We start from the raw sequence: 46,493 nt of genomic DNA, 5'->3' as shown, positions 1-46,493 counted from the left end.
GTCAGGGGAGGGTGAGGCCGTTCCAGCCCCAGCCGACCTGGGTGCGGGTGAGCCAGCCGCCGGTGCCGTTGCCGGGGTAGAGGTAGAGGCCTCCGGAGGCGGTGTCGCGGGCGAGGATGTCGTTCTTGCCGTCGCCGTTGAAGTCGCCGATGCCGAGGATGGCGTTCATGACGCCCCAGCCGGAGCCGACCTGGGTGCGGGTGCCGAAGCCTCCGGTGCCGGTGCCGGGGTAGAGCCAGAGGGCGCCGTTGGCGTCGCGGGCGAGGACGTCGCTCTTGCCGTCGCCGTTGAAGTCCCCGGTGCTGGTGATGGCGTTCATGGTGTCCCAGCCCCAGCCGACCTGGGTGCGGGTGGCGAGGGTGCCGGTGCCGGTGCCGGGGTAGAGCCAGAGGGCGCCGGTGGTGTCGCGGGCCAGGAGGTCGCTCTTGCCGTCGCCGGTGAAGTCTCCGGGGGCGGTGATGAGGTTGGCGGTGCCCAGGGCGGTGGCGAGCTGGGTGCGTGCCTTCCAGCCGCCGGTGCCGTTGCCGGGGTAGAGCCAGAGGGTGCCGTTGGTGTCGCGGGCGACGAGGTCGCTGATGCCGTCGCCGTCGAGGTCGCGGGTGGCGGTGGTCAGGGACAGGCCGGTCCAGGTTCCGGAGCTGATGCGGGTGAGCCAGCCGCCGGTGCCGTTGCCGGGGTAGACCCAGCCGGTGCCGCCGGACTCGATCGCCACGACGTCGTTCTTGCCGTCCTTGGTGTAGTCCTTCCACGGAACCACCGCGGGCACATTCGGCGCGGGGACCGGCGCATTGATCAGGGCCATGGTCGCCGTCGCGTCGGAGAGCCCAGCACCGCAGCCCAGCGAGCAGCCGGGGAGGGGGCGGGCCCCCTGCTTGAGCGTCGACTCCACCTGCGCAGGGGTGAGCGAGGGATTCGCCGACTTCAGCAGCGCCGCCAGGCCGGCAACGTGCGGGGCGGCCATGGACGTGCCCTGGTAGAACGCGTACGCCGGGTCCGCGGGCACCGTCTTGCCCGTGTTGAGGGTCGAGAGGATGCCCCCTCCCGAGACGCGCACGTCTCCGCCCGGCGCCGTGAGGTCCACCGAGGCGCCGTAGTTGGAGTAGTAGGAGAGACCCCCGCTCGGGTTGCTCGCCGCGACCGTGACGACGTTCGCGCAGTTGGCCGGGCGCACGTTCGCGGCGTCCTGCGCCTCGTTCCCGGCGGCCACGACCACTGTGGTGCCCCGGGCGACCGCGGCGTCGATCGCGTTCTGGTACGTGGCCCCGCACGTCCCGGGGCCGCCGAGGCTCATGTTGACCACGGCGGCGGGGAAGAGGTTCGGGGGGACGCCGGCCACGTCCCCGCCCGCGGCCCACACGATGGCATCGGCGATGTCCGAGAGCATGCCCCCGCATTTGCCCAGCACCCGCAGCGGTTCGACGCGGGCGTCGGGCGCGGTCCCGGCGACTCCCGTGCCGTTGCCCGTCACGGCCGCCACCGTCCCCGCCACATGGGTGCCATGCCACGACGAGTTCGCGGCCGCCGTCCCGCCGCATTCCCCGGCCGCGTACCAGTCGCCCTCGTCCTGCGGGAACGGGTCGCGGCCGTCGCCGTCGCGCGCCGTTGCCGGGTCGGAGACGAAGTCATAGCCGGGCAGGACGTTCGCGTCGAGGTCGGGGTGGGCGGTGATGCCCGTGTCGAGGACGGCCACGACGGCGCCGGTCCCTGTCGAGACGTCCCACGCGCCGGGGATGCGCATCCCGTTCGTCCCGCTGAAGTCCCACTGCTGCGGGTATCCCGGGTCGTTGGGTGTCAGGCTCGCCGTCATGCGGGCGTCAGGCTCGACGTACTCGATCGCGCCCGAGGCCGCCAGATCGTTCATGAAGCCGGTGGCCTCGGCGTCGTCGAGCGTCCTGTCCACGGCGATGAGGGTCGCGCCCGTCGCGAGCGTGCGGACCTCGCGGGGGCTGATCCCCAGCCGCTGGGCCGCGCGGCCCCAGGCCTTGGCCCGCTCGCTCGCGCTGGCGCTCGGGGGGCCGGGCCTGTACTGGGCGATGAACTGCGAGTAGCGCTGCCCCGGGAGGGCGTTCTGGACGCTGGCCGCCGGCGCGGACGACGGCGGGGCCGTGCCTCCCGCGTCCGGCGCGGCCGTCGCGGGGGTGGCCGAGACGGCGCCGGCGGCGGCGAGTGCTGCAGCCGCGACCGCGACCTGGATACGACGTGCGATGTTCCCCATGGCTCTCCTCGTGGTGGTGGCCTCGGAACAGCAGACCACACTACGCACCCTGTCACATTCTGTAAATGGCTCTTCGCCTTCTGTCACCTTGCGCAGCCGCATGCCTCGACGCGGCGAGGAGGCGGCCGGGACCGGGGCAGGGCGAGCCGCTCACGTAAGCTAGGGCCGTGACTTACGAGATCGAGATCGGCCGCGGCAAGCGCGGGCGCCGCGCCTATTCCCTCGACGACATTGCGATCGTCGCGAACCGCCGGACCCGCGACCCCCAGGACGTGTCCGTCTCGTGGCAGATCGATGCGTACCGCTTCGAGATGCCGGTGATCGCCGCTCCGATGGACTCCGTCATGTCGCCGGCCTCGGCCATCACGATGGGCAAGCTCGGCGGCCTCGGCGTGCTCGACCTCGAGGGGCTGTGGACCCGCTACGAGGACCCGCAGCCTGTGCTCGAGGAGATCTCGGGCCTGAGGGGAGAGCCCGCGGGCTCGGCCGTCACGCGCAGGCTCCAGGAGATCTACACCCAGCCCGTGAATCCGGAGCTCATCACGGCGCGCCTGGAAGAGATCCGCGCCTCGGGCGTCACGGTCGCGGGCGCCCTCACGCCGTCGGGCACCGTCCAGCACTACAAGACCGTCCTCGCCGCCGGCGTCGACCTCTTCGTGATCCGCGGCACCACCGTCTCGGCCGAGCACGTCTCCAAGAACCAGGAGCCGCTCAACCTCAAGAAGTTCATCTACGAGCTCGACGTCCCCGTGATCGTCGGCGGCGCCGCCGGCTACACCCCGGCCCTGCACCTCATGCGCACCGGCGCCGCGGGCGTCCTGGTCGGCTTCGGCGGAGGCGCGACGACGACGACCCGCCGCGCGCTCGGCATCCACTCGCCGCTCGCCTCGGCGATCAGCGATGCCGCTGCCGCGCGCCGCGACTACATGGACGAGTCCGGCGGCCGCTACGTGCACGTGATCGCCGACGGCGGGATGGGCACCTCGGGCGACATCGTCAAGGCCATCGCGATGGGGGCGGACGCCGTCATGCTCGGCTCCGCGCTCGCCCGCGCCGAGGAGGCGCCCGGCCGCGGATGGCACTGGGGTGCGGAGGCGCACCACCTCGAGACGCCGCGCGGAGAGCGCGTCAACGTCGGCACGGTCGGGCCCATGGAGGAGGTCCTCTTCGGTCCCGGCCATCACACCGACGGCACGAGCAACCTCATCGGGATGCTCCGCCGCGCCATGGCCACCACGGGGTACTCGGACCTCAAGGAGTTCCAGCGGGTCGACGTCGTCGTCTCGCCGCACTCCGGGAGCTGACGGACCCGACCACGCGAATCAGGGGGCACCGACCATGACAGGACAGCTCAGCCCGGAATACCGCGACGCCTCGCTCGCCCGTCTGCGGGAGAGCGTCGAGCCCGGCAAGGAACTCGATGTCCTGATCGTCGGCGGCGGGATCGTCGGCGCCGGCGCCGCCCTCGACGCCGCGACCCGCGGGCTCGAGGTCGGGATCGTCGAGCAGCGCGACTGGTCCTCGGGGACGTCGTCGCGCTCCTCGAAGCTCATCCACGGCGGCCTGCGCTACCTCGAGATGCTCGACTTCGGGCTCGTGCAGGAAGCGCTCCAGGAGCGCAGCCTGCTGCTGACCCGCATCGCGCCGCACCTGGTCCGCCCGGTGCCGTTCCTCTACCCGCTCACCCACCGCTTCTGGGAGCGCCCCTACGTCGGCATGGGGATGCTCCTCTACGACACGCTCGGCCTCACGGGCGGGCGCTCGAACGGCGTCCCGGTCCACAAGCACCTGTTCAGGCGCGGCACCCTGCGCGCGGCCCCGAGCCTGCGCGACGACGTGATGGTCGGCTCCGTGCGCTACTACGACGCGCAGGTCGACGACGCCCGCATGGTCGTGAACGTCGTGCGCACCGCGGCGCACTACGGCGCCCACGCCGTGAACCGGCTCGCCGTCGTCGACTTCCTCCACGAGGGCGAGCACGTCGTCGGGGCCCGCGTGAAGAACCAGGAGGACGGCACGGAGTTCGACATCCGGGCCAAGCAGGTCATCAACGCCACCGGGGTGTGGACCGACGAGACGCAGGCCCTCGTGACCGACCGCGGCCAGCTCAAGGTCCGGGCGTCCAAGGGCATCCACCTCGTCGTCCCGCGTGACCGCTTCCAGTCCACCGTCGGGCTCATCCTGCGCACCGAGAAGTCGGTGCTGTTCGTCATCCCGTGGGGCCGCCACTGGATCATCGGCACCACGGACACCGACTGGAGGCTCGACAAGGCCCACCCGGCGGCGTCGAGCAAGGACATCGACTACGTCCTCGAGCGGGTCAACAAGGTCCTCAAGCGGCCGCTCACCCGTGAGGATGTCGAGGGCGTGTACGCGGGACTCCGGCCGCTCCTCGCGGGCGAGAACGACTCCACCGCGAAGCTCTCCCGCGAGCACGTCGTCGCCCATCCGGTGCCGGGCCTCGTCGTCGTCGCCGGGGGCAAGTTCACCACCTACCGGGTGATGGCCCGGGACGCCGTGGACGAGGCCACCCGAGCCATGGACGAGCGCGTCCCCGCCAGCTGCACCGACCGCATTCCCCTCCTCGGCGCGGACGGCTTCCGCGCAGTCTGGAACCGCCGCCAGCGGCTCGCCGACCGGGCCGGCGTCCACGTCGCGAGGGTCGAGCACCTCCTCAACCGGTACGGGTCGCTCGCGGGGGAGGTCCTAGACCTCATCAAGGCCCGGCCCGAGCTCGCCGAGCCCCTCCCGGGGGCCGACGACTACCTCGGCGCCGAGGTCGTGTACGCCACCACCCACGAGGGCGCCCGGCACGTCCACGACGTCCTGACCCGACGCACGCGGATCTCCATCGAGGCCTGGGACCGGGGCGTCTCTGCCGTCCCGGTGGTCGCCGACCTCATGGCGCCGCTGCTCGGCTGGAGCCAGGTCCAGAGGGACAACGAGGTGGCCCACTACCTCGCGCGAGTCCGCGCCGAGCGCCTGAGCCAGCAGCAGCCGGACGACGAGTCCGCGGACGCCGCCCGGATGGGGGTCGACGACATCCTCCCGGTAAAGTAGGCCCATGCCCCAAGGACCATTCGACCGCTATGACGCCCAGCTCACCACGCCGGGCCTGGTCATCCTCGAAATGGTCGCGGAGGACCGGGTGGATGCGGCCCGCCAGCTCGCAGCGAGGCTGTACGCCGAAGGGCGGATCGACGACCTCGACGCGTTCCTGGCCGACGTCAGCGCGCGCGAGCACCAGCTCGCCACTGGCCTCCCGGGAGGGATCGGGCTTCCCCATGCCCGGAGCCAGCACGTCACCGTGCCGTCCATCGCGGTCGGGGTGACGAAGTACGGGCACGCCCTCGACTTCGGTGCCCTCGACGGCCCCGCCAACGTGGTCCTCCTCATCGCGACGCCCGCGGCGTCCTTCTCTGCGCACCTGGAGGTCCTCGCCGACCTCGCCCGCTCGCTGTCCAAGGAGGGCTACCGCGAGTCGCTCCGGCGGGCGAACGACGCGGACATCATCTCCGAGCTGATCAACTCCTCGCTCGTCTTCGCCGACCACTAGGGGATCCCCCGGGCCGGGGCCATTTGGGTTTTCTACAGCTTGTCGGAGTACCGTTAATGGGTGCTCCGTACCGCCCTCAAACCCAAGTGGATCGCGGCCCTGGTGGGAGCGCTCCTCGTCTCGTGGGTTTTTGTGGCCCTCAGCCAGTGGCAGTTCTCCCGCTCCGTGTCGGAGGCGCCGCCAGCTGTGTCGACGACCGAGGAGACGCGCCCGCTCACCGGCGTCCTCGACCCCGGGCAGTTCTTCCCCGCCACCGCCGCTGACCAGATGGTCACCGCGACCGGGTCCTTCGATGCCTCCCGTCAGGTCCTCGTCCGCGACCGGCTGCAGGACGGCCGCAAGGGATGGTGGGTCGTCAGCGCGTTCACGGTCGACGGCGCGCCCCAGGTCGGGGGCGAGGGCGGCACCGTCATCCCGGTGGCGCGAGGCTGGATTGCCTCCCCCGAGCAGGCGGGCCCGCCGCCGTCGGGCGCGGTGCGCCTCACCGGGAGGCTCCTGCCCTCGGAGGCTCCCAAACCGGTCCAGGACGCATTCGACGGCGAGGTCGGCGCCCTCTCGGTCGCCCAGCTCATCAACCTGTGGGACGTGCCCAGCTACCCGGGCTTCGTGACCGCCACCGAGACCGTGGCGGCGTCCGACGGGCATCCCCTGCCCGCGCAGGGCAGCCTCGAGCCGCTCTCGGTGGCCGCCCAGCCGGCTGAGCAGCCGGTGAACTGGCTCAACATCTTCTACGCCGTCGAGTGGGTCGTGTTCGCAGGCTTCGCCCTCTTCCTGTGGTGGCGCCTCGTGCGGGATGACTACGAGCGGACCCAGGACGCCCTCGCCGATGCGCGGGCAGACGCAGAGTCGGAGGGAAGCCCCCAGCCGACCGAGACCGGAGGAACACCGTGATCGAACCCAAGCCCGCGACCGGCGGCACCACAGGGCAGCGCCGCTTCGGCGGAACCGTCGCCCAGATCCGCTCGGCCCTGAAGTTCTACCGCGTGCTCGCCTACGCGACGGGCACCATGCTGCTCCTGCTGTGCGCCGAGATGATCGCCCGCTACGGCTTCGGGAAGTTCCTCTATGCCGGCGGCACCGACGCTTTCACCGGCGCGCCCTTCGGCTTCGGATTCGCGGACGCCGAGCCGGCCGGGGTCCTCGGCGGGCTGAACGTGTCCCTCGCGATCCTCATCGTCCACGGCTGGATGTACGTCGTGTACATCATCTCGAACTTCCGCCTCTGGTCGCTCATGCGCTGGCCGTTCGGACGCTTCGTGCTCATGGCGCTCGGCGGCGTCGTGCCGTTCCTGAGCTTCTTCGTCGAGAAGCGCATGCATGCCGAGGCCGAGCGCGAGCTCGAGGCGCACCCGGACGCCGGCCAGCGCTACTGACGATCCGGGGGTGGCGGGGTCCCGCGGGGATGAGACGCAGGCCACCGCGGCCACGGGCGGCCGCGGGTGTTCCGCTACCCTAGATAGGGTGACTACAGCTTCCCAGACCTCGGCGGAATCGCACCCGGTGCAGACCGCCCACAGGCCGGTGCTGGTGGTGGACTACGGGGCCCAGTACGCGCAGCTCATCGCGCGCCGCGTGCGCGAGGCCAACGTGTATTCGGAGATCGTCCCGCACACGCTGACCACCGAGCAGATCCTGGCCAAGAATCCCGCCGCCATCATCCTCTCCGGGGGACCCTCGAGCGTCTACGCCGAGGGCGCCCCGCGCGTCGGCGCCGACCTCTTCGAGGGCGGCGTGCCGGTCTTCGGCATCTGCTACGGGTTCCAGGCCATGGCCAATGCCCTCGGCGGCACCGTGGCGCAGACGGGGCTGCGCGAATACGGCTCGACTGTCGCGACCGCCGTCGGCGACCCGCATTCCCTCCTGGCCGGCATCCCGGCGGTCCAGAACACGTGGATGAGCCACGGAGACTCGGTGCACACCGCGCCTGAGGGCTTCGAGATCCTCGCCACGACTGCGGGGGCGCCCGTCGCTGCGTTCGTGAACCCGGAGAAGTCCCTCGGCGGTGTCCAGTGGCACCCGGAGGTCAAGCACTCCGAGTTCGGACAGAAGGTCCTCGAGAACTTCCTCTTCGAGGTGGCCGGGCTCGAGCCCAACTGGACCACGGGCAACATCGTCGAGGAGCAGGTCGAGCGGATCCGCCAGCAGGTCGGCCACGCGCGCGTCATCTGCGGCCTGTCCGGCGGCGTCGACTCTGCCGTCGCCGCAGCACTCGTCCAGCGCGCTGTCGGCGACCAGCTCACCTGCGTCTTCGTCGACCACGGCCTCCTCCGCGAGGGCGAGGCAGAGCAGGTCGAGCGCGACTTCGTCGCCGCTACGGGCGTCAACCTGTATGTCGCGAACGAGCAGGAGCGCTTCCTGTCCGCTCTTGCGGGCGTCACCGATCCGGAGCAGAAGCGAAAGATCATCGGGCGCGAGTTCATCCGTGCCTTCGAGGAGGCCGAGCGGGCCATCATCGCCGAGGCCAAGGCCTCCGGCGAGCAGATCAAGTTCCTCGTCCAGGGCACGCTCTACCCCGACGTCGTCGAGTCCGGCGGGGGCGAGGGCGCGGCCAACATCAAGAGCCACCACAACGTCGGGGGGCTCCCCGAGGACCTCCGCTTCGAGCTCGTCGAGCCGCTGCGGACGCTCTTCAAGGACGAGGTCCGTGCCGTGGGCCGCCAGCTGGGCCTGCCCGAGGAGATTGTCGGCCGCCAGCCGTTCCCGGGGCCTGGCCTCGGCATCCGCATCGTCGGAGAGGTCACGGCGGAGCGGCTCGAACTCCTCCGCAAGGCCGACGCGATCGGCCGCGCCGAGCTCACGGCCGCCGGCCTCGACAACGAGGTCTGGCAGATGCCCGTGGTCCTCCTCGCCGACGTCCGCAGCGTGGGCGTCCAGGGCGATGGCCGCACCTACGGCCACCCGATCGTGCTGCGCCCCGTCTCGAGCGAGGACGCCATGACCGCCGACTGGTCCCGGCTCCCCTTCGACCTGCTCGCTCGGATCTCGAACCGCATCACCAACGAGGTCGACGGGGTCAACCGGGTCGTTCTGGACGTCACGAGCAAGCCCCCGGGAACCATCGAATGGGAATAGCCCCCTCGGGCCCCGCACGGCCGGCACTCCGCTTCTGGAGCGCCGGCCGTCGCTCTGTGCGCTGGCCTTCCGCCGGTTTCCGGCCACGGCCGCGGCCATGTTTCCGCAACCCACAGCGTTGCACGGCCCGGGAGCGGGTCTTGACAGGCTAACCTCGAAGCTATGCCGAGATGGTCCACAGGCAAGCGAGCCAGCGCCCTCGCTGGCGCGGAGGAGAGCCCACACGTGTCCGAGACGACGAATCCGGAGGCCGACGCCCGCCTCGAGGCGTGGCTGTCCGCGCTGCCCGGCGTCACGGGCCCGGACACGATGCTCTCCTACTACCCGGGCGCCGACGGAAGCATCGACCTGACGCACGCGCACGCCTCCGGGCTCGCGCAGCTCCTGGCCGGCCGCCGGACCCGCCTCTCCACACTGCTGCGGGACCGGCAGGAGTACACCCGTGCCGCCCGCGCGGCCCGGAACCTGCGGGCGAAATCGTACGAGCTCGCCAACGAGCGCGGAGTGGACGCCGGCCACCTCGCTGCAGGCCTCGCGAGCTGGACCTCCGCGGTCGGCGGGCGCCCCCGCCGGGTCAGTGCACCCGTGCTGCTCGCCGCCGTCGCGCTCACCGTGCGGCCAGAGCAGGACGACTTCGAGCTCAAGCTCACCGAGCAGGCTCGCCTCAACCCCGCCCTCGTGCGGCACCTCCGCTCGGTGCACCGGATGGAGGTCGACGTCGCGGCGATCGAGCGCTCGGCCTACAGCACGGCACGCCTCGACCCGCAGCCTGTCATCGAGCGCGTCCGTGCGCTCCTCCACCCCATTGCCGGCGCCCAGGTCGACCCGCGGCTCCTCGTCTCGACGTTCGCCGACCTCGAGGAGTCCCTCGAGGACCCGTCGATCACCTCGGCGCACCCCGTCCTGGCTGCGCTCGCCTCCACGGATGGCTCGCTCCATCCCGCCCCGGAGCCGCTCGATGTGGACCGCTTCCCGGGACTGGACGAGCGGGACCCGGCGGACGAGTTCCTCGTCCTCGACGCCGACGAGGACCAGCAGCTCGTCGTCGACGCGGTCAGGGACGGGCAGTCGCTCGTGGTGGAGGCACCGCCCGGGACGGGACAGACCCAGACGGCAGTGAACGCCCTCGCGGCCCTGGTCGATGCCGGCCGGTCCGTGCTGGTGGTGGCCGAACGGCGCGCGAGCCTCGCCGAGCTGCACCGCGCGTGCGAATCCCTCGGGCTCGGCTCCCTCGTGCTGCAGCTCGGGGCAACGATCACGGCAGGCCAGCTGCGCCAGCAGATCGTCCGCGCGATCGTGCGCAACGAGAAGTCGGAGAAGCCGCGGCTCGAGAACATCCACCGCGTGCTGCGGGAGCGCCGGCACCAGCTGGTCGACCATGTCGCGTCCCTCCACAACGTGCGCGAGCGCTGGGGCTGCTCGCCCTACCAGGCCATGCAGTCCCTCGCGGCCCTCACGTCCCTCCATCCGGCTCCCGCCACGACCGTGCGGCTCAAGCGCAGCGTGCTGGACAGCATCAAGGACCGGGCCGAGCTCAGCGAAAGGCTCCGCAGGGCCGCCGAGCTCGGAAGCTTCAGCCCTGAGGCTGCGGACAGCCCCTGGCACGGCGCCCGGCTGCTGACCCGGCGCGAGACGGACGACGCGCGCGAGCTCGCGAGCCGCCTGGCGGAGGACGTTCCCGCCCTGGGAGAGCGCATGGCCGCCGTGGCGGAGCATGCGTCGATCCGGCTCGAGACGACGGTCGGCGGCTGGGGCGAGCAGCTCGAGCTCCTGGTCGCGGTGCGGGAGAGTCTGGACAAGTTCACCCCGGACATCTTCGACAGGCCGGTCAACGACCTGATCGCCGCGACGGCCCCCTCCGCCTGGCGCAGGGAACGCGGCATCGAGGTGACCGCGATGCAGCGCTCGCGCCTCCGCCGGGTGGCGAAGGAGTACGTCCGCCCGGGCGTCCACCTGGCCGACCTCCACAGCTCGCTCATCCTCGTGCAGGCCCAGCGGGAGCGCTGGGCAGCGTATGCGACGTCGCAGCGGCACCCCTCGGTGCCCTCCGGCCTTGCGGAGCTCCGGGAGGCGTACGTCGCCGCTGCCAAGGGCCTCGACCGCCTCGGCGCCGTGCTGCGCCCCACGGCGGGCGGTGGGCGCCTCCTCGAGGCCCCGGTCGAGCAGCTGAAGGCCCGGCTCGCTGCCCTGGCCGAGGACTCGCCGACCCTCCAGTCGCTCCCGGAGCGGACCCTGCTTGAGGACCAGCTCCGCGAACGCGGACTCGGGGACCTGCTGGCCGACCTGTCCGAACGTGAGGCGCCCGCATCCGTCGTCGCCGCCGAGCTCGAGCTCGCGTGGTGGCAGTCGGTCCTCGAGGCCATGATCAGCGGCGACGACTATCTGGCCATGTCCGACGGCGAGCAGCTCCGCAGGGCCGAGTCCGAGTTCCGGCGCGCCGACCGCGCCCACATCGCCAGCGGGAGCGCCAAGCTCAGGTGGAGGCTTGCCCGCGAGTGGGCAGACGCGATCGAGCGCCACCCGCGGGAGGCCGACGCGCTGAGGTCCCTGCTCAAGGACGGGCGCATCAGCCTGGCCGCCCTCGAGCGCCAGTCGCCCCGGCTCCTGCGGCCGTTGGTCCCGGTCTGGACCTGCAGCCCCTATGCCCTCTCGGCCGCGCTGCCGGCCGACCATCGGTTCGACGCCGTCGTCATCCTCGATGCGGACTCCATGCCGCTCAGGGCGGCCCTCCCGGCCGTGGGCCGGGCCACCCAGGTCGTTGCCTTCGGTGACGCGCAGGTGGCCAATCCCCGTCCGTTCTCCGTGGGCGTCGAGCAGCAGCCCGGCCAGGCGCCGACGGCCCCGGTCGAGAGCGCCCTCGGAGCGCTCAAGCGCGTGCTTCCGCGGGGTGCCCTGCGGACGGTGTACCGCGGCGTCGATGAGGACCTCGGGCTCCAGCTCAGCCACCGCTTCTACAACGGCGCCCTCCGCGCGCTCCCGGACGGGCCGAGCGTGACGGGCCTCGACCGTCCGTTCGTGCTCGAGTACCTTCCCGACGGCACGGGGCTGCCGAGCGGGGAGGACGGCGGTGTCGAGTCCGTGGCGGCGGAGGTGAACAGGGTCGTCGACCTCGTCTTCGAGCACGCGTACCACCGGCCGGGAGTCTCGTTGGGCGTCGTCACGGCGAGCGCCCACCATGCTGCCCGGATCGGGGAGGCAATCCGCCTCCAGATGGCCAACCACCCCGACCTGGGGGACTTCTTCAGTGGGGGAGACGAGCCGTTCCGGGTCGTGCACGTCGACCGCGCCGGGGGGCTCGTCCGGGACCACGTCATCTTCTCGCTCGGGTTCGGCCGGACGCCCCATGGCCGGGCGATGCACCACTTCGGTCCCCTCAGCGAGCCGGGAGGCCGCCGCCGCTTCGCCCTCGCCATGAGCCGTGCGCGGCACAGCATGCACGTGCTGAGCTGCTTCCAGCCCTCCGAACTGGATGTCACTCGCCTCAGCGAGGGCGCAGTGGACTTCTACGAGTTGCTCGACCGTGAGATCGCGGGCACCACGGATCTCGGGACGAGGGCAACCCGCGCCGCAGCGAGCGCTGAGGCGCTCGGTGCCGACCCGCTCGTGACCGACCTCGGTGACCGGCTTGCGTCCCGCGGGGCCCGGGTCTGGCACCACTACGACGGCGCGGTCGACATGGCGGCGGCCATAGACCCGCTCCTGACCATGGGCCGCGACGACCATGAGGCGAGCATCCCCGTCGCCGTGGAGTCCGACGGGACAGAGCGCTACCGGCGCATGAGCGTGCGCGAGCGCACCCGGCAGAGGCCGGAACTGTTCGAGCGGCTCGGCTGGAAGCATATGACGCTGTGGACGATCGAGGTGTTCACGGACCCGAGCAGCTGTGCGGACATGATCGCGGCGGACCTCGGCCTCGAGACCCACGCCGACGAGGGCGGTTCCGCCGGTTTCCTCCTCGGGACGCCCGCCGACATCGCCTCGCGCGTCGACAGCGCCATCGAAGCGCGCACCGGCAGCGACCCCTATGGTGCTCGCGAAGGGGAGTCCACCCCGTCCGAGGCCCACACACGAGGCAGCCACGCCGCCGACGACACCGACCTGGCCGCGCCGCTGCACGTGGACCAGCACGGGGCCCAGGGAGAGGAGGCCAGCGGCATGGACGCTGAAGCCAGCGAGCCGAGGCCGGACGAGCGCGAGGCTCCTGGGGAGCCCGTGGGGGCGGAGGAATCCGACGCCTCCGCCGACGCAGCACCCGAAGCCCCCGAGGCCGACTCCGGAGCGGCGCCCGAGGGCGGCGCGCTGTCCGAGGACGGAGTGGCCGACGAGGCTGAGGCGCCGCTGCGGAGGCCCCGCGGCCAGCGCCGGGTCAGCGTCCCCGGGACAGGCCCGACCTCCGCGGACGAGGACGAGACGCCGGCCGAGTCCGGCCGGCGACGCGCCGACTGGTCTGCGTACCGTGAACGCGACCGCGACAGGTGGCTCAAGGAACAGCGGCCCCCTCACTGGGGGTGAACTCGCGCCGGGCCTGAGGAGGCCTCCGGATGCCGCCGGGGCTGTCACCTCGGGCCGGCCTCGACAAGCACGAAGAAGACCTTCCCGCGCGTCGACGCCCCCGCGATGCGGAGGGCCTGCTCGGGCGAGGCCGCGACGACCAGGAGGCCCTCCGCCTCCCGTTGTCCCAGCCACGCCCCGGCCGCGCTTCCCGGAGCTCCGGCCCCCGTGGACAGTACCGGGACGCGCGCGGCGAGAGTCGTCCCGGCGGCCGCCTGCCCACCGGTGTCAGGGCTGAGCACGAGGTCGACGAGCTGGCCCGGGCTCAGGAGGCCTATGGAGCCGGGATCTGCGATGCGAACGGGCACTGCCGCGGTGCCCGGTGGAGTTCCCGTCAGCAGTCCCGGACCCACGAGCGAGGCGTCGGTGATCGGCTCGCCGCGCCGCACGGGGCCAGCCATCCGCTGCCCCGAAAGCCGCGAAGGGTCCGGCTCGGCGCCCTGAGGCATGGAATCGGCCGGGAGGCGCGACAGCCTGATGTCAGCGGGGGAGAGGGTCGCGCCTGAGGCCACGTCATGCGCTGCGACCGCCACGGGAACCATCGCGGCGGAGGCAGGGGTCAGCTGGTAGACGGCAGCGCCGGCCGCAAGGCACAGGAACGCTGCGGCGAGGGTCCGCCGCCGCCGGTCGATGAACCGTCGCAGCGGACCACGGTCGGCTGCTGCCCACGGCGTGGGTCGTCTCCTGGCCGAGCCGCGGACAGGCGCCTGGCCCCGCGGAGTGTGTGAGTGCGGAGCGCGGCCGCTACGGGCGGAGGCGGATCGGGTCATGCACCGACGCTAGGAGCGCAGCATTGCCCGAGGCGACCGCCCGCCGTCGTATGTGGACGACACGCCGGCCGCGGATCCTGTGGAGGAGAAGGTGTCAGCTGGCGGCCGCGGCCGGTGCCTTGTCCGACGAGCCCGAGGACTTCTCCGAGGAGCCGGAGGAGGCCGGAACGCTGCTGCTGCCGCTGCGGGAGTCCGTGCGGTAGAAGCCGCCGCCCTTGAAGACGACACCCACACTGTTGAACTTCTTGCGGAGCGTGCCGCCACACTCGGGGCAGACGGTCAGCGAGGCGTCGCTGAACGACTGGACAGTCTCGAACGCGTGGTTGCAGTCTTTGCAGGCGTAGGCGTATGTAGGCACTAGAACTCCTTCATGGGCACGGCGGAGGCCATGGACCACCTCTGCGGCGTCATCGCGCTCATTGGCAGTCATAGGCCTCGACTGCCAATTCTAACAGCCGGGGCGCTTGCTCTATTCCGGCTATCCCGGGCCCTGCGGCTCAGGAAGGCTTCGGCCACAGCGCCCGCAGCGCCGAGGGCGTCACCGCAGCGCCGACCCGGCGGTCGAGCGCCTCAACGGGCACTGCCTCGGCCGGGAGCACCTCGTTGTCGAACACCACGGCCGCCGTCGGCGGGCGCAGGCCGAGCCCCTCGAGCCGCGCGAGGAACCGGTCGTAGTACCCGCCGCCCTGCCCGAGCCGTCGGCCTTCGGTATCGAGGGCCGTCGCTGGGAGGAGCACCGCGGCGAGAGGCGAGCGCGCGCCGTCGCCCGTGGCGAGTTCCTCGGTGGTGAGCACAGGCCCGACAGGTTCCTGCACGGGCGCGAACCGGCTCCGGGCGAAGGGAATGCCCGGGGCCCACTGGACCCACGCGAGCTGCCGTTCCGGCAGGCACACGGGAAGGAACACCCGCAGCCCCGCGCTGTGGAGCCGTTCCAGGAGCGGCGCGGTGGGCGGCTCCGCCCCAACACCGAGGTACGCCGTCAGCGTTCCCCCCTCGGGGACATGGGCGAGAGCCCATTCGAGCCCGTGCGCGGCGAGCAATTCGCCAGCGGCGGCACGGCGTTCCGGGTCCGCTGCGCGGCGCTCGGCCCAGATGGCTGAGCGCAGGGCGGACTTCTCCTCTGCGGCCTGCATGCCCCGACTCTAATCGAGAGTCGTCGTATAGAGTGTCAGCGTGTCTACAAGCTCTGCCGTGAAGAAAGCCGTCATCCCCGTGGCCGGCCTCGGCACCCGCTTCCTGCCGGTGACGAAGGCGATGCCGAAGGAGATGCTGCCTGTCGTCGACAAGCCCGCGATCCAGTACGTGGTCGAAGAGGCTGTCGGAGTCGGCATCTCGGACATCCTGATGATCACTGGGCGCAACAAGCGCGCCCTCGAGGACCACTTCGACCGTGTGCCCTCGCTCGAGGCGACACTCGAGGCCAAGGGTGACAGCAAGAAGCTCGCGGCGATCCAGCAGTCGAACAACCTCGGCGACATCCACTACGTCCGCCAGGGCGATCCGAAGGGACTCGGCCACGCGGTGCTGTGCGCCGAACGCCACGTCGGCAAGGAGCCGTTCGCGGTGCTGCTCGGCGACGACCTCATCGACGAGCGCGACGAACTCCTCGCAGAGATGATCCGCGTCCAGCAGGCCACCGGCGGGTCCGTCGTGGCTCTCATGGAGGTCCCCCAGGACCAGGTCTCGGCGTACGGGTGCGCCGACGTCGAGCAGGTCGAGGGCGAGGACTACGTCCGCGTCCACGGCCTCGTCGAGAAGCCCGCGCCGGAGGACGCTCCGAGCAATCTCGCAATCATCGGCCGCTACGTGCTGCACCCCGCCGTCTTCGAGGTGCTCCACCACACGGAGCCCGGGCGCGGCGGGGAGATCCAGCTCACGGATGCACTTCAGACCCTCGCCCGGCGCGAAGGCGAGGGCGGTGGCGTGTACGGCGTGGTGTTCCGCGGGCGGCGGTACGACACCGGTGACAAGCTGTCCTACCTCAAGGCCGTAGTGACCCTGGCGTGCGGTCGGGACGAATTCGGCTCGGAACTTCGCTCGTGGCTCGAGGGATTCGTGGCGGACGGGGCGGACCAGCCCACCGCGACGTCCTGACCGGCCGATGTGGGGTTCGGGCCTGTGGCCCGTGACGCTCCGCAGCGGCGACCTCGCGCTCAGGCCCCTGCGTCAGGCAGACAGGTCGGAGTGGATGGCGCTGCGGGGCCGCAACAAGGAGTGGCTAGCGCCGTGGGAGGCGTCGAATCCGCAGCCTGAGGGGGGCCTGCCGACCTTCCGTGAGATGGTCCGCTCCCTGACCCATCAGGCCCGCGAGGGTTCTGCCCTTCCCTTCGTCATCACACTGGACGAGCCGCGTGCCCGGCGAGCTCCCATCGTCGGCCAGCTGACCGTGTCCTCGATCGTGTGGGGCTCGGCGCTCACCGCCACGCTGGGCTACTGGGTCGACAAGGGGCACGCGGGGCGGGGAATCGCTCCGACCTCCGTGGCGCTCGCCACGGACCACTGCTTCAGTGAGCTCGGACTGCACCGTATGGAGATCAACATCCGGCCCGAGAACGCGGCCAGCCTCCGCGTCGTGGAGAAGCTGGGGTTCCGCTACGAGGGACTCCGTCCGCGGTTCCTCCACATCAACGGTGCCTGGGCCGACCACGAATCCTTCGCGCTGACGGTCGAGGAAGTCCCGCCGGGCGGCCTCCTCGGCCGGTGGCTGGCCTCCCGCGGCTGACCGACGCACGACGGCGCGTGCCCGCCTTCACGCCGGATCGCGGCGGCACGCCCGGGGCACCCCCCATCGCCTGCGGGGGTTCTCGCGACACACCGAAGGTAATCCGGCACCGGCCCCGAGGATACTCCTACGGTTTCAGGTATGGATTTCGCCCTCAGCAGTTCGATGGTGCTCGGCGCGGCCGTGCTCCTGTGGCTGCTGTGGGTTGCCCCCTACCTCCTCAAGAGGCGCAGGCCGCCCCGCGCCGCCGCTGAGGCCGCACTGCTTTCCGAGGCGGCGCCGGGGGACCCTCAGGACGGCGGCCTGGCCGGCGCAGCTTCCTCCTTGGACCTTGACCCCGCTGTCCGGTCGGCAGGGTCGGAGCGGGCCGGTAAGCTCCAGGACCACGATGCCGGGGCTCCCGCCGCCTCCGCCGCGGCGAGCAGGACAGCTCCGCGCCCGTTCCGGATCCGGTGGGGACGGGTCGTCCTCGCCGGCATCGGCCTGGCGATGCTCCTGGCGTCGGTCGTCTGCCTGGGCCTCCTGGTCCTCGGCGTGCCGCTCTGGCTCCCGCTCGTGTTCGCTGCCGGTACGGCGGCCTCAGCCACCGTGCTGCGCTCCCTCGCCGTCCGCGACCAGCGCCGGCGCGTCGATGCCGCGTTCCGTGCCGCCATGAGGGAGCCCGGACCCGCGCCGGCCCAGCGTCAGCGTCCGCCCGCTCCGAGCGAGGTGTTCGACCGGGGGGACAGCCCCGCGCCCGCTCCGAAGGTCCTCACCCGGGAGGAGTTGCGCGCCGTCGCCCTCGAAGTGGCCCGTGCGTCGCAGGCGAGTGCCGATGCGGCGGCCAAGGCCAGCGGTGCCGACTCGGAGGAGACCTGGGTGCCTGTCGGCGTGCCCAAGCCGTCGTACATGGACGCGGCCAAGGCGGAGCGTCCCGAGCCGGAGCCGCTCCCTGCCCGGGAGGATCCGAAGCCCGAGGGCCGTCCTGTCCTGAAGCCCACGCCCGAGGCTCCGGAGCCCGCCTCCGTGCCCGGCGTCCCGGCGCTTGCGCCCCGCCCCACCGGGCAGGCCGGCGCGCTGGGCAATCTCGACGACGTGCTGCGCCGACGCCGCGCCTGATCTCGGTTCATCGGCCCCCATTCTGCCGTCGCCGCCCCTGATCCAATGCCCGGTCCTGCGGGTAGGCTTCGGCACGTGGCTCTTCTACTCGTCGCCGGCGGGACCGGTGCGGCAGGGCGGGCAACCGCACGCGAGGCGCTCGGGCGGGGCTGGCAGGTGAGGTCGCTCAGCAGGACCCTGCCTGCGCCGACGAGGGTGCTCGACGGCGTCGAGTACGTGCGCGCGGACGCCGCCTCGGGCAGCGGCCTGGCGGCGGCACTCGACGGCGTGGAGGTCGTCATCGATACCCTCGAGGCGCGTCGTGGCCGGGCGCTCAGGGGCTACCCCCTCGCTGGGAGGCGCCTCCTCGACGCGGCGAGGGGATCCGGCGTGGACAGGGCGGTCTCAGTTTCGATCATGGCCTGCGACCAGTTCCCCTTGCGGTACTACAGGTCCAAGGTGGCCAAGGAGCAGGTCTACGCTGCGCACGCCTTGCCTACGACGGTCGTTCGGTGCGGGCAGTTCCACGATGTGCTGGGGTCCCTGTTCGAGAGGGGAGAGCGCTTCGGATTCCTTCCCATACTCCCGCAAGCCCGGCTGCAGCCGATCGACCTCTCCGACGTCGCCCGCGCCCTGGTGGATGCGGCGCAGGCCCCGGCCGGCGGGTTCCTCCTGACTGCCGCCTGCGGTCCCGAGGTACGCTCGATGCGCTCGCTCGCCGGGGCCTGGCGGACCGCGACGGGATCCACCGCGAGGGTCGTCGACCTGCCCGTGCCGGGCAGGATCGGCCGCTCCCTGGCCGAGGGCCGCAACCTCATGGCGGACGCCGCCTTCGGGACCGTGACGTTCGAGCAGTGGCTCGCGCGTAGGGCCATTGCCCGCGCCGATCCGCGCGGCTGAGACCCCTCTGGGGAAGGCCTTCCCGATTTGGATTTTGGCCCCCTGCCCAGTAACGTAGTTCCCGCACCGAGGGGTCTTAGCTCAGTTGGTAGAGCGCTTCGTTCGCATCGAAGAGGTCAGGGGTTCAAATCCCCTAGGCTCCACAGCTGCCCGCAGAAGGCGCACAGAAAGGGCCCCAGCCTGTACGGCTGGGGCCCTTTCTGCTGTCCCGATGTCTTCGCCGGGTCCGCTCCCGCGCCGGTGTTCAGCCCAGGAGGCCGAGCTCCCTGACGGCATCGCGCTCGGCCTCGAGCTCGGCCACAGACGCGTCGATCCGCTCCCGGGAGAACGGCGGCACCTCGAGGCCCTGGACGATCTCCCACGCCCCACCGCTGCTGCGCACCGGGAACGAGCTGACGAGGCCTTCGGGAACGCCGTACGACCCGTCCGAAAGGACCCCCGCCGACGTCCACCGGTCCGGCGTCCCGAGGACCCAGTCTCGGACATGGTCGATGGCGGCGCTTGCCGCAGAGGCCGCCGACGATGACCCCCGCACCTCGATCACCTCGGCACCGCGCTTCGCGACCCGCGGGATGAAGTCGCCCTCGATCCACTCCTCGTCGACCAGCGAGGGCACGGGCTGACCGCCGGCGGTGGCGTGGGTGAGGTCCGGGTACTGGCTCGCCGAGTGGTTCCCCCAGACAGTCACCCCCTCGATCTCCTCAGTGCGGCAGCCGAGCTTGACCGCAAGCTGGGCCAGGGCCCGGTTGTGGTCCAGCCTCGTCATCGCGGTGAAACGGTCGCCGGGGACATCGGGCGCATGGGCCGCGGCGATGAGCGCGTTCGTGTTCGCCGGGTTGCCCACGACGAGGACGCGGACGGAGTCCGCCGCATGGTCGTTGATGGCGCGCCCTTGCGGGCCGAAGATGCCGCCGTTGGCTGCGAGGAGGTCTGCCCGTTCCATTCCCGCCGTGCGGGGCCGGGCACCGACCAGGAGCGCCACGTGGGCGCCGTCGAACGCCGCCGCTGCACTGTCCGTGACATCGACGGAATCGAGCAGCGGGAACGCGCAGTCGGCGAGCTCGAGCGCCGTTCCCTCGGCCGCGCGCACGGCGGCCGGGACCTCCAGGAGCTTCAGCCGGATGCGGGTGTCGGGACCGAGCATCGCGCCGCTCGCGATCCGGAACAGCAGCGCGTAGCCGATCTGGCCGGCGGCGCCGGTGACGGTCACCGTCATGGCATGGGATGGTGCGGCTGACTCGGGCATGGTCCTCCTCGCTCGCGGGCAGACGCGGCGCGGTGGGGCGCCGCACCGCCAGCCTAGCCGCCCCGGACCGGCCCCGGGAGGACGCCGACGACGCTCACAGCCACTTCTTCCGCTTGAAGATGAGCCAGAGGACGAAGCCCGCCACCACCATGAGCCCGAGGGCCCACGGGTAGCCGACGGGCCACTCGAGCTCGGGCATGTTCTTGAAGTTCATCCCGTAGATGCCGGCCACGAGGCTCGGGGCGAAGAAGATCGCCGCCCACGAGGAGATCCTCTTGACCTGCTCGTTCTGTTCGGCGGCGGCCTCGTTCTGGCGGTTGGTGGTGAGGGTGCCGTCGAGCACGAGGGCGTTCTGGAGGATCTCGCGGAAGCCGTCGGCGCGGGAGATGAGCTGCTCGACGTGGTCGTGGACGTCCCGGAGCCTGCGCCGCAGCTCGACATCCACCTCGTACTTGTCAAAGCCGCGCTCGAGCCCCTGCACGAGGGGGCGCAGGGGGTGGATCGCCCGTTGGAACTGGAGGACCTCGCGGGCAAGCTCGTAGATGCGCCGCGAGACCGTCGGATCGTTGGCGAAGAGCTGGTCCTCGATCTCGTCGATGTCGTTCTCGAGCCCTGCGACGACGGGCTTGTAGTCGTCGACCACCCGGTCCAGGAGCGCGTAGAGCACGGCCTCGGGCCCGCACCGCAGCAGGTCGGGTTCGGCCTCGAGCCGTTTGCGCACGAGCCCCACGCCCGCCGTCTCGGCGTGGCGGATCGTGACGACGTAGTTGGGGCCGGTGAAGACGTGCAGCTCGCCGAACTCGACCGTCTCCGTCTCGTCGACGTACCGCGCCGGCCTCAGGACCGTGAAGAGCATCTCGTCGTAGCGCTCCATCTTGGGGCGCTGGTGCGCGTGGATCGCGTCCTCGACCGCGAGGTCGTGGAGGTTGAACTCGTGGGCGACCTGCGCCATCTCGTCCTGGGACGGCCGGTACAGCCCGATCCACGCCATGCTCCCGCCGATGGCCTCGAGCGTCTCGAAGGTCTGCTCGAGGTTCTCCGGGTGGGCCGCCCGCCGACCGTCGACGTAGACGGCGTTGTCGATGATCGTCACTGGGCCATTATGTCCTCGGGCCTACTCCGGCAGCGGCCCGCGACCCGGGATCTGCTCGAAGACGAGCGTGGTCTCGGTGTGGCCCACCACGGGATCGGTCGTGAGGTTGTCGAGGACCCAGTCACGCAGTTCCTCCGTGCTGCCCACCGCGATGTGAAGGAGGTAGTCCACCGCGCCCGAGGTGTGGAAGGTCGCGAGGACGCCCGGCAGGTGCGGCACGCGGGACGTGAAGGAGTCGATCTGATCCCGGTCGTGGGCCCGGAGCCGCACGGAGATGAGCGCCTGCACGCTGCGGCCCACGGCGGCCAGGTCCACCTTGGCCTCGAAGCCCGTGATGATGCCGCGCTCGGACAGGGCCCGGGTGCGCATCAGCGCGGTCGACGGCGCGATCCCCACCCGCTCGGCGAGCTGCTTGTTCGTGATGCGCGCGTCCTCGACCAGAGCCGCCAGGATCCGCCGGTCCACCTCGTCGAGCAGTTCGCCGCCCGGCGCATGGGCCGCGGCGGTCGGGGGTCGGGACGTGCTCGGAGTCGTCAAGGGGTCTCCTCCTGAAGGGGCGCGACCCCCATGATATGCGAGCGGGGTCACGCCCTGGCGTCCCGGCGGGTCAGCGCTCGGAGTGGTGCACAGCCCAGGACGCGCCCGCCGTCGTGAGGGCGACCGCCGCGACCGAGAGCGCGAGCGCGCCCCAGCCCCACACGTGGAACACGAGGCCGCCCGCCCAGCCCAGCACGCTCGAGCCACCGTAGTAGCCCAGGTTGTACAGCGAGGCCGCCTGCGCCCTGCCCGACGCGGCGATCGCCCCGGTCCACCCCGACGCGATGCCGTGCGCGGCGAAGAAGCCCGCCGTGAAGACCAGGAGCCCGGCCAGGACCACGGGCAGCCAGTCGGCGAGCATGACGACGGCGCCCGCCGCCATCGCGACCGTGCTCGCGACCACCACGGTCCGCCGCCCGAAGCGCAGGCTCAGCCGGGCGGCGTACCCGGAGCTGAACGTGCCGGAGAGGTAGGCGAGGAAGGCGAGGCTCGCAAGGCTCGCGGGGAGCCAGAAGGGCGCGGCCTCAAGGCGGAACCCGAGGTAGTTGTACACGGCCACGAACGACCCCATGAGCAGGAACGCCTGAGTGTAGAGCATGACGAGTCGGCCGCTCCGGAGCTGGGCGCCCAGCCTCCGGGCCACCGCGCCCGCCGCGCCCCGCAGTCCGCCCGGAGCCCGAGGCGCCGGGGAGAAGCCGCGGGACGTCGGAGCGAGGGCGATGAAGGCGACGGCGGCCCCGGCGCCGAGCACCGAGACGGCCAGCACCGCGAGGCGCCAGCCGAGGACATCGGCGAGCGGGCCGGCGACGAGGCGGCCCGCTAGCCCGCCCACGGTCGTGCCGGCGATGTACGTTCCGGCGGCCATCGCGGCGTGACGGCGGCTCACCTCCTCGCTCAGGTACGCGACGGCGATCGCGGGCACCGAGCCGAGGGCGGCGCCCTCGAGGAACCGCAGCGTCAGGAGCGCATCGAAGGTCGGGGCGAGCGGGCCGGCAAGGCCCATCACGGTCGCCGCGAGGATCCCGGCGCGCATGGCCGCGACGCGTCCGATCCGGTCTGCGACGAACGACCACGGGAGCACGGCCACCGCGAGCCCGATGGTGGCGAGGGAGACCGTGAGGGCCGCCCGCGCCGGGTCCACGGAGAGGTCGGCGGAGAGCCGGGGCAGGAGGGCCTGGGTCGAGTACAGCTGCGCGAAGGTCGCGACTCCGGCGCAGGCGAGGGCGGCGATGAGCCGGCGATAGCCAGGGCTTCCCTTGGGGTGGCCGTCCCAGCGGGCTGCTGCCGGTGCTGTGCGGGGCGCTGAACTCATGCACTCCAGCCTAGGAACGGCGGGATGCATGCGTCCAATACACTGATTGCAACAACGTATACCAACCGTGCATGGTTATCGCGTACGGTCCAGCCGGAGGGAAGCTGCCGTGGAGCCCGTTCGCCCGCCCGCGCCCCTCCACGGGGAGCTCGCGCGCCTCCTGCCGCTGCTGCCGGTCCTCGACGCCGTCGGGCAGACGCGCCATGTCACCGCAGCCGCGGAGCTGCTCGGCGTGCCCCAGCCGACGGTGAGCCGGGCGCTCACGCGTGCCGCCGCCGTCGTGGGCGTGGAGCTGGTGCGGAAGGACGGCCGAGGCATCCGGCTGACGCCGGCCGCCGAACAGCTCCTCCCCGCGGTGCGCACCGCGCTCCAGGAGCTGCAGCACGGCCTCGACGCCCTCCACGAACGGCAGCTGCAGGCCCGCGGCGTGGTGCGGCTGAGCTTCCAGATGACATTCGGCGAGTCGGCGGTACCGGTGTTCGTCAGCGGCTTCCGGGCGCGGCATCCGGATGTGCGCTTCGAACTCGTCCAGGGCTCGCGGCAGCACTGCCTCGACGCGCTGGCCGAGGGGCGTGTGGACCTCTCGATCGTCTCGCCCCGGCCGGAGCCGACGCGGGACATCGACAGCGCGACCCTCCACGTGCAGCCCGTCCGGCTCGCCGTCCCCGCGGGACACCGGCTCGCCGAGCGGCGCTCGGTCAGGATGGCCGAGGTCGCCGGGGAGCCGTTCGTGGCGCTCGAACGCGGCTTCGGCATGCGCAGCATCCTCGACCGCCTCGGACGCGAGGCCGGCTTCAAGCCCGACATCGCCTTCTCCGGGCAGGACTCGCGCACCCTCCTCGGGCTTGTGTCCGCGGGGCTCGGCGTGGCCCTCGTGCCGCCGTCGAGCGGCGGGCACGGCGCCGTCTATGGATCGGTGCGCCACGGGAGCGGGCTCGGCTGGGCCGAGCTCGCCCTCGAGGACGAGGGCGCCTACCGCGAGATCGGCCTCGTGTGGCCCCGGGTCGTGGGGGAACCGCCGCAGGTGAGGATGTTCCGCGACCACGTCCTCGGCCTTGACGCCGGGCTGCTCGCCGACGCCTTCGGCCGTTAGCGCGGCGGGGTCAGTGGCCGAAGGACTCCGGGTCCGCGGCCTCGGGCCCCGTGCCGTCTAGCGCGTTGAACGCCGCGATCTCCTCGGCCGTGAGGTCGAACCCGAACACGTCCAGGTTCTGGGCCAGCCGCTCGGGGTGGGAGGACTTGGGGATTGCCACAAGGCCCTGCTGGGTGTGCCAGCGGAGGACCGCTTGGCCCGGCGTCACGCCGTGGGCCTCGGCCGCCGCGACGACCGCAGGCTCGGCGAGCAGCTCCTTGCCCCTGCCGATCGGCGTGTAGGACTCGGTGACCGTACCGTGGCCGATGTTGAACGCGCGCATGGCGTCCTTGACCCAGTACGGGCTGATCTGGAGCTGGTCCACATCGGGCGCCACCCCGGTCGCGTCGATGAGCCGCGCTGAGTGGTCCGGGAAGAAGTTCGAGACGCCGATCGAGCGGACCTTGCCCTCGGCCCGGAGCTTGATCAGGCCCTCCCATGCCGCCAGGTACGTGTCCTGGGCGGGATTCGGCCAGTGGATGAGGAACAGGTCGAGGTACTCGACCCCGAGCCGGCGCACGGCGTTCTCCCAGGCGGTGTGCACGCCGTCGACGCTGTGCCACTCGCGGTTGAACTTGGTCGTGATGAAGACGTCCCCGCGCGCCAGCCCGGAGCGGCGCAGCCCCTCGCCCACGCCGGCCTCATTGCCGTAGTTCTCGGCGGTGTCGATGTGCCGGTATCCGAGGTCGAGCGCCTTCGCGACGACGTCCGCCGCCTGGGCGTCGTCGAGGGGCCAGGTGCCGAGGCCGATCTGCGGGATGGAGTGACCGGAGGCCAGCTGGACGAGCGGGGCAGTAGTCATGTGCCCAGCCTAGGACGGCATCCTGCCTGAGGGGACCCGCGGCGGCCCGAATGTCAGGCGGCGAACCGGGCCACGACGTCCGCGGCGGCCTCCTCGCGTGCCCCGCGCCAGCCCGCACCGGCCCACAGGTTCGTCCGCTCCGGACTGCCGGCGGCGACCGACGCCGCACGCAGGGGCCCGGTGAGGTGGTGGATGACCGGGTATGCCTCGGGGGCGTCCGGGAACCTGCGCATGAAGCCGTTCTCGAGCCCACGCGCCCACTTGCCGGAGAACGCGCGCGTCGGAGCGGTCCGCTCGAACCGCGGGTCCGCCAGCGCGGCGCGGAGCACCGGATTGGTGCCGGCCTCCGGCGTGCGCAGGAAGGCCGTCCCGAGCTGGAGGGCGGAGGCGCCCGCGGCGCGGGCGGCGGCGGCGTCGTCGTGCGTGCCGATGCCGCCGGCGGCGACGAGGGGGAGCACGACGGCGGCGCGCACCGCCGCGACGAGCTCGGGCAGCGTGCCCGCGAACGGCGGCAGGTCCAGGAATGCCCCCGAGTGGCCGCCGGCGTCCGGGTGCTGGACGACGAGTGCGTCGACTCCCAGCTCCGCGGCCACGGTCGCCTCCTCGGGGGACGTCACGGTCTGGAGCACGAACGCCCCGGCCTTCCTCAGGGCGGCGACCGCGTCCGGCCGCGGCGTGCCGAACGTGAACGACACGGCTGCGGGGGTGCGCGCCAGGAGGAGCTCGAGCTTGGCCGGGTACGCGTCGTCGTCCTCCCACCGCGGCTCGGGCACCTCGGCGCCCACGGCCGCCGCCTCCGGGAGCAGCCGCTCGCGGTACGCGAGCACGGCGTCGCGGTCGACCAGCGCGGCGCCCGGAACGAAGAGGTTCACGCCGAAGGGCAGGGACGGGTCCATGGCGTCCAGCTCCGCGGCGAGGGCGGCGGGGGACTTGTAGCCGCCGCCGAGGAAGCCGAGGTCCCCCGCACGCCCGACGGCGGCAGCGAGCTCGGGGCGGCTCGGCCCACCGGCCATGGGCGCCGCCACGACGCCGGATCCGAACAGGTCCTCAGGCAGGATCGCACTCATGGCCACCACCCTAGGCCTCGTGGGCTCGGGGCCGCGCGGGGACGGTGCGGCGGGCACGTCAGTACGCTAGGCGGGTGAGCACCCAGAATGCCCCAGCCGGCCTGATGGTCGGGCTCGACATCGGCGGCACCAAGACCCGCGGCATCGCCGTGGTCGACGGCGAGGTCGTGGCCGATCGCGAGGTCGGCAGCGCCAACGTCCAGAACGTGAGCCGGGAGACGGCGGCGACGAACCTCGCGGAGCTGTTCGCGGCGCTCGACGCCGGCGAGGCCGCCCGTGTCTTCGCCGGCTCCGGAGGCATCGACACCGACGCGGATGCGGAAGCCCTCGCCGCGCTCATCCGCCCCCACGCACCCCGCGCCCACGTCACGGTCGTCCACGACTCGCGCCTCCTGCTCGCCGCCGGCCGGGCCCGCAGCGGGGTCGCGGTCATCGCCGGGACGGGATCGGCAGCGTGGGGCACCAATGCCGACGGCGACGAGGCCCGCGCGGGCGGGTGGGGGTACCTGCTCGGCGACGAGGGGAGCGGCTACTGGCTCGTCCGGGAAGCGGTGCGGTACTCGCTGCACCGGATGAACCTCGGCTTCGCCCCGGACGAGCTCACGCAGGCCCTCCTCGACGGCACGGGGCTGTCCGAGCCGAGCCAGCTCATCGCCCACTTCCACGACCCGGAGACGGGCCGGCGCTACTGGGCGCAGCGTTCGCGGGTCGTCACGGAGGCCGCGGACGCCGGCCACGCCGGCGCAAGGTTCCTCGTGGACCAGGCCGCCCACGACCTCGCCCGCATGGCCGCCCAGGTGGCCCGCCAGCTCGGCATCGACGGTCCCGTGATCCTGGGCAGCGGCCTCGGCATGCACGTGCGCCGGCTCCAGGACGGGTTCCGTGCCGCCCTGGCACAGGAGGGCATCGAGGACGTGCGGATCCTGGACCGCGACCCGATCTTCGGCACCATCGAGCTCGCAGCCCGCTCCCACCCGGCGTGAGCCGCCGCTGATAGGCTCGCACCAGCGCGCTCCGGCAGCGGGGCGCGGTGCATTGACCGGAGCATCACCCGAACGCGTTCCACACAATCGAGGTGCACGTGCCAGAGCCCATGATCGAGTTCCGCGAGGTGTCCAAGCGGTACGGCGACCGGACCGCGGTCGACCGCCTGAACCTGAGCGTGGACCGGGGCGGGATCACCGTGTTCGTGGGACCGTCGGGGTGCGGCAAGACGACCTCGCTGCGCATGGTCAACCGCATGGTGACTCCCACCGAGGGAACAGTCCTCCTGGACGGGCGCGACGTCGGGGACGGGCCGGCGCCGGCGCTCCGGCGCTCGCTCGGGTACGTCATGCAGTCCGCCGGGCTCCTTCCCCACAGGACCGTCGCGGACAACATCGCCACCGTCCCGCGCCTCAACGGGGTATCCCGCCAGGAGTCGCGGGCCCGGGCGCTCGAGCTGCTCGAACTCGTGGGCCTTCCGGCGGACGCCGCCTCCCGCTGGCCCGCCCAGCTCTCCGGCGGCCAGCAGCAGCGCGTCGGCGTCGCGCGGGCGCTCGCCGCGGACCCGCCCGTGCTCCTCATGGACGAGCCGTTCAGCGCCGTCGACCCGCTCGTGCGCCACGACCTCCAGCGCGAGCTCCTCGGCCTCCAGCGCGAGCTCGGGAAGACCATCCTGTTCGTGACCCATGACATCGACGAGGCGGTCATGCTCGGCGACCGGATCGCCGTCTTCGCCCAGGGCGGCCGGCTCGCCCAGTACGCCACGCCCGAGGCGCTCCTGCGCGAGCCGGCCGACGACTTCGTGGCCTCGTTCATCGGCCGTGACCGCGGGTTCAGGCACCTCGGCTTCTTCCCGGACGCCGGCCTCGAGACCGAGCGAGGCGAGTCGGTCACCGCCGCGCGTCTCGAGGCCGCGCGGCCTGCCGAGTGGGCCGTCGTGACGGACGACGGCGGGCACCCGCTCGGGTGGGCCGACCCGGCCCGGCCGGGGGTGCTCGTGACGGGCGGCTCGCTGCACAGGGAAGGGGACAGCCTGCGCACGGCGCTCGACGCCGCGCTGTCCTCGCCCTCCGGGCGCGGCGTGGTGGTCGACGCCGCCGGCAGGCTCGTGGGGACGGTGGCCCCGGAGGCAGTGCTCGCGGCCGCCCGCGCCGCCTCCCCGGCGCTCGCCGGCGAGAGTCCGGGGGAGGCCTGATGGAGTGGGCGTTCGCCAACGCCGACCGGATCCTGTCCTTGGCGGGGCAGCATCTCCTGCTCGCGGTGGTGCCGCTCGTGGCCGGCCTCGTGGTCGCCCTCCCGCTCGCGCGGTTCGTGGCGGCGCGGAGGCGGGGACGCGCCGTCGTGCTCGCCGCGAGCTCGGTGCTGTACACCGTCCCGTCGCTGGCACTTTTCATCATCCTGCCGGTCGTCCTCGGGACCCGGATCCTGGACCCCCTGAACGTGATCGTGGCCCTCACCGTCTACGCCGTGGCCCTCCTGGTGCGCACGGCCCTCGACGCCCTGGACTCCGTGGCCGGCCAGTTCAGCGACGTGGCCGTCGCGCTCGGGCACACCCCCCTCAGCCGGTACCTCCGCGTCGACCTGCCCCTGTCGCTGCCGGTGCTCGTCGCGGGACTGCGTGCCGTGTCGGTGAGCAACGTCTCGCTCGTGTCCGTGGCCGCGCTCGTGGGGATGCCGAATCTCGGCATCCTGTTCACGGAGGGCCTCCAGCGGGACTTCCCCGAGGAGATCGCCGTGGGACTGATCGCCATCCTCGCCCTCGCGCTCGCGCTCGACCTGGTCCTGGTCCTCCTCGGGCGCCTCCTCGCGCCGTGGGACCGGGCAGCGGCGGTGCGCGGATGAGCCTGCTCGAGGCCACGTGGGCGTGGCTCCCGGACCCCTCCCACTGGGCGGGCGACACCGGGATCCCGGCGCGGGTGGGGGAGCATCTCCTCTACACGCTCCTGGCCGTCGGCATCGCCGCTGCCATCGCCCTTCCGGCAGGGGCCTGGGTGGGGCACACGGGCAGGGGACGGGTCGCCGTGGTCGCCGGGGCCGGCGCGCTCCGCGCCATTCCGTCCCTGGGCCTGCTCGTGCTGTTCGTGCTGCTCGCGGGGGCCGGGCTCATGCCGCCCATCTGGGCGCTCGTCGTCCTCGCCGTGCCACCGCTCCTGGCGGGCGCCTCGGCCGGCATCGCCGCCGTCGACCGCGCCGTCGTCGACGCCGCCCGCGCCCAGGGCATGCGGGAGGACCAGATCCTCTTCGGGGTCGAGCTCCCGCTCGCCCTGCCGGTCATCTTCGGCGGCCTGCGCGCCGCCGTCCTCCAGGTCGTCGCGACCGCCACGATCGTCGCCTACATCAACCTGGGCGGCCTCGGCCGGTACATCTTCGACGGGCTCGCCCTCTCCGACTACCCGCGCATGCTCGCCGGATCCGCGCTCGTCTCCGTGCTTGCGGTGGCAGTCGACCTCGCCCTCGGGGCGCTCCATCGCGCCCTGTCAGCCCGGCACCGCCCGGGCGAACCCCTCCCGCGCGGCGCCAGCCCGGCGTCGCGCGCCACGCTCGCAGCAGCCGCGCCTCCCGTGGCCGCCGAAGAGGAAGGAACACGATGATGAAGTCTCCCACCCGCCGCAGCGCCCTCGCGGCGCTCGCGGCGAGCGCCGCGCTGGCGATCACGCTCTCCGCCTGCGGTGCCTCCTCCAACCCGCTGTCGACCCAGTCCGGCGGTGCGAGCGGAGGGTCCGGCAACGCCCTCGTGATCGGGTCGGCCGACTTCACCGAGAGCCAGATCCTCGCCGAGGTCTACGCCGGCGCCCTCAACGCCGCAGGTGTCCAGGCCACGACCAAGCCGAACATCGGCGCCCGCGAGGTCTACTTCAAGGCGGTCCAGGACGGCTCGGTCGACGTCGTGCCGGACTACACGGGCAACCTCCTCCTCTACGTGGACAAGAGCGCCACCCAGATCACCGCGGAGGACATCGCCAAGGCGCTCCCCGGCAAGCTGCCCGAGGGCCTCGCTGTCCTCAACGCCGCCAAGGCCGAGGACAAGGACGCGATGGTCGTCACCCGCGCCACGGCCGCCAAGTACCAGCTCAAGAGCATCGAGGACATGGCCAAGGTCTGCTCGGAGCTCACGCTCGGCGCCCCCGCGACGTTCGCCGAGCGCGCGTACGGCCTGCCGGGACTCAAGGACAAGTACAGCTGCGTGCCGAAGAAGCTCGAGCCGTTCAGCGACGGCGGCGGCCCGCTGACCGTCAGGGCACTCCTGTCCGACCAGGTCCAGGTCGCGGACATCTACACGACCACGCCCGCGATCGCGGACAACGACCTCGTGGTGCTCGACGATCCGAAGAACAACTTCATCGCGCAGCAGGTGGTGCCGCTCGTCAGGAACGCATCGATGTCCGACGCCGCGAAGAACGCACTCAACGCCGTCTCGGAGAAGCTCACGACGCAGGACCTCATGAACCTCAACCGCGCCGTGGGCGGAGCGCAGAAGCAGAGCCCTGCCGACGCCGCGAAGGCATGGCTGAAGGACAAGGGCCTCGCCTCCTGACCCGCCCATCCGCAGGGGCAGCAGGGTGTGAGCAGCGTCGCAGGGCGCGGCTCGCACCCTGTGGCATATTTGGACAATGGCCCAGTTTCTGCAGTCGACCAAGCTCCACAACGTGCTCTACGACATCAGGGGGCCAATTCTGGAGGCTGCCCAGCAGATGGAGGCAGAGGGCCACAGGATCCTCAAGCTGAACATCGGGAACCCGGCGCCGTTCGGCTTCGAGGCCCCGGACGCGATCCTCGTCGACATGATCCGCCACCTGCCGCACGCACAGGGCTACAGCGACTCCCGCGGCATCTTCTCGGCACGCACGGCGGTCTCGCAGTACTACCAGACCCGGGGAATCCAGAACATCCACGTCGACGACATCTACCTCGGCAACGGGGTGTCGGAGCTGATCACGATGTCCCTCATGGCCCTCCTCGAGCAGGGCGACGAGATCCTCGTGCCGACCCCGGACTACCCCCTGTGGACGGCGTCGGTCTCCCTCGCCGGGGGACGCGCTGTCCACTACCTCTGCGACGAGGAGCAGGACTGGGAGCCCGACCTCGAGGACCTCGAAGCGAAGATCAGCCCCCGCACCAAGGGCATCGTCGTGATCAACCCGAACAACCCGACCGGCGCCCTGTACTCGGATGCGACGCTGCGCCGCATCGTCGAGCTCGCCGAGAAGCACGGGCTCATCATCTTCGCGGACGAGATCTACGAGAAGATCCTCTACGACGGCGCAACCCACACGAACCTGGCCGCCTTCACCGGCGAGGACGTGCTGTGCCTGACCTTCTCGGGCCTGTCCAAGGCGTACCGCGTGTGCGGCTACCGGGCGGGGTGGATGGCGATCTCGGGCCCCAAGAAGGACGCCGCGGACTACCTCGAGGGCATCAACCTGCTCGCGAACATGCGCCTGTGCGCGAACGTTCCCGCGCAGCACGCCATCCAGACCGCGCTCGGCGGCTACCAGAGCATCAACGACCTCATCCTCCCCGGAGGCCGCCTGCTCGAGCAGCGCAACAAGGCGTACGAGATGCTCAATGCCATTCCCGGCGTCTCCACGAAGCAGGCCAAAGGCGCCCTGTACCTGTTCCCGCGGCTCGACCCGGAGGTGTATCCGATCCGGGACGACGAGAAGTTCGTCCTCGACCTCCTGCGCGAGCAGAAGATCCTCGTCTCCCACGGCCGCGCGTTCAACTGGACCGCGCCGGACCACTTCCGCATGGTGACCCTCCCCGCCGTGGCGGACATCGAAGAGGCCATCACCCGTATGGCAGACTTCCTCGGCAGGTACAAGGGCAACTGAGGAAGGCCGCTCGGTGCGGGGAAGGAAGGCGTGATGGGATCCAAGGGCTTCGCCAAGGATGTCGGCGACCTGCTCCGTGTCGGCAGGAACTTCCATCTGGGCGACGTCGACCCGGCCGCCACCCCCGGCTTCTCGGGCGACAAGGCCGAGGGCAAGGTCCACCTCGCCCGGCGGGACATCGTGCTCGCTGAGTACCAGGAGCGGCTGTACGCCGCGGGACGCGACGGCGATGCCCCGTCGGTCCTGCTGATCCTCCAGGCCATGGACACCGCCGGCAAGGGCGGGATCGTCAGCCACGTCGTGGGCGGCGTGGACGTCCAGGGAGTCCACCTGAAGGCGTTCAAGGCGCCCACCGACGAGGAGAAGCAGCACGACTTCCTCTGGAGGGTCGAGCGCGAGCTGCCGGGGCCCGGGATGCTCGGCGTCTTCGACCGCTCGCACTACGAGGAAGTCCTGATCCATCGGGTCCACGGCTGGGCGGACGAAGCCACGATCCAGCGGCGGTACCGCGAGATCCGGGACTTCGAGCAGGGCGTCGCCGCGCGCGGGACGACCATCGTGAAGGTCATGCTGCACATTTCCAAGGAGGAGCAGAAGCGTCGGCTCCTTGCCCGGCTCGAGGACCCGGTCAAGCGCTGGAAGTACAACCCCGGCGACGTCGACGAGCGCCAGCACTGGGGTGCCTACATGGACGCGTACCAGAAGGCGATCGACATGACCTCCACGCCGTGGGCTCCATGGCACGTCGTCCCGGCCGACCGGAAGTGGTACGCGCGCATCGCCGTCCTCGAGCTCCTCATCGGCGCGTTCAAGAGCATCACGCCGGACTGGCCGGAGCCCTCGTACAGCCTGGAGCGGGAGCGGGCACGCGTCCTCGCCAGCTGAGCCCGCTCTCGGGGACGTAGTGCCCTGTCCGCGCGGTCCGTGACGCCGCAGACTGTCGCCATGACGGACAGCAGCGCGGCAGGAGGTTCCACGCGGACGCGGGGTCCCGGGCGTGTTCTCGCGGTGGTCCTCTCGCTCATCGGAGTGCTCGTCGTGGCCTCGGTGGCCCTCATCCTCTCCCGGGGTGCACCGCCGCCGGTCGACCCGTCCACGCCCGCCGGGGTCGTGCAGAAGTATGCAGAGGCCTACCTCGCCGGCGATACGGCAACGGCCCTGTCCACGCTCTCGGACGATGCCCGGAAGCAGTGCGCCTCCTATCCCGGCAGCTATCAGCAGAGCCCCCAGTTCCTGGAGAACGTGCGCGTGGAATTGCGCTCGACCACCGAGCGCGAATCGACGGCCACGGTACGGGTGGCGCTCGTCCAGACGGCGCAGGGAGGACCGTTCGGCCCCTCCGACTACTCGACGCCGGGTGACTTCCAGCTCGTCAAGGCGAACAACCAGTGGGCGATCGTGTCGGCGCCGCCGATGATCGCGGTCTGCCCGCCGCTCATGAAGAGTGTCGCACCATGAGCTCCGCCCTTCCTGCCGTCCGGCGGCTCATCCTCTACGTGCTCCTCTTTGCCCTCGTGGTGATCGCCGCGAGCGGACTCAGCGGTCTGCTCACCCGGGTCCTCCCGTCGGGGCAGGTCCTTGCCGGGGATGGCACAGCAGGACTCGCGCAGTCGCTCGCCTTCACGGTGATCGGTGCGCCGCTCGCGGCGCTGCTGTGGTGGTTCGTCTGGAGGCGCCTCGCGGACCCCGAGGAGCGGCGCTCAACGGCCTGGGACCTGTACGTCGCAGGCCTGTACAGCGTCGCGCTGGTCGTGGCGTCGACCCAGCTCCTCGCGCTCCTGGCGGGGCTCGTCGAGGGGCGGACCGAGGGCTGGAACGGCCTCCTGGCCACCGCTGTGGTGTGGGCGGGCGTGCTGACGTGGCATCGGTGGATGTGGCGGAGCAGGGAGAAGGGCCCCCTCCTGCTCGCGGACGTGCCCGCCGTCGTCGGCGGGGGCTTCGGCCTCACGCTCGGTGCGGCCATGGCCGGAACCGCGCTCACGCGGCTCCTCAGGGCAGCAGTCCAGGCCCTCTCGGGCGACCAGGTGGCAGTTCTCGCCGGACAGGGCGAGAGCAGGACGTGGTGGGGCGGGGTGCTGGCTGCGGCGGTCTGGGCAGCGGGCGGGGCCCTGGTGTGGCTCTGGCACTGGATCGTCGAGGGCGGGCGCAGGCTCCGCACGGACTTCAGCGACGTGGTCCTCGTCCTCGTCGGCATCTTCGCGGCGGGCGTCGCGGCCCTGAGTGGTGCTGGAACGGCGCTCTTCGTCGTCCTCCGGCTCCTGTTCGACCGTGACGAGGCGGCCGCTCCGGTGCTGTCCCTGCTGGATCCGCTGCCGGCGGCGCTGGCAGCCGGGACCATCGGGTGGCTCGTCTGGGCCTACCACCGCCCGCTCGTCGCCGCCCGCTCCGTCTCCGCCCGGCAGGCCGCCCGGCTCGTGACCGCTGGCATTGCCCTCGTCGGCGCCGCGTCGGGCGTCGGCGTGATCATCAATGCCCTCCTCTCCCTGGTGAGCGCACCGCTGGCCGGCACCGGCGCCCGTGCGCTCCTGCTGGGAGGATTCGCGTCGCTGGCCGTCGGCGGGCTGGTCTGGTGGCTCGTCTGGAAGCCCACCCACGTGCTCTCCGAACCGCTGGCGGGCCAGCCGCCTGGACGGCGCATCTACCTCGTGGTCGTCTTCGGCGTGAGCGCCGTCGCTGCCCTCGTCACCTTGCTGGTGATCGGCTTCCAGGTCTTCCGGTCATGGCTCGCCGGGGGCGGCGGACTGGCCCTGATCGCCGACATCAGGGTTCCACTCGGCATCCTGGTCGCCACCGCGCTCGCGGCGAGCTATCACTACGCGGTGTGGCGGCACGACCGCGCAGAGTTCCCCGCCCACGCCGCGAGGCCGTCGATCGGCAAGGCGATCCTGGTCACCGCGCTTGACCCCGAGCCGTTCTCGCGCGCCATCACCGAGGCGACCGGGGCCACCGTCACGGTCTGGCGCAGCGGCAACGGGCTGCCCAGGGACCAGGAGCCCCACGCGCAGCCTGAGGGGCCGAGCGCCGAGGCCGTGGCAAGGGCCCTCGAAGGGATCCGCTCCCGCAGGGCGCTTGTCCTCGTGGGGCCCGGGGAAAGAGTAGAGGCGCTCCGGCTGGAGGGATAGGTCCCTCTACCGGCCTCGAGGCCGCCGCGCGCCGAGTGCGTGGCCCCCGTGCCGGACTGCGTGGCCCCTGTGCCGGACTGCGTGGCCCCTGTGCCGGACTGTGGGTCAGCCTTCCTCTGGCGGGCGGCGTGCGGCGTCGAGGCGGCGTCGCGCTCCCTCGAGCCATTCCTCACAGCGATTGGCGAGCGCCTCACCGCGTTCCCACAGCGCCAACGACTCCTCGAGGCTCACCCCGCCGGCCTCGAGCCGGGATACTACGGCGACGAGCTGCTCGCGGGCCTCCTCATAGGACAGGCTGTCGAGCCCCTCCGCCGCGCGGGCCGAGCCCGCCGGCGACGAGCCGTTCTGCTGTGGTCCGGATGCTTCAGCCATCGCGGGGGTCCTCCTCGTGGTTGGTCGACGACAGGGTGGCGTTCGGGTGCGGGGGACCGGAGGCGGCAGCGGGCTGTGCGCCCTCGGAGCGTGCCGCGAGTTCGCCCCGGGCAAGCCGGAGCCGCAGGGCGGTGCCCGCGGGCGCCTGGTCCGGATCGAAGACCACTGCTCCGGGGTGAGCCTCGGTTCCCGGCACGCCCGCGGCGAGCTGCACGACGGCGTACCCGCGGTCGAGCGTCTGCTGCGGCGAGAGGGCACGCATCTGGGCACGAAGGTGCGCCACGCCGTCGGACGCGCGTGCGACGGCGGTACTCACCGCGGCGAGCGAGCGGCCCCGGAGGCGCTGGAGCTCGTCGTGCCGGCCCTCGACCATGGTGTCGGGGCACGAGAGCGCCGGGCGGCTGCGTATCGAGGCGAGCCGGTCGGACTCCCGCTCCACCAGGAGCCTGACCTGCCGCTCGAACCGCTCTCGGCATTGCCGCACCCGAGCCAGCTCTTCGGTCACGTCCGGGACGATGCGCTTCGCGGCGTCCGTGGGCGTCGAGGCGCGCAGGTCGGCGACGTCGTCCAGGATCGGCCGGTCGGCCTCGTGCCCGATCGCGCTGACGACCGGGGTCACCGCTTCCGCGACGGCCCGCACGAGAGATTCGTTGCTGAAGGGCAGGAGGTCCTCGAGGGAGCCGCCGCCGCGGGCGATGACGATGACGTCCACCTCTGCCAGGCCGTCGAGTTCGCGGAGCGCGCCGAGGACCTCCGAGACGGCGCTTGCGCCCTGGACCGCGACCTCACGGATCTCGAACTGGACGGCCGGCCAGCGCAGCGCCGCATTGCGCAGCACGTCCTTCTTGGCGTCAGAGTCCCGGCCCGTAATGAGGCCGATGCGGTGGGGGAGCATCGGGAGGGGCCTCTTGCGGTGGTCGGCGAAGAGCCCCTCCGACCCGAGTGCCTGCCGCAGCCGCTCGATGCGCGCCAGCAGGTCTCCGAGGCCCACCGGGCGCATGTCGCGCACGGCCATGGTGAGCCGGCCCGTCTTGAGCCACATTTCGGGCTTGACGAGGGCCACCACACGGGAACCGCGCTCGATCGGTTCGCGTAGCCTCGCCATCACCGTCCCCCATGCGGACGCGGGGAGCGAGATCTCCGCGTCGACGTCGCGGAGTGTCAGGTACGCCGTCTGGCCCCTGCGGTTCAGCTCGATCACCTGGCCCTCGATCCACACCTGCGGCGAACGCTCGATGTGCTCCTTGAGCTTGCGGGAGAGCACGTGCAGGGGCCACGGGTTCTCCGGCGTCGTGTCCGCGGCCCGCGCGGGCAGCGTCGAGAGGTCCGGTTCTTCCATCCCTGCCACCATAGCCAACCAGTATCACGCGGCACCGACAGTCCTCGCATGCGGAACCCGTTAGGCGCCGCCGATAGGATGGGCGCGTTGCCGACCCCGGGAAGTCCATGCGTACTGTGCTCTCTGCCCTCTCCGTGCTGCTCGCCGTCGTCCTTACCGCGGCTGCCGTGCCGTCGCTCTGGATCGAGCGGAACGTCGTGAACGAGGACGGCTTCGTGCGGCTCCTGGCCCCGTTGAACCGGGACGCTGACTTCCAGGCAGCGCTGGGCAAGTCGTTGACAGCGACGGCGGTCTCGGCCTCGGGAGTGCCCGCTCCGCTGAGGCCCGCGGCCACCGAGCTCGCCGAGAAGACCCTCGAGGGACTGACGTCCGACCCGGCCTTCCCTTCCGCGTGGGAGTCGACCCTCCGGGAGAGCCACAGGCTGAACTTCAGTCCCGCCACCGCTTCGACGTCAGCCTTCACCCTCGAGCTCCGGCCCCTGGCCGACGTCGTCCTGGACCGCCTCGGCGCCGGCCTCGGTGTCGGCTTCTCGGATGCGCCGAGCATCACGGTGCCCGTCGGAAACGCTCAGCAGCGCGCAGCGCTCACCTTCGCGCAGGACGCGGCCGCCCTGGCCCTGCCGCTGTCGGCCGGCGCCGTGCTCGCGCTCCTGCTCGGCCTGCTCTTCGCGCGTCGGCGCGGAACCGCCCTCGCCTGGGCCGGCGGCGGCCTCCTCGTGGTGGCAGGGCTCCTCGGCGCCGGAACCTTCCTCATGGCCTCGGTGGCCGGCTCACAGGGCTCCCAGGGAAGCGTGGCCGGCGTGTTCGCCCAGCGCGCAGGGCAGCTCCTGGCGGACGCGTTCGGGCCGTGGATCGTCGGTGTTGCCGCCGTCGGCGCGGTCTTCCTGGTCGTGGGCCTGGTGCTAGGAGCGCGTCAGCGGAGGCGTCCGGCGCCGCAGTAGCCGGACCGGCGCCGGTAGCATAGTGGCATGACCTCAACCCCCGTTGCCTTGTCTATGCCCACGGTCCCGCGGCGCCGCCGCTCGCCCGAGGACGTGGCTGCCGTGGCTCCGGTCGAGGGTGAGAAGAAGGTCCTGCTCGCCGCGCCCCGCGGCTACTGCGCCGGGGTCGACCGGGCCGTCATCGCCGTCGAGAAGGCGTTGGAGCACTATGGTGCCCCGGTCTACGTGCGCAAGCAGATCGTCCACAACCGGCACGTCGTGGAGACCCTCGAGGAGCGCGGGGCGGTCTTCGTCGAAGAGACCGACGAGGTGCCGGAAGGTGCCCTGGTCGTGTTCTCCGCCCATGGAGTGAGCCCGGCCGTGGTCCAGTCGGCGGCCGACCGCGGCCTCCGCACCATCGATGCAACGTGCCCCCTGGTGACGAAGGTGCACCGCGAGGCCGTCCGCTTCGCGAAGGGCGACTACGAGATCCTGCTCATCGGCCACGTCGGCCACGAGGAGGTCGAGGGGACGTACGGCGAGGCCCCGGACCACACCCAGATCGTCAACTCGCCGGAGGAAGCCGACACCATCCAGGTCCGCGACCCCGACAAGCTCATCTGGCTCTCCCAGACCACGCTGTCCGTCGACGAGACGATGGAGACCGTCCGGCGCCTCCGGGAGCGCTTCCCGAACCTGCAGGACCCGCCCAGCGACGACATCTGCTACGCGACCTCCAACCGGCAGGCCGCTATCAAGAAGATCGCGCCGCAGGCTGATCTGGTGATCGTCGTGGGGTCCGCGAACTCCTCGAATTCCGTGCGTCTCGTCGAGGTTGCGCTCGAGTACGGTGCCAAGGCCGCGTACCGGGTGGACTTCGCGAACGAGGTGGACGAGTCATGGTTCGAGGGCGTCTCGACCATCGGCGTGACCTCCGGCGCGTCCGTGCCCGAGGTCCTGGTCCAGGACGTCCTCAGGCTCGCCGCCGACTACGGCTTCGGCACCGTCGAGGAGGTCGTGACCGCTGAAGAGGACATCCTCTTCTCCCTGCCCAAGGAGCTTCGCAGCACGCTCAAGGAAGCCGGCGACTCGAGCCGGGGCCTCGGCGGCAGAGGTCAGCGCCCCCAGAGCTGAGGCCTACCCCAGCCGAGGTCACCCCGTGTGGCGTCGAGGTCACCGGGTGTGGCGTCGAGGTCACCGGGTGTGGCGTCGAGGTCACCGGGTGTGGTGCCGAGGTCACCCGTAGGGGGTGTGGCCCGTGACGGGGTCACCCTAGGGGCGTCGCCCGTGCCAGGAAGTGCCGTTCTGTGCGAGAAGTGCACGAAAGGGCCACTTCTCCCGCAGAACGGCACTTCTCGATGCTAGGTGCCTTCTCAACGCGTGATTGTTGGGGCCACAGCCCTTCTCGCCGCCGCGGCACCTGGCCCCGGCGCGGCACCTGGCCTCGGCGTTGCCGGCCCGAGGCGGCGGTGCCCGGCGTCTGGCCAGGCACGGCTGCCGCACCGCAGCGCCGCGTCGAGCGGTCTCCGCGCGTTGCCGGCTCGCGCGCCGAGCAGCGCCGAGCGGGCAGCGTCGGTCTACCCCGAGCGACCCTGGCGCCGATCAGGCCGATCAGGCCGAGTGCCGGTGGCCTGCCCCGTGCTGGCCGTCGCGCGCATCTCGGGAGTCGTCGCCCAGATCGACCGAGCCACCTCCCAGCGTCCCGGGCAGCGGAGCGATCCCGTTGTCCCGCCACATCTGCTCGTCCAGGAGCTCGCTCGCGCTGAGCACGCGGGGCGTCGTCTCGACCGGGGGCAGCTCCGGAAGCGTCTCGCGGGCACCGAGGTCCAGGGCGCTGATGCGCCGGGCCGTGGGCAGCACACGCGACTCCAGCGCGCCGATGAACGCGTTGTACCGCTCGACCGACCCCTTGAGCGACGCGCCGAGCCGCGCGACGTGGCCGCCCATCGTGCTCAGCCGGCCGTACAGCTGCTGGGACAGGTCGAACAGCTCGCGGGCGTTCTCGGTGAGGAGCTCCTGCCGCCACCCGAAAGCAACGCCCTTGAGCAGGGCCATGAGCGTGGCAGGGGAGGCCAGCGCGACGTTCCGGGTGAACGCGTAATCGAGGAGGCCCGCGTCTGCGCGCAGCGCCTCCGCGAGGAAGGACTCCGCCGGCAGGAAGCACACGACCAGCTCGGGGCTCGCGCCGACCGCTTCCCAGTACTTCTTGCTCCCCAGCACGTCCACGTGCGCGCGCAGGGCCTTGGCGTGCTCCGCGAGGTGCTTCTCCCGTGCCGCGATCCCCGCAGGGCTCGCATCCTGGGCGTGCTCCTGCGCCCTCAGGTACGCACCCAGCGGGACCTTGGCATCGACGACGATCTGCTTGCCGCCCGGCAGCGACACGACGAGGTCGGGACGGACAGCACCCGCCTCCCCGGACGTCGCGACCTGCTCCGCGAAGTCGACCCGGTCGAGCATCCCGGCGGCCTCGACGACACGACGCAGCTGGACCTCGCCCCACGTGCCGCGAGAGGCGTTGTTGGCCAGCGCCGCGGTGAGGGCATGGGCCGACTGCAGGATTGCCGCATCGGAGTTCCGCGCCTCCTGCAGCTGCTGCGCGAGCTGACCGAACTGCTCGACGCGGTCGCGCTCGAGCAGGGCCACGGCGCGCTGGACGGCGCCGAGCTTCTCGGCCACCGGGGCCAGCGCGTGGAGCACCGTGTTCTCCTGCTCGTCCAGTGACGTCAGGGCGGCGTTCTGGCGCGCGAGCAGGTCGCGTTCGGCGCTCGCGGCCGCGAGCTGGGCCTCCACCGACGAGAGGCGGGACTGCAGCGCGGGGAGGTCCCCGCCGTCGTGCGCTGCGCGCCTCCGCGCCCACACGGCGCCGGCCACCCACCCCACAAGGAGAGCGAGCAGCGCCACAAGAACCACCACGAGAGTCTGCGTTCCGTCCATGCGCCCACACTCGCACGGGCCACCGACATTTCTGGCCGGATCCGCGCCGGTATGATGGATGACCGTGGCTCTCACTATCGGAATCGTCGGTCTCCCCAACGTCGGCAAGTCGACGCTCTTCAACGCGCTGACCCGCAACCAGGTCCTTGCGGCGAACTACCCGTTCGCCACCATCGAGCCGAACGTCGGCGTGGTGAGCCTCCCCGACCCCCGTCTGGACAAGCTCGCCGAGATTTTCGGCAGCGCGCGCATCCTCCCCGCCACCGTCTCCTTCGTGGACATCGCCGGAATCGTCAAGGGCGCCTCCGAGGGCGAGGGGCTCGGCAACCAGTTCCTCGCGAACATCCGCGAGGCCCAGGCCATCGCCCAGGTCATCCGGGTCTTCGACGACCCAGACGTGGTGCACGTCGACGGCAAGGTGGACCCGCGCTCCGACATGGAGACCATCAACACCGAGCTGATCCTCGCCGACCTCCAGACCATCGAGAAGGCCCTTCCGCGCGTCGAGAAGGAAGTCAAGATCAAGAAGCGCGACGCCGCGGAGCTCGCCGCGATCGAGGCCGCGAAGAAGGTCCTCGAGCGCGGGGACACCATCTTCTCGTCCATCGCATCCGACAAGCTCGACATGGACCACCTCAGGGAGCTCAACCTCCTCACGGCCAAGCCGTTCATCTACGTCTTCAACGCCGACGAGGGCATCCTCACGAGCCCCGAGAAGCAGGAGGAGCTGCGCGCTCTCGTGGCCCCCGCCGACGCGATCTTCCTCGACGCCAAGCTCGAGTCCGACCTCGTGGAGCTCTCCGAGGAGGAAGCCCGTGAGATGCTCGAGATGAACGGCCAGGAGGAATCTGGCCTCGACCAGCTCGCGCGCGTCGGCTTCCACACCCTCGGCCTCCAGACCTACCTCACGGCCGGCCCCAAGGAAACGCGCGCCTGGACCATCCACCGCGGAGACACGGCGCCGCAGGCCGCAGGTGTCATCCACACCGACTTCCAGCGCGGCTTCATCAAGGCCGAGGTGGTCCACTTCGAGGACCTGGTCGAGGCCGGCTCCATGGCCGAGGCCAAGTCCCGCGGCAAGGTCCGCATCGAGGGCAAGGACTATGTCATGGCCGACGGCGACGTGGTCGAGTTCCGTCACAACACAACCTCAGGCGGCAAGGCCAAATAGCTCGGCAGCGCTCGGCTGTAGGGCTCAGCGCGGGCCGGGCCCTCAGGCGCAGCCTGGAACCCCGGTGCACCGCTGTCCACCGTTCCGCCGCTGTTCGCCCTCGGGCTCCAGGGGGTCCAGCGTGAGGGGAGCCCTCAGGGCCTCGCTCCAGGTCGCCCCGGCTACGCCCTTATCGGGGGTCGGCTGTTCGAGACGCAGGCGAACGCTGAGCGACGCTGACGCACGATGCGCGGAGCGGCTGAGGGTGAAGGCGGAGCGCCGGAACCGATGCGATGTTTTAGCCAGATAGACAATACCGCCCTACTTCTGCTTTCGGCAGAGTAGGGTTAGGTTGTACGCAGAATCACATACCGGCTACGGGAAGCTCATGCGGCCCGCCAACTACGAGAGTGGCGGGTGACGGTGCGTAGGAGAACCCCGATAGTCCACCCCCTCGCGTAAATTCGGAAAAACGTGCACCTGGTCATAGAGGGGACGATCACCGGAAGGTGTTGTCCCTCATGTCCGAACCCCGAGCTGGTCACGCGAACCCGTTCAACCGTATCTCCCGCCTCACGCCGTACGACCCCGAGGTCAGCCGCGCGCGCTCAGTAGTCGCCGTTGCCTCGATGAAGCACCCTCCGAAGAAGGCCGGATACTCGCCGGAGGAGGTCGAGGAGGCCCGCCGCTTCCTGGCCGAGGCGAAGATTGCCCGATTCGTGAAGCAGGTCGTCGCTGAGGCGCCACCGCTGACGCCTGAGGCCGCCGACCGCATCGCTGCCCTGATGCTCGCCCCGAAGGACGGCGGTGAGGCGCGATGAAGAAGCCGCCCCCGGACAGGGGAGGAGCCCCGGGGACGGTGTCCCGAGGCTCCACCAAGGAAGGAAATGACGACCGCTCAGTCGACCCCTCAGCTACAAGGGTAGCTCGGAGGGCTGAGAGGGGGTCGGTCACTGGCCAGACGCCAGATCTGTCGGGCGGCGCCTACAGGCTGGCGGAAGAGGAGTGGCTCAGGGAAGCCGAGTCGGAGCCCGAGCGTAACTGGGCCCTGGAAGAGGCCATAGCTGAGCATAATGCTGACGTCGAGGCAGCTCGGCGAACCACCCGCCACCTCTACCTCGCTGAGGATGTGTGGGCTGAGCAGCATCCACGCCTCAATGCTGCGTTCACGCGTGATCGGACGCCCGGATTCATCGCCGGCGTGCTGGCCCAGTCGTACCTCCCATACCTGTTGGCGAAGCCGGACCGCCCCACGCTGGTGTTCGACATGACGCAGGACGACTTCCCGTTTGTGGGGCGGTATCACGACAGTGATGGGTCAATACACTTCAACCCTGACGAGCTCAGCCGGAGGCTTATCCTCCACGAGTTGGCGCACTGGGCGCACCCTGGGGCGAGAGGCCGGGGCCATGGCTACCTGTTCGTCGGAATCTACGTTCACTTCTTGGCAATCGCCTTCGATAACGACGTCGCTATGTCGCTCCTCTACTACCTCGACAAGGACGACGACGAGCTGAAGGCGGTGAAGGCATGACGCACAAGGAAGCGGCGAATGGGCGCGAGAACCCCCAGCAGCGTCACCTGCAAGGCACTAAGACCAGCCCCTATGCTGACGCCGCCCTCGACTACCGGGCGCTCGGCTGGGCGGGGACGCTCACGCTCCCCTACGGCAAGAAGAGCGCGCCGCCCTCGGGGTACACCGGCTACAGCGGCGCATACCCGGACGACGAGACGGTCGCCACCTGGAGCCGTGCCGGTCGCAGAAACATCGCGCTGCGGATGCCGGATACCGTGCTCGGCCTCGACGTGGACGAGTACGGCAAGAAGTCCGGCGCGGACACCCTGAGCGCGGCTGAGGCGCGGCTCGGGGCGCTGCCACCTACCTTCCGCTCGTCGTCACGTGGTCCAGGCGTGAGCGGCATCCGCTTCTATCGGGTACCGGCTGGCAGGCAGTGGGCCGGCGAGCTCAGCGGCGGCTGTGTTGAGACCATCCACCACGGCCATCGGTACGCGGTCGTGTGGCCGTCAGTACACCCGGACACCGAGCGCGAGTACCAGTGGTACAACGCTGAGGGTGAGCCGTGCGGCCCGCCCGCTGTTGCAGACCTGCCCACCCTGCCTGAGGCGTGGACGGCTGAGCTGGACCGTGGCCCGGCTGACGACCGCACTGTCAAGGCTGACCTGGACACCCCGGCAGTGGGCGAGTGGCTACGGGCACTGCCCGACGGCGAACCGTGCCGTGCCGTGGAGGCTGAGCTCGAGAAGGCCGAGCTGCGGCTCAACAGCGAGGCGAGCGCGGGCTCGCGGCACGGCGTCGCACTGGCGCGCACGATGGCGCTGGTCAGGCTCGGTGAGAAGGGTCACCCGGGGGTACCGACGGCGCTGGGCACGCTGGAGGCGATGTTCACGGCCTCACTCAACGGGGACCGGCGCGACAACGGCGAGTTCCAGCGAATGGTGGCAGGTGCGGTCGGGGGCGTAGTGGGCAGCCCGAGCCCCGAGGAGGAGCAGGGCTGCGGCTGCTCCACAGCGGCAGAGGACTTCGCCGACGCAGATCAGGAGGACCTGTGGGCCACCCCGACGCTCCAGCACATCCGCCAGGCCGCCCACTCGCGTACCCTCAGCGCCCCGGCGATGCTGTGCTACGTGCTCGCGCGGGTGCTGGCTGAGGTACCCCCGGGCGTGGTGCTGCCCGCAGTCATCGGCGCCCCAGCCCCCCTGAACCTCGGAGTCGCCATTGTGGGGCGAGCCGGGCGCGGGAAGTCCTCGATGCTGGCAGCGTCACGGGAGCTGGCGGGGATTGGGCCCCTCGGCTACGACGAGCAGCAGGAGATCGAGCGGGTCATCGGCTCAGGTGAGGGCATTGCGGAGAGCTTCCTCCAGGATGAGACCGTGGCCACCCCTCAGGGGGGACTGAGGAAGACCGGCCGCAAGGTGCTCGTCGAAGACCCCCGGCGGATCATGATCGCCGACGAGGTGGACCAGATCGCGGCAGTGGGCAGCCGAAGCGGCTCGACCCTGTGGCCCGTCCTCCGCACGGCGCTCAGCGGCGGCGCGCTCGGCTCCGCCAACGCAGACCAGGAGCGGAGGCGTCACGTACCGGGCGGTGCCTACCGACTGGTGCTGCTGCTCGGGGTCCAGCCGACGCGAGCCGCCGCGCTACTGCGCGACGCTGACGCGGGAACGCCTCAGCGGCTGCTGTGGGTGAGCGCGCAGGACCCCACTATCCCCGACGAGCCGCCCGAGTGGCCCGGATCGCTCGACTGGGCGGACCCCGATGAGTGGCCGGCGGAGATCGACTACCCCGAGCACATCAAGAGGGAGGTGCGCGCTGAGCACCTCCGAGCGAGCCGAGCGGGGCTGCTGAGCGAGGACGCCGGGTCCCTGGAGGGCCACCGCCTGCTCACGCAGCTGAAGGTTGCCACGGCGCTGGCGCTGCTCCACGGGGACACGGCGATCAAGGACCAGTGGTGGGACATTGCCGAGGTGCTGGTGCGCGGCTCGATGGGGGTCCAGGCGGAGTGCCTGAGGGTGCTGGCGGATGAGGCGGCAAAGCTGACCCTCGCCCGAGGCCGGGAGGACGCGGTCCGGAAGGAGGGGGAGGCCGCATATCGGCGCGGGAAGGTGGAGAAGGCCGCGAGGGCGATCTGGAAGGTTGTGCATGACCACGCCAACAGCGAGCCCGACACCGACAAGCCCAACCCCCGGCAGAAGCACACCCGAGACGCGGGGTGCACGAACAGGTGCGTCTACCACGCGCTGAGGCACTTCGACGAGTTCCGATCCGAGGCGACGCAGCTCGCCAAGGACGAGGAGTGGGTCATCGAGAAGCAGGTCGACGAGGTCAATCGCTGGCTGCTTGGGCCCTCGAAGCCGAAGCCGGAGCCGAGCAGGCAAGGAGGGAAGGCATGAGGGGGTCAGAGGGTACCCGCCCCAAAACCGAGCAGGCCTCGGGATGCGGCGGGGGGTACCCGAAACACCTGATGGGGGGTACCCGCCCAAGAACCGAGCAGGCCTCGGGAAGTATCGGGGGTACCTGGGGTACCGGTCGGGTACCCCCACGCCCTCAGCGCGCCTCAGCTCGCGCGTTAGAAAATCAACAATTCTATCTATCTATTTATATGGGCGGGCGTGAGGGTGTTGCACCTGCCCCACCCCCTCGGTACCCCCGGTACCCCGGGTACCCCCGAGCAGATGTCGGGAACTGGGGCGGTACCCCCACTCAGGTACCCCGAACCCCGGAGGGTACCCCCGTGCAGCCAGTACACCCCAGCCAACCCGTAGAAGGAGAGCACCATGTCCATTGAGAAGTTCACCCCCGCCGCGCCCGGCTGGCGCGCCCTGTTCGCTCATGAGCCCGCGCGGCCGGATAAGGACGAGTGGCGGGACATCGCCGGCTGGATCCAGATGGGCCATAGCATCCACCCCGCCGTTGTGTCCCCCATTGACGGGCGGGTGTGCTCGGCAGTCGAGGCTGGTGTCGGCTTCACGGGAGCGGTGATTGACCCGTCCGTGGACACTGAGGACAGCGACACGGAGGATATGGCGCGCCGCTACCGGGCCCGCTGGCTTCGGCGTCGCCCCAAGTGGGAACAGCGCGCCGAGCGTGAAGGCCTGACCCGAGCCCAGGCCCAGGAGAAGTGGGCCCCAGAGGCCGGACGCGCCGTCCTCGCCGCAGCCAGGGCTCACGCCGAGGCCCAGCACCCGGGGCCGGACTTTACCGATGATGACGAGTGCTACCGGCGCGCCCTCGCTGGCGCCGGGCTCAGCGACCGCTTCATGGCGCCA

41 protein-coding genes and 1 tRNA gene (1 of these 42 cut by a window edge) are annotated in these 46,493 nt (G+C 71.5%); 29 read left to right on the top strand and 13 right to left on the bottom strand.

Annotated elements, in window-relative coordinates:
* Position 1: 1 nt before the first annotated feature.
* Positions 2-2,215, bottom strand: a complete 2,214-nt coding sequence (locus tag CGQ25_RS18470; protein WP_255405254.1) for a S8 family serine peptidase — start codon at positions 2,213-2,215, stop codon at positions 2-4.
* 167 nt (positions 2,216-2,382) lie between these two features.
* On the opposite strand from CGQ25_RS18470, the gene CGQ25_RS11015 reads away from it, so the two are divergent.
* From CGQ25_RS11015 to CGQ25_RS10985, 7 genes are all read left to right on the top strand, one after another.
* On the top strand, positions 2,383-3,519 hold the full coding sequence (locus tag CGQ25_RS11015; protein ID WP_208709663.1) for a GuaB3 family IMP dehydrogenase-related protein: 1,137 nt from the start codon (positions 2,383-2,385) through the stop codon (positions 3,517-3,519).
* A 34-nt stretch (positions 3,520-3,553) separates the two neighbouring features.
* Complete coding sequence (locus CGQ25_RS11010; RefSeq protein WP_208709661.1) at positions 3,554-5,275, top strand: glycerol-3-phosphate dehydrogenase/oxidase; 1,722 nt, start codon at positions 3,554-3,556, stop codon at positions 5,273-5,275.
* A gap of 4 nt (positions 5,276-5,279) precedes the next feature.
* Positions 5,280-5,771: a PTS sugar transporter subunit IIA gene (locus CGQ25_RS11005; RefSeq protein WP_208709659.1), complete on the top strand. Its 492-nt coding sequence runs from the start codon at positions 5,280-5,282 to the stop codon at positions 5,769-5,771.
* A 60-nt stretch (positions 5,772-5,831) separates the two neighbouring features.
* On the top strand, positions 5,832-6,662 hold the full coding sequence (locus CGQ25_RS11000; RefSeq protein WP_208709657.1) for an SURF1 family protein: 831 nt from the start codon (positions 5,832-5,834) through the stop codon (positions 6,660-6,662).
* On the top strand, positions 6,659-7,144 hold the full coding sequence (locus tag CGQ25_RS10995) for a DUF3817 domain-containing protein (protein WP_208709655.1): 486 nt from the start codon (positions 6,659-6,661) through the stop codon (positions 7,142-7,144). The genes CGQ25_RS11000 and CGQ25_RS10995 overlap by 4 nt, the downstream gene beginning before the upstream one ends.
* Positions 7,145-7,292: 148 nt before the next feature.
* Positions 7,293-8,843 (top strand): glutamine-hydrolyzing GMP synthase, encoded by a 1,551-nt coding sequence (gene guaA, locus CGQ25_RS10990; protein WP_208713045.1) that lies wholly within the window; start codon positions 7,293-7,295, stop codon positions 8,841-8,843.
* 162 nt (positions 8,844-9,005) lie between these two features.
* Positions 9,006-13,355 carry a DUF4011 domain-containing protein gene (locus CGQ25_RS10985; protein WP_208709653.1) on the top strand — a complete coding sequence of 1,450 codons (4,350 nt, stop codon included), beginning with the start codon at positions 9,006-9,008 and terminating at the stop codon, positions 13,353-13,355.
* A 44-nt stretch (positions 13,356-13,399) separates the two neighbouring features.
* On the opposite strand, the gene cpaB is transcribed toward CGQ25_RS10985, so the two are convergent.
* From cpaB to CGQ25_RS10970, 3 genes are all read right to left on the bottom strand, one after another.
* Positions 13,400-14,164 (bottom strand): Flp pilus assembly protein CpaB, encoded by a 765-nt coding sequence (gene cpaB, locus CGQ25_RS10980; protein ID WP_208709651.1) that lies wholly within the window; start codon positions 14,162-14,164, stop codon positions 13,400-13,402.
* 94 nt (positions 14,165-14,258) lie between these two features.
* Entirely contained in the window at positions 14,259-14,522 is a 264-nt protein-coding gene (locus CGQ25_RS10975) for an FmdB family zinc ribbon protein (RefSeq protein ID WP_208709649.1), read from the bottom strand.
* Between the two features lie 139 nt (positions 14,523-14,661).
* Complete coding sequence (locus tag CGQ25_RS10970) at positions 14,662-15,297, bottom strand: 5-formyltetrahydrofolate cyclo-ligase (protein ID WP_208709647.1); 636 nt, start codon at positions 15,295-15,297, stop codon at positions 14,662-14,664.
* 40 nt (positions 15,298-15,337) lie between these two features.
* Here CGQ25_RS10970 and galU point away from each other — a divergent pair, with 40 nt between their 5' ends.
* From galU to CGQ25_RS10945, 5 genes are all read left to right on the top strand, one after another.
* Positions 15,338-16,258 carry a UTP--glucose-1-phosphate uridylyltransferase GalU gene (gene galU / locus CGQ25_RS10965; RefSeq protein WP_208709645.1) on the top strand — a complete coding sequence of 307 codons (921 nt, stop codon included), beginning with the start codon at positions 15,338-15,340 and terminating at the stop codon, positions 16,256-16,258.
* Between the two features lie 7 nt (positions 16,259-16,265).
* Positions 16,266-16,886 (top strand): GNAT family N-acetyltransferase, encoded by a 621-nt coding sequence (locus CGQ25_RS10960; protein ID WP_208709644.1) that lies wholly within the window; start codon positions 16,266-16,268, stop codon positions 16,884-16,886.
* Between the two features lie 141 nt (positions 16,887-17,027).
* Positions 17,028-17,984, top strand: coding sequence for a hypothetical protein (locus CGQ25_RS10955; protein ID WP_208709642.1), 957 nt, complete (start codon positions 17,028-17,030; stop codon positions 17,982-17,984).
* Between the two features lie 75 nt (positions 17,985-18,059).
* Positions 18,060-18,863 (top strand): SDR family oxidoreductase, encoded by an 804-nt coding sequence (locus CGQ25_RS10950; protein WP_208709640.1) that lies wholly within the window; start codon positions 18,060-18,062, stop codon positions 18,861-18,863.
* A 70-nt stretch (positions 18,864-18,933) separates the two neighbouring features.
* Positions 18,934-19,006, top strand: a tRNA-Ala gene (locus CGQ25_RS10945).
* A 101-nt stretch (positions 19,007-19,107) separates the two neighbouring features.
* Here CGQ25_RS10945 and CGQ25_RS10940 read toward each other — a convergent pair.
* From CGQ25_RS10940 to CGQ25_RS10925, 4 genes are all read right to left on the bottom strand, one after another.
* Positions 19,108-20,109, bottom strand: coding sequence for a malate dehydrogenase (locus CGQ25_RS10940; protein ID WP_255405253.1), 1,002 nt, complete (start codon positions 20,107-20,109; stop codon positions 19,108-19,110).
* A gap of 94 nt (positions 20,110-20,203) precedes the next feature.
* Positions 20,204-21,202, bottom strand: coding sequence for a magnesium/cobalt transporter CorA (corA, locus tag CGQ25_RS10935; protein ID WP_208709638.1), 999 nt, complete (start codon positions 21,200-21,202; stop codon positions 20,204-20,206).
* 21 nt (positions 21,203-21,223) lie between these two features.
* Positions 21,224-21,739 (bottom strand): Lrp/AsnC family transcriptional regulator, encoded by a 516-nt coding sequence (locus tag CGQ25_RS10930; RefSeq protein ID WP_208709636.1) that lies wholly within the window; start codon positions 21,737-21,739, stop codon positions 21,224-21,226.
* Between the two features lie 70 nt (positions 21,740-21,809).
* Positions 21,810-23,051 carry an MFS transporter gene (locus CGQ25_RS10925; RefSeq protein ID WP_208709634.1) on the bottom strand — a complete coding sequence of 414 codons (1,242 nt, stop codon included), beginning with the start codon at positions 23,049-23,051 and terminating at the stop codon, positions 21,810-21,812.
* A 109-nt stretch (positions 23,052-23,160) separates the two neighbouring features.
* Here CGQ25_RS10925 and CGQ25_RS10920 point away from each other — a divergent pair, with 109 nt between their 5' ends.
* Positions 23,161-24,144, top strand: a complete 984-nt coding sequence (locus CGQ25_RS10920; protein ID WP_208709632.1) for a LysR substrate-binding domain-containing protein — start codon at positions 23,161-23,163, stop codon at positions 24,142-24,144.
* A gap of 10 nt (positions 24,145-24,154) precedes the next feature.
* On the opposite strand, the gene CGQ25_RS10915 is transcribed toward CGQ25_RS10920, so the two are convergent.
* Entirely contained in the window at positions 24,155-24,985 is an 831-nt protein-coding gene (locus tag CGQ25_RS10915; protein ID WP_208709630.1) for an aldo/keto reductase, read from the bottom strand.
* Positions 24,986-25,038: 53 nt separating this feature from the next.
* Positions 25,039-26,052: a nitronate monooxygenase gene (locus CGQ25_RS10910; protein ID WP_208709628.1), complete on the bottom strand. Its 1,014-nt coding sequence runs from the start codon at positions 26,050-26,052 to the stop codon at positions 25,039-25,041.
* Between the two features lie 104 nt (positions 26,053-26,156).
* Between CGQ25_RS10910 and CGQ25_RS10905 the strand changes: the two genes are divergently transcribed.
* The 9 genes from CGQ25_RS10905 to CGQ25_RS10865 all read left to right on the top strand — a co-directional run bounded on the left by CGQ25_RS10905 (position 26,157) and on the right by CGQ25_RS10865 (position 34,990).
* Positions 26,157-27,035, top strand: a complete 879-nt coding sequence (locus CGQ25_RS10905) for an N-acetylglucosamine kinase (RefSeq protein ID WP_208713043.1) — start codon at positions 26,157-26,159, stop codon at positions 27,033-27,035.
* 98 nt (positions 27,036-27,133) lie between these two features.
* A complete protein-coding gene (locus CGQ25_RS10900; RefSeq protein WP_208709626.1) occupies positions 27,134-28,231 on the top strand; it encodes an ABC transporter ATP-binding protein in 1,098 nt (365 codons plus the stop codon).
* Positions 28,231-28,878, top strand: coding sequence for an ABC transporter permease (locus CGQ25_RS10895; protein ID WP_208709625.1), 648 nt, complete (start codon positions 28,231-28,233; stop codon positions 28,876-28,878). Before CGQ25_RS10900 ends, CGQ25_RS10895 begins: the two co-directional genes overlap by 1 nt.
* The gene (locus tag CGQ25_RS10890) at positions 28,875-29,627 is read left to right on the top strand and encodes an ABC transporter permease (protein ID WP_208709623.1); all 753 of its coding nucleotides are present in this window, start codon (positions 28,875-28,877) and stop codon (positions 29,625-29,627) included. Before CGQ25_RS10895 ends, CGQ25_RS10890 begins: the two co-directional genes overlap by 4 nt.
* The gene (locus tag CGQ25_RS10885) at positions 29,627-30,571 is read left to right on the top strand and encodes an ABC transporter substrate-binding protein (RefSeq protein ID WP_208709621.1); all 945 of its coding nucleotides are present in this window, start codon (positions 29,627-29,629) and stop codon (positions 30,569-30,571) included. Before CGQ25_RS10890 ends, CGQ25_RS10885 begins: the two co-directional genes overlap by 1 nt.
* A gap of 76 nt (positions 30,572-30,647) precedes the next feature.
* Complete coding sequence (locus CGQ25_RS10880) at positions 30,648-31,868, top strand: pyridoxal phosphate-dependent aminotransferase (protein WP_208709619.1); 1,221 nt, start codon at positions 30,648-30,650, stop codon at positions 31,866-31,868.
* A gap of 33 nt (positions 31,869-31,901) precedes the next feature.
* Complete coding sequence (locus CGQ25_RS10875; RefSeq protein WP_208709617.1) at positions 31,902-32,753, top strand: PPK2 family polyphosphate kinase; 852 nt, start codon at positions 31,902-31,904, stop codon at positions 32,751-32,753.
* 60 nt (positions 32,754-32,813) lie between these two features.
* Positions 32,814-33,326 (top strand): hypothetical protein, encoded by a 513-nt coding sequence (locus CGQ25_RS10870; protein WP_208709615.1) that lies wholly within the window; start codon positions 32,814-32,816, stop codon positions 33,324-33,326.
* Positions 33,323-34,990, top strand: a complete 1,668-nt coding sequence (locus CGQ25_RS10865; protein WP_208709613.1) for a DUF5671 domain-containing protein — start codon at positions 33,323-33,325, stop codon at positions 34,988-34,990. Before CGQ25_RS10870 ends, CGQ25_RS10865 begins: the two co-directional genes overlap by 4 nt.
* Before the next feature lie 105 nt (positions 34,991-35,095).
* Here the strand turns inward: CGQ25_RS10865 and CGQ25_RS10860 are convergent, their stop codons facing one another.
* Both CGQ25_RS10860 and xseA read right to left on the bottom strand, forming a co-directional pair.
* Positions 35,096-35,362, bottom strand: a complete 267-nt coding sequence (locus CGQ25_RS10860; protein WP_208709611.1) for an exodeoxyribonuclease VII small subunit — start codon at positions 35,360-35,362, stop codon at positions 35,096-35,098.
* Positions 35,355-36,701, bottom strand: a complete 1,347-nt coding sequence (xseA, locus tag CGQ25_RS10855; protein ID WP_208709608.1) for an exodeoxyribonuclease VII large subunit — start codon at positions 36,699-36,701, stop codon at positions 35,355-35,357. Before xseA ends, CGQ25_RS10860 begins: the two co-directional genes overlap by 8 nt.
* A 107-nt stretch (positions 36,702-36,808) precedes the next feature.
* Here xseA and CGQ25_RS10850 point away from each other — a divergent pair, with 107 nt between their 5' ends.
* Together CGQ25_RS10850 and CGQ25_RS10845 are read left to right on the top strand one after the other, a co-directional pair.
* Complete coding sequence (locus CGQ25_RS10850) at positions 36,809-37,642, top strand: hypothetical protein (RefSeq protein ID WP_208709606.1); 834 nt, start codon at positions 36,809-36,811, stop codon at positions 37,640-37,642.
* Positions 37,643-37,669: 27 nt separating this feature from the next.
* A complete protein-coding gene (locus tag CGQ25_RS10845; RefSeq protein WP_208709604.1) occupies positions 37,670-38,755 on the top strand; it encodes a 4-hydroxy-3-methylbut-2-enyl diphosphate reductase in 1,086 nt (361 codons plus the stop codon).
* A gap of 477 nt (positions 38,756-39,232) precedes the next feature.
* Here CGQ25_RS10845 and rmuC read toward each other — a convergent pair whose 3' ends face one another.
* Entirely contained in the window at positions 39,233-40,555 is a 1,323-nt protein-coding gene (gene rmuC, locus CGQ25_RS10840; RefSeq protein WP_208709602.1) for a DNA recombination protein RmuC, read from the bottom strand.
* A 64-nt stretch (positions 40,556-40,619) separates the two neighbouring features.
* Here rmuC and ychF point away from each other — a divergent pair, with 64 nt between their 5' ends.
* The 5 genes from ychF to CGQ25_RS10815 all read left to right on the top strand — a co-directional run.
* Positions 40,620-41,726 carry a redox-regulated ATPase YchF gene (ychF, locus tag CGQ25_RS10835; protein WP_208709600.1) on the top strand — a complete coding sequence of 369 codons (1,107 nt, stop codon included), beginning with the start codon at positions 40,620-40,622 and terminating at the stop codon, positions 41,724-41,726.
* A 500-nt stretch (positions 41,727-42,226) separates the two neighbouring features.
* On the top strand, positions 42,227-42,526 hold the full coding sequence (locus CGQ25_RS10830; RefSeq protein ID WP_208709598.1) for a hypothetical protein: 300 nt from the start codon (positions 42,227-42,229) through the stop codon (positions 42,524-42,526).
* On the top strand, positions 42,523-43,239 hold the full coding sequence (locus CGQ25_RS10825) for a hypothetical protein (protein WP_208709596.1): 717 nt from the start codon (positions 42,523-42,525) through the stop codon (positions 43,237-43,239). The genes CGQ25_RS10830 and CGQ25_RS10825 overlap by 4 nt, the downstream gene beginning before the upstream one ends.
* Positions 43,236-45,617, top strand: coding sequence for a bifunctional DNA primase/polymerase (locus tag CGQ25_RS10820; protein ID WP_208709594.1), 2,382 nt, complete (start codon positions 43,236-43,238; stop codon positions 45,615-45,617). Before CGQ25_RS10825 ends, CGQ25_RS10820 begins: the two co-directional genes overlap by 4 nt.
* A gap of 384 nt (positions 45,618-46,001) precedes the next feature.
* On the top strand, positions 46,002-46,493 hold the 5' portion of the coding sequence (locus CGQ25_RS10815) for a hypothetical protein (RefSeq protein ID WP_208709592.1). The gene runs 90 nt beyond the window's last position; only the first 492 of its 582 coding nucleotides appear in the window; its start codon is at positions 46,002-46,004; its stop codon lies off the right edge, out of view.

The organism is Sinomonas sp. R1AF57 (assembly GCF_002224485.1).
Lineage (GTDB): Bacteria > Actinomycetota > Actinomycetes > Actinomycetales > Micrococcaceae > Sinomonas > Sinomonas flava.
The sequence above is the reverse complement of the archived record's forward strand: the minus strand, read 5'-3'. Positions and strand labels throughout refer to the sequence as shown.

What these genes read in the sequence shown, in the direction of transcription:
- CGQ25_RS18470 (WP_255405254.1), bottom strand. Translation starts at nt 2,215, where the DNA reads ATGGGGAACATCGCACGTCGTATCCAGGTCGCGGTCGCGGCTGCAGCA.
- CGQ25_RS11010 (WP_208709661.1), top strand. Translation starts at nt 3,554, where the DNA reads ATGACAGGACAGCTCAGCCCGGAATACCGCGACGCCTCGCTCGCCCGT.
- CGQ25_RS11005 (WP_208709659.1), top strand. Translation starts at nt 5,280, where the DNA reads ATGCCCCAAGGACCATTCGACCGCTATGACGCCCAGCTCACCACGCCG.
- CGQ25_RS10985 (WP_208709653.1), top strand. Translation starts at nt 9,006, where the DNA reads ATGCCGAGATGGTCCACAGGCAAGCGAGCCAGCGCCCTCGCTGGCGCG.
- cpaB (WP_208709651.1), bottom strand. Translation starts at nt 14,164, where the DNA reads ATGACCCGATCCGCCTCCGCCCGTAGCGGCCGCGCTCCGCACTCACAC.
- CGQ25_RS10970 (WP_208709647.1), bottom strand. Translation starts at nt 15,297, where the DNA reads ATGCAGGCCGCAGAGGAGAAGTCCGCCCTGCGCTCAGCCATCTGGGCC.
- CGQ25_RS10960 (WP_208709644.1), top strand. Translation starts at nt 16,266, where the DNA reads ATGTGGGGTTCGGGCCTGTGGCCCGTGACGCTCCGCAGCGGCGACCTC.
- CGQ25_RS10955 (WP_208709642.1), top strand. Translation starts at nt 17,028, where the DNA reads ATGGATTTCGCCCTCAGCAGTTCGATGGTGCTCGGCGCGGCCGTGCTC.
- CGQ25_RS10940 (WP_255405253.1), bottom strand. Translation starts at nt 20,109, where the DNA reads ATGCCCGAGTCAGCCGCACCATCCCATGCCATGACGGTGACCGTCACC.
- CGQ25_RS10925 (WP_208709634.1), bottom strand. Translation starts at nt 23,051, where the DNA reads ATGAGTTCAGCGCCCCGCACAGCACCGGCAGCAGCCCGCTGGGACGGC.
- CGQ25_RS10915 (WP_208709630.1), bottom strand. Translation starts at nt 24,985, where the DNA reads ATGACTACTGCCCCGCTCGTCCAGCTGGCCTCCGGTCACTCCATCCCG.
- CGQ25_RS10910 (WP_208709628.1), bottom strand. Translation starts at nt 26,052, where the DNA reads ATGAGTGCGATCCTGCCTGAGGACCTGTTCGGATCCGGCGTCGTGGCG.
- CGQ25_RS10905 (WP_208713043.1), top strand. Translation starts at nt 26,157, where the DNA reads ATGGTCGGGCTCGACATCGGCGGCACCAAGACCCGCGGCATCGCCGTG.
- CGQ25_RS10895 (WP_208709625.1), top strand. Translation starts at nt 28,231, where the DNA reads ATGGAGTGGGCGTTCGCCAACGCCGACCGGATCCTGTCCTTGGCGGGG.
- CGQ25_RS10890 (WP_208709623.1), top strand. Translation starts at nt 28,875, where the DNA reads ATGAGCCTGCTCGAGGCCACGTGGGCGTGGCTCCCGGACCCCTCCCAC.
- CGQ25_RS10885 (WP_208709621.1), top strand. Translation starts at nt 29,627, where the DNA reads ATGAAGTCTCCCACCCGCCGCAGCGCCCTCGCGGCGCTCGCGGCGAGC.
- CGQ25_RS10880 (WP_208709619.1), top strand. Translation starts at nt 30,648, where the DNA reads ATGGCCCAGTTTCTGCAGTCGACCAAGCTCCACAACGTGCTCTACGAC.
- CGQ25_RS10875 (WP_208709617.1), top strand. Translation starts at nt 31,902, where the DNA reads ATGGGATCCAAGGGCTTCGCCAAGGATGTCGGCGACCTGCTCCGTGTC.
- CGQ25_RS10870 (WP_208709615.1), top strand. Translation starts at nt 32,814, where the DNA reads ATGACGGACAGCAGCGCGGCAGGAGGTTCCACGCGGACGCGGGGTCCC.
- CGQ25_RS10865 (WP_208709613.1), top strand. Translation starts at nt 33,323, where the DNA reads ATGAGCTCCGCCCTTCCTGCCGTCCGGCGGCTCATCCTCTACGTGCTC.
- CGQ25_RS10860 (WP_208709611.1), bottom strand. Translation starts at nt 35,362, where the DNA reads ATGGCTGAAGCATCCGGACCACAGCAGAACGGCTCGTCGCCGGCGGGC.
- xseA (WP_208709608.1), bottom strand. Translation starts at nt 36,701, where the DNA reads ATGGAAGAACCGGACCTCTCGACGCTGCCCGCGCGGGCCGCGGACACG.
- CGQ25_RS10850 (WP_208709606.1), top strand. Translation starts at nt 36,809, where the DNA reads ATGCGTACTGTGCTCTCTGCCCTCTCCGTGCTGCTCGCCGTCGTCCTT.
- CGQ25_RS10845 (WP_208709604.1), top strand. Translation starts at nt 37,670, where the DNA reads ATGACCTCAACCCCCGTTGCCTTGTCTATGCCCACGGTCCCGCGGCGC.
- rmuC (WP_208709602.1), bottom strand. Translation starts at nt 40,555, where the DNA reads ATGGACGGAACGCAGACTCTCGTGGTGGTTCTTGTGGCGCTGCTCGCT.
- CGQ25_RS10830 (WP_208709598.1), top strand. Translation starts at nt 42,227, where the DNA reads ATGTCCGAACCCCGAGCTGGTCACGCGAACCCGTTCAACCGTATCTCC.
- CGQ25_RS10825 (WP_208709596.1), top strand. Translation starts at nt 42,523, where the DNA reads ATGAAGAAGCCGCCCCCGGACAGGGGAGGAGCCCCGGGGACGGTGTCC.
- CGQ25_RS10820 (WP_208709594.1), top strand. Translation starts at nt 43,236, where the DNA reads ATGACGCACAAGGAAGCGGCGAATGGGCGCGAGAACCCCCAGCAGCGT.